This window comes from Clostridium sp. FP2 (assembly GCF_011065955.2).
GTDB lineage: Bacteria > Bacillota > Clostridia > Clostridiales > Clostridiaceae > Clostridium_AD > Clostridium_AD tagluense.
Genome location: NZ_JAAMNI020000002.1, coordinates 1 through 57,671, shown reverse-complemented (window position 1 = coordinate 57,671; position 57,671 = coordinate 1). Strand labels below are relative to the sequence as shown.

62 protein-coding genes and 1 pseudogene (1 of these 63 running past the window's edge) are annotated in these 57,671 nt (G+C 30.3%); 26 read left to right on the top strand and 37 right to left on the bottom strand.

Going from position 1 to position 57,671, the window contains the following annotated elements; all coding sequences use genetic code 11:
* A protein-coding gene (locus tag G9F71_RS24960) for an Lsa family ABC-F type ribosomal protection protein (protein ID WP_164952036.1) crosses the window boundary here: on the top strand, positions 1–1,295 show its 3' portion. 184 nt of this gene lie to the left of the window's left edge; the window shows 1,295 of its 1,479 coding nt (coding positions 185–1,479); its start codon lies off the left edge, out of view; it ends in the stop codon at positions 1,293–1,295.
* A gap of 536 nt (positions 1,296–1,831) precedes the next feature.
* Here the strand turns inward: G9F71_RS24960 and G9F71_RS24955 are convergent.
* The 3 genes from G9F71_RS24955 to G9F71_RS27810 form a co-directional block, all read right to left on the bottom strand.
* Entirely contained in the window at positions 1,832–2,455 is a 624-nt protein-coding gene (locus G9F71_RS24955; RefSeq protein ID WP_164952035.1) for a hypothetical protein, read from the bottom strand.
* A 183-nt stretch (positions 2,456–2,638) separates the two neighbouring features.
* Positions 2,639–2,821 (bottom strand): hypothetical protein, encoded by a 183-nt coding sequence (locus tag G9F71_RS24950; protein ID WP_220322722.1) that lies wholly within the window; start codon positions 2,819–2,821, stop codon positions 2,639–2,641.
* Positions 2,787–2,921, bottom strand: a complete 135-nt coding sequence (locus G9F71_RS27810; protein WP_164952033.1) for an amidase domain-containing protein — start codon at positions 2,919–2,921, stop codon at positions 2,787–2,789. Before G9F71_RS27810 ends, G9F71_RS24950 begins: the two co-directional genes overlap by 35 nt.
* 136 nt (positions 2,922–3,057) lie before the next feature.
* Here G9F71_RS27810 and G9F71_RS24940 point away from each other — a divergent pair, with 136 nt between their 5' ends.
* Positions 3,058–3,618: a VanZ family protein gene (locus tag G9F71_RS24940; protein ID WP_224626866.1), complete on the top strand. Its 561-nt coding sequence runs from the start codon at positions 3,058–3,060 to the stop codon at positions 3,616–3,618.
* Positions 3,619–3,747: 129 nt separating this feature from the next.
* Here G9F71_RS24940 and G9F71_RS24935 read toward each other — a convergent pair whose 3' ends face one another.
* A complete protein-coding gene (locus tag G9F71_RS24935) occupies positions 3,748–5,256 on the bottom strand; it encodes a YfcC family protein (RefSeq protein WP_164952032.1) in 1,509 nt (502 codons plus the stop codon).
* Positions 5,257–5,399: 143 nt separating this feature from the next.
* On the opposite strand from G9F71_RS24935, the gene G9F71_RS24930 reads away from it, so the two are divergent.
* Entirely contained in the window at positions 5,400–5,579 is a 180-nt protein-coding gene (locus G9F71_RS24930; RefSeq protein WP_187353508.1) for a hypothetical protein, read from the top strand.
* A 43-nt stretch (positions 5,580–5,622) separates the two neighbouring features.
* Here the strand turns inward: G9F71_RS24930 and G9F71_RS24925 are convergent, their stop codons facing one another.
* Together G9F71_RS24925 and G9F71_RS24920 are read right to left on the bottom strand one after the other, a co-directional pair.
* Positions 5,623–6,645: a hypothetical protein gene (locus G9F71_RS24925; protein WP_164952031.1), complete on the bottom strand. Its 1,023-nt coding sequence runs from the start codon at positions 6,643–6,645 to the stop codon at positions 5,623–5,625.
* Positions 6,646–6,695: 50 nt separating this feature from the next.
* Entirely contained in the window at positions 6,696–7,700 is a 1,005-nt protein-coding gene (locus G9F71_RS24920; protein WP_164952030.1) for a phosphodiester glycosidase family protein, read from the bottom strand.
* 204 nt (positions 7,701–7,904) lie between these two features.
* On the opposite strand from G9F71_RS24920, the gene G9F71_RS24915 reads away from it, so the two are divergent.
* From G9F71_RS24915 to G9F71_RS24895, 5 genes are all read left to right on the top strand, one after another.
* On the top strand, positions 7,905–8,660 hold the full coding sequence (locus G9F71_RS24915) for an ATP-binding cassette domain-containing protein (protein ID WP_164952123.1): 756 nt from the start codon (positions 7,905–7,907) through the stop codon (positions 8,658–8,660).
* A complete protein-coding gene (locus G9F71_RS24910; protein ID WP_164952029.1) occupies positions 8,653–9,942 on the top strand; it encodes an ABC transporter permease in 1,290 nt (429 codons plus the stop codon). The genes G9F71_RS24915 and G9F71_RS24910 overlap by 8 nt, the downstream gene beginning before the upstream one ends.
* A gap of 70 nt (positions 9,943–10,012) precedes the next feature.
* The gene (locus tag G9F71_RS24905; protein ID WP_224626864.1) at positions 10,013–10,510 is read left to right on the top strand and encodes an ABC transporter permease; all 498 of its coding nucleotides are present in this window, start codon (positions 10,013–10,015) and stop codon (positions 10,508–10,510) included.
* Positions 10,511–10,585: 75 nt separating this feature from the next.
* Complete coding sequence (locus G9F71_RS24900) at positions 10,586–11,074, top strand: DUF4829 domain-containing protein (protein WP_164952027.1); 489 nt, start codon at positions 10,586–10,588, stop codon at positions 11,072–11,074.
* A 60-nt stretch (positions 11,075–11,134) separates the two neighbouring features.
* Complete coding sequence (locus G9F71_RS24895) at positions 11,135–11,734, top strand: DJ-1/PfpI family protein (protein WP_164952026.1); 600 nt, start codon at positions 11,135–11,137, stop codon at positions 11,732–11,734.
* 234 nt (positions 11,735–11,968) lie between these two features.
* Here G9F71_RS24895 and G9F71_RS24890 read toward each other — a convergent pair whose 3' ends face one another.
* The 15 genes and pseudogenes from G9F71_RS24890 to G9F71_RS24815 form a co-directional block, all read right to left on the bottom strand.
* On the bottom strand, positions 11,969–12,145 hold the full coding sequence (locus G9F71_RS24890) for a hypothetical protein (RefSeq protein ID WP_164952025.1): 177 nt from the start codon (positions 12,143–12,145) through the stop codon (positions 11,969–11,971).
* 346 nt (positions 12,146–12,491) lie between these two features.
* On the bottom strand, positions 12,492–14,591 hold the full coding sequence (locus G9F71_RS24885; protein WP_164952024.1) for a peptidase domain-containing ABC transporter: 2,100 nt from the start codon (positions 14,589–14,591) through the stop codon (positions 12,492–12,494).
* A gap of 10 nt (positions 14,592–14,601) precedes the next feature.
* Positions 14,602–17,640 carry a type 2 lanthipeptide synthetase LanM family protein gene (locus G9F71_RS24880; RefSeq protein WP_164952023.1) on the bottom strand — a complete coding sequence of 1,013 codons (3,039 nt, stop codon included), beginning with the start codon at positions 17,638–17,640 and terminating at the stop codon, positions 14,602–14,604.
* Between the two features lie 429 nt (positions 17,641–18,069).
* On the bottom strand, positions 18,070–18,303 hold the full coding sequence (locus G9F71_RS24875) for a plantaricin C family lantibiotic (protein ID WP_164952022.1): 234 nt from the start codon (positions 18,301–18,303) through the stop codon (positions 18,070–18,072).
* Positions 18,304–18,483: 180 nt separating this feature from the next.
* Positions 18,484–18,720, bottom strand: coding sequence for a plantaricin C family lantibiotic (locus tag G9F71_RS24870; RefSeq protein ID WP_224626861.1), 237 nt, complete (start codon positions 18,718–18,720; stop codon positions 18,484–18,486).
* A 177-nt stretch (positions 18,721–18,897) separates the two neighbouring features.
* Positions 18,898–19,134 carry a plantaricin C family lantibiotic gene (locus G9F71_RS24865; protein ID WP_164952171.1) on the bottom strand — a complete coding sequence of 79 codons (237 nt, stop codon included), beginning with the start codon at positions 19,132–19,134 and terminating at the stop codon, positions 18,898–18,900.
* A gap of 177 nt (positions 19,135–19,311) precedes the next feature.
* The gene (locus G9F71_RS24860) at positions 19,312–19,548 is read right to left on the bottom strand and encodes a plantaricin C family lantibiotic (protein WP_164952171.1); all 237 of its coding nucleotides are present in this window, start codon (positions 19,546–19,548) and stop codon (positions 19,312–19,314) included.
* A 177-nt stretch (positions 19,549–19,725) separates the two neighbouring features.
* Positions 19,726–19,962 carry a plantaricin C family lantibiotic gene (locus G9F71_RS24855; protein ID WP_164952171.1) on the bottom strand — a complete coding sequence of 79 codons (237 nt, stop codon included), beginning with the start codon at positions 19,960–19,962 and terminating at the stop codon, positions 19,726–19,728.
* A 554-nt stretch (positions 19,963–20,516) separates the two neighbouring features.
* A pseudogene (locus G9F71_RS27805) lies at positions 20,517–21,184 on the bottom strand (transposase); the annotation flags it as partial.
* 106 nt (positions 21,185–21,290) lie between these two features.
* The gene (locus G9F71_RS24840) at positions 21,291–22,280 is read right to left on the bottom strand and encodes an ABC transporter permease (RefSeq protein ID WP_164952173.1); all 990 of its coding nucleotides are present in this window, start codon (positions 22,278–22,280) and stop codon (positions 21,291–21,293) included.
* A gap of 1 nt (position 22,281) precedes the next feature.
* Positions 22,282–23,205 (bottom strand): ABC transporter ATP-binding protein, encoded by a 924-nt coding sequence (locus G9F71_RS24835; protein ID WP_164952174.1) that lies wholly within the window; start codon positions 23,203–23,205, stop codon positions 22,282–22,284.
* A gap of 42 nt (positions 23,206–23,247) precedes the next feature.
* On the bottom strand, positions 23,248–23,991 hold the full coding sequence (locus G9F71_RS24830) for a hypothetical protein (RefSeq protein ID WP_164952175.1): 744 nt from the start codon (positions 23,989–23,991) through the stop codon (positions 23,248–23,250).
* Positions 23,982–24,683, bottom strand: coding sequence for an ATP-binding cassette domain-containing protein (locus tag G9F71_RS24825; RefSeq protein WP_164952176.1), 702 nt, complete (start codon positions 24,681–24,683; stop codon positions 23,982–23,984). The genes G9F71_RS24830 and G9F71_RS24825 overlap by 10 nt, the downstream gene beginning before the upstream one ends.
* Positions 24,676–25,050, bottom strand: coding sequence for a GntR family transcriptional regulator (locus tag G9F71_RS24820; RefSeq protein ID WP_164952177.1), 375 nt, complete (start codon positions 25,048–25,050; stop codon positions 24,676–24,678). Before G9F71_RS24820 ends, G9F71_RS24825 begins: the two co-directional genes overlap by 8 nt.
* A 20-nt stretch (positions 25,051–25,070) precedes the next feature.
* A complete protein-coding gene (locus tag G9F71_RS24815) occupies positions 25,071–25,637 on the bottom strand; it encodes a transposase (RefSeq protein WP_164952178.1) in 567 nt (188 codons plus the stop codon).
* Positions 25,638–26,044: 407 nt separating this feature from the next.
* On the opposite strand from G9F71_RS24815, the gene G9F71_RS24810 reads away from it, so the two are divergent.
* On the top strand, positions 26,045–26,785 hold the full coding sequence (locus tag G9F71_RS24810; RefSeq protein WP_164952179.1) for a LytR/AlgR family response regulator transcription factor: 741 nt from the start codon (positions 26,045–26,047) through the stop codon (positions 26,783–26,785).
* On the top strand, positions 26,773–28,119 hold the full coding sequence (locus G9F71_RS24805) for a GHKL domain-containing protein (protein WP_224626858.1): 1,347 nt from the start codon (positions 26,773–26,775) through the stop codon (positions 28,117–28,119). The genes G9F71_RS24810 and G9F71_RS24805 overlap by 13 nt, the downstream gene beginning before the upstream one ends.
* Here G9F71_RS24805 and G9F71_RS24800 read toward each other — a convergent pair.
* Positions 28,116–28,262: a cyclic lactone autoinducer peptide gene (locus G9F71_RS24800; RefSeq protein WP_164952170.1), complete on the bottom strand. Its 147-nt coding sequence runs from the start codon at positions 28,260–28,262 to the stop codon at positions 28,116–28,118. The genes G9F71_RS24805 and G9F71_RS24800 overlap by 4 nt on opposite strands.
* A gap of 172 nt (positions 28,263–28,434) precedes the next feature.
* Here G9F71_RS24800 and G9F71_RS24795 point away from each other — a divergent pair, with 172 nt between their 5' ends.
* Positions 28,435–29,037 carry an accessory gene regulator B family protein gene (locus G9F71_RS24795; RefSeq protein ID WP_164952181.1) on the top strand — a complete coding sequence of 201 codons (603 nt, stop codon included), beginning with the start codon at positions 28,435–28,437 and terminating at the stop codon, positions 29,035–29,037.
* 15 nt (positions 29,038–29,052) lie between these two features.
* Here G9F71_RS24795 and G9F71_RS24790 read toward each other — a convergent pair whose 3' ends face one another.
* The 3 genes from G9F71_RS24790 to G9F71_RS24780 form a co-directional block, all read right to left on the bottom strand.
* Positions 29,053–29,463, bottom strand: a complete 411-nt coding sequence (locus G9F71_RS24790; protein ID WP_224626855.1) for a CPBP family intramembrane glutamic endopeptidase — start codon at positions 29,461–29,463, stop codon at positions 29,053–29,055.
* A gap of 559 nt (positions 29,464–30,022) precedes the next feature.
* The gene (locus G9F71_RS24785) at positions 30,023–30,274 is read right to left on the bottom strand and encodes an Abi family protein (RefSeq protein ID WP_164952182.1); all 252 of its coding nucleotides are present in this window, start codon (positions 30,272–30,274) and stop codon (positions 30,023–30,025) included.
* 273 nt (positions 30,275–30,547) lie between these two features.
* Entirely contained in the window at positions 30,548–30,991 is a 444-nt protein-coding gene (locus G9F71_RS24780) for a hypothetical protein (RefSeq protein ID WP_164952183.1), read from the bottom strand.
* Between the two features lie 704 nt (positions 30,992–31,695).
* Here G9F71_RS24780 and G9F71_RS24775 point away from each other — a divergent pair.
* Positions 31,696–31,932, top strand: coding sequence for a helix-turn-helix transcriptional regulator (locus tag G9F71_RS24775; RefSeq protein ID WP_164947493.1), 237 nt, complete (start codon positions 31,696–31,698; stop codon positions 31,930–31,932).
* Positions 31,933–32,382, top strand: coding sequence for a peptide deformylase (gene def, locus G9F71_RS24770; protein WP_164952184.1), 450 nt, complete (start codon positions 31,933–31,935; stop codon positions 32,380–32,382).
* A gap of 24 nt (positions 32,383–32,406) precedes the next feature.
* Here the strand turns inward: def and G9F71_RS27800 are convergent, their stop codons facing one another.
* The gene (locus tag G9F71_RS27800) at positions 32,407–32,496 is read right to left on the bottom strand and encodes a hypothetical protein (protein ID WP_202882662.1); all 90 of its coding nucleotides are present in this window, start codon (positions 32,494–32,496) and stop codon (positions 32,407–32,409) included.
* Positions 32,497–32,518: 22 nt separating this feature from the next.
* Positions 32,519–32,653 carry a recombinase family protein gene (locus G9F71_RS27670; protein WP_224626906.1) on the bottom strand — a complete coding sequence of 45 codons (135 nt, stop codon included), beginning with the start codon at positions 32,651–32,653 and terminating at the stop codon, positions 32,519–32,521.
* Between the two features lie 46 nt (positions 32,654–32,699).
* Between G9F71_RS27670 and G9F71_RS24760 the strand changes: the two genes are divergently transcribed.
* The 4 genes from G9F71_RS24760 to G9F71_RS24745 all read left to right on the top strand — a co-directional run bounded on the left by G9F71_RS24760 (position 32,700) and on the right by G9F71_RS24745 (position 36,022).
* Positions 32,700–33,263: a flavin reductase family protein gene (locus G9F71_RS24760; RefSeq protein ID WP_164952204.1), complete on the top strand. Its 564-nt coding sequence runs from the start codon at positions 32,700–32,702 to the stop codon at positions 33,261–33,263.
* Positions 33,264–33,601: 338 nt separating this feature from the next.
* Positions 33,602–34,111, top strand: a complete 510-nt coding sequence (locus G9F71_RS24755; RefSeq protein WP_164952185.1) for a hypothetical protein — start codon at positions 33,602–33,604, stop codon at positions 34,109–34,111.
* Positions 34,112–34,601: 490 nt separating this feature from the next.
* A complete protein-coding gene (locus G9F71_RS24750; protein WP_164952186.1) occupies positions 34,602–35,444 on the top strand; it encodes a GNAT family N-acetyltransferase in 843 nt (280 codons plus the stop codon).
* A gap of 179 nt (positions 35,445–35,623) precedes the next feature.
* Positions 35,624–36,022: a DUF1878 family protein gene (locus G9F71_RS24745; RefSeq protein ID WP_164952187.1), complete on the top strand. Its 399-nt coding sequence runs from the start codon at positions 35,624–35,626 to the stop codon at positions 36,020–36,022.
* 118 nt (positions 36,023–36,140) lie between these two features.
* On the opposite strand, the gene G9F71_RS24740 is transcribed toward G9F71_RS24745, so the two are convergent.
* The 3 genes from G9F71_RS24740 to G9F71_RS24730 all read right to left on the bottom strand — a co-directional run bounded on the left by G9F71_RS24740 (position 36,141) and on the right by G9F71_RS24730 (position 37,835).
* Positions 36,141–36,299, bottom strand: coding sequence for a hypothetical protein (locus tag G9F71_RS24740; protein WP_164952188.1), 159 nt, complete (start codon positions 36,297–36,299; stop codon positions 36,141–36,143).
* 56 nt (positions 36,300–36,355) lie between these two features.
* A complete protein-coding gene (locus G9F71_RS24735; RefSeq protein ID WP_207712089.1) occupies positions 36,356–36,514 on the bottom strand; it encodes a hypothetical protein in 159 nt (52 codons plus the stop codon).
* A gap of 517 nt (positions 36,515–37,031) precedes the next feature.
* Positions 37,032–37,835, bottom strand: coding sequence for an N-acyl homoserine lactonase family protein (locus G9F71_RS24730; protein WP_164952189.1), 804 nt, complete (start codon positions 37,833–37,835; stop codon positions 37,032–37,034).
* Between the two features lie 668 nt (positions 37,836–38,503).
* Here G9F71_RS24730 and nifJ point away from each other — a divergent pair.
* From nifJ to G9F71_RS24715, 3 genes are all read left to right on the top strand, one after another.
* Positions 38,504–42,034 carry a pyruvate:ferredoxin (flavodoxin) oxidoreductase gene (nifJ, locus tag G9F71_RS24725; RefSeq protein ID WP_164952190.1) on the top strand — a complete coding sequence of 1,177 codons (3,531 nt, stop codon included), beginning with the start codon at positions 38,504–38,506 and terminating at the stop codon, positions 42,032–42,034.
* Positions 42,035–42,044: 10 nt separating this feature from the next.
* On the top strand, positions 42,045–43,361 hold the full coding sequence (locus tag G9F71_RS24720; RefSeq protein ID WP_164952191.1) for an acetyl-CoA hydrolase/transferase family protein: 1,317 nt from the start codon (positions 42,045–42,047) through the stop codon (positions 43,359–43,361).
* 90 nt (positions 43,362–43,451) lie between these two features.
* A complete protein-coding gene (locus G9F71_RS24715; RefSeq protein WP_164952192.1) occupies positions 43,452–44,555 on the top strand; it encodes a pyridoxal phosphate-dependent aminotransferase in 1,104 nt (367 codons plus the stop codon).
* Positions 44,556–44,991: 436 nt separating this feature from the next.
* On the opposite strand, the gene G9F71_RS24710 is transcribed toward G9F71_RS24715, so the two are convergent.
* A complete protein-coding gene (locus tag G9F71_RS24710) occupies positions 44,992–46,410 on the bottom strand; it encodes a PLP-dependent aminotransferase family protein (RefSeq protein ID WP_164952193.1) in 1,419 nt (472 codons plus the stop codon).
* Positions 46,411–46,797: 387 nt separating this feature from the next.
* On the opposite strand from G9F71_RS24710, the gene G9F71_RS24705 reads away from it, so the two are divergent.
* Positions 46,798–47,139 (top strand): hypothetical protein, encoded by a 342-nt coding sequence (locus G9F71_RS24705; protein ID WP_164952194.1) that lies wholly within the window; start codon positions 46,798–46,800, stop codon positions 47,137–47,139.
* A 198-nt stretch (positions 47,140–47,337) separates the two neighbouring features.
* The gene (locus G9F71_RS24700; protein ID WP_224626852.1) at positions 47,338–47,970 is read left to right on the top strand and encodes a VanZ family protein; all 633 of its coding nucleotides are present in this window, start codon (positions 47,338–47,340) and stop codon (positions 47,968–47,970) included.
* A gap of 160 nt (positions 47,971–48,130) precedes the next feature.
* Here the strand turns inward: G9F71_RS24700 and G9F71_RS24695 are convergent, their stop codons facing one another.
* Positions 48,131–48,667 carry a GNAT family protein gene (locus tag G9F71_RS24695; RefSeq protein WP_318011115.1) on the bottom strand — a complete coding sequence of 179 codons (537 nt, stop codon included), beginning with the start codon at positions 48,665–48,667 and terminating at the stop codon, positions 48,131–48,133.
* A gap of 369 nt (positions 48,668–49,036) precedes the next feature.
* Positions 49,037–49,948, bottom strand: coding sequence for a hypothetical protein (locus tag G9F71_RS24690; RefSeq protein WP_164952195.1), 912 nt, complete (start codon positions 49,946–49,948; stop codon positions 49,037–49,039).
* A 123-nt stretch (positions 49,949–50,071) separates the two neighbouring features.
* Here G9F71_RS24690 and G9F71_RS24685 point away from each other — a divergent pair, with 123 nt between their 5' ends.
* On the top strand, positions 50,072–50,320 hold the full coding sequence (locus G9F71_RS24685) for a hypothetical protein (RefSeq protein ID WP_164952196.1): 249 nt from the start codon (positions 50,072–50,074) through the stop codon (positions 50,318–50,320).
* A gap of 279 nt (positions 50,321–50,599) precedes the next feature.
* Positions 50,600–51,058: an NUDIX hydrolase gene (locus tag G9F71_RS24680; protein ID WP_164952197.1), complete on the top strand. Its 459-nt coding sequence runs from the start codon at positions 50,600–50,602 to the stop codon at positions 51,056–51,058.
* Between the two features lie 384 nt (positions 51,059–51,442).
* Here G9F71_RS24680 and G9F71_RS24675 read toward each other — a convergent pair whose 3' ends face one another.
* The 4 genes from G9F71_RS24675 to G9F71_RS24660 form a co-directional block, all read right to left on the bottom strand.
* Complete coding sequence (locus G9F71_RS24675; protein WP_224626849.1) at positions 51,443–52,498, bottom strand: IS4 family transposase; 1,056 nt, start codon at positions 52,496–52,498, stop codon at positions 51,443–51,445.
* Positions 52,417–52,776 carry a hypothetical protein gene (locus tag G9F71_RS24670; protein WP_224626846.1) on the bottom strand — a complete coding sequence of 120 codons (360 nt, stop codon included), beginning with the start codon at positions 52,774–52,776 and terminating at the stop codon, positions 52,417–52,419. Before G9F71_RS24670 ends, G9F71_RS24675 begins: the two co-directional genes overlap by 82 nt.
* Positions 52,777–53,067: 291 nt before the next feature.
* Complete coding sequence (locus G9F71_RS24665; protein WP_164952198.1) at positions 53,068–53,679, bottom strand: type 1 glutamine amidotransferase family protein; 612 nt, start codon at positions 53,677–53,679, stop codon at positions 53,068–53,070.
* Between the two features lie 302 nt (positions 53,680–53,981).
* The gene (locus G9F71_RS24660) at positions 53,982–54,590 is read right to left on the bottom strand and encodes a tyrosine-type recombinase/integrase (RefSeq protein WP_164952199.1); all 609 of its coding nucleotides are present in this window, start codon (positions 54,588–54,590) and stop codon (positions 53,982–53,984) included.
* A gap of 892 nt (positions 54,591–55,482) precedes the next feature.
* On the opposite strand from G9F71_RS24660, the gene G9F71_RS24655 reads away from it, so the two are divergent.
* A complete protein-coding gene (locus G9F71_RS24655) occupies positions 55,483–55,992 on the top strand; it encodes a hypothetical protein (RefSeq protein ID WP_164952200.1) in 510 nt (169 codons plus the stop codon).
* A gap of 431 nt (positions 55,993–56,423) precedes the next feature.
* On the top strand, positions 56,424–57,017 hold the full coding sequence (locus tag G9F71_RS24650; protein WP_164952201.1) for a GNAT family N-acetyltransferase: 594 nt from the start codon (positions 56,424–56,426) through the stop codon (positions 57,015–57,017).
* Positions 57,018–57,671 lie beyond the last annotated feature (654 nt).

Genomic DNA, 57,671 nt, shown 5'->3' with positions numbered 1-57,671 from the left:
CTGCAAATGTTAACTTTGAATATTTTCCTTTTAATGTAGTAAACAAGGAAAATAATACCCTTGATGTAATCAATGGCATTTTTCCAGAATATCTCCACTGGAAATTGATGCGTGAACTTTCATTTCTAGAAGTTTCTGAGGATGTTTTATATCGTCCATTTGATTCATTATCAAATGGAGAGCAAACTAAAGTGTTGCTTGCTACTTTGTTTCTTAAGGAAAATAGTTTTCTATTGATTGATGAACCAACCAATCACCTTGATATGAATGCAAGAAAACTTGTCAGTGAATATCTTAATACCAAAAGTGGGTTTATTTTGGTATCTCACGACAGATCATTTCTTGATAACTGTGTTGACCATATTCTTTCAATCAATAAGACCAATGTAGAAATTCAAAAGGGGAATTTTTCCTGTTGGTGGGAAAATAAAAAAAGGCAGGATAACTTTGAACTTGCAGAAAACGAAAAGCTTAAAAAAGACATTAATCGCTTATCGGAATCTGCCAAACAATCCAGCAGTTGGTCACACAAAGTGGAAAAAACAAAGAATGGAACAACAAACTCAGGTTCCAAGCTAGATAAAGGTCATGTTGGACATATGGCCGCCAAAATGATGAAACGTTCTAAAGTAATCGAAAACAGACAGTATGCTGCTATTGATGAAAAGTCTAAACTACTCAAAAATATTGAAAACTCCGACAATCTGAAGATTTCTCAACTAGCTTATCATAAAAGTCGACTTGTAGAACTTGAAAATATATCAATTTTTTACGGTGACAAGATGGTTTGCAAAGATGTCGGCTTTACTATTGAGCAAGGTGATCGAATTGCGCTTATAGGTAAAAATGGCTCCGGGAAATCAAGTATTATCAAACTTATTTGTGGTGAGAATATAAACTATACTGGCACTTTCAGGAAAGAAAGTCAGCTTAAGATATCCTATGTTTCACAGGACACATCGCATCTTAAAGGAAATTTAACCGACTACGCTAGAAATAACGAGATTGATGAAAGCCTTTTTAAATCTATTTTAAGAAAGCTTGATTTTTCAAGAGTTCAATTTGAAAAGGATATGTCAACTTTTAGTGGTGGTCAAAAGAAAAAAGTGTTGATTGCAAAAAGCCTTTGCCAGAAAGCGCACTTGCATATCTGGGATGAACCACTTAATTTTATAGATGTTATCTCTCGTATGCAAATAGAAGAATTGCTGATTGAATATTCACCAACTATTCTATTTGTAGAACATGATAATAAATTTTCCGAAAATATTGCAACAAAGATTTGTGAATTATAACTTTAGAGCAATATATATCTAATTCTAAAATAGTATGGGGATTACTCTCATACTATTTTTTATTTTCAGGGTAATATTAATACCTTGTATAATGACTACCTTGATCTGAATGAATAAAAGCATCTTTTGTTAATGTTACACGTATAGTCTTAACTAGCTTCTTTATTTCGGCGAGCTACTTGTGCTATGCTTACAAGTTTTGTTCTCACTGCTATTCCAGTTCTAAGTCCGGGCAGTCTTTCTCTTTTAAGCAGTTCCATATGTTATTCTCATTCCTTCCTCCAGAATTACCCGCTATAATTAAAAAAGTTCATTAAAATGAACTCCTTTCATAAATATTAGAAACTACAGTATCATAAAATCCTGTTGTTTTGTATAAATTAGCTGCATTATTATTGATACCTGTATTTTAATATATACAGGTTACCTTGTTATCAATTGAATTATTAATAACATGATTTATCATAAGAAAAATGAGCCGCATAATGGAATTATTGCCCATCATGTGGCTCGTTTTCACCCGTATTAAATTTCTTTCACCTTAATTCTTCAAAAATATAATAATATGTATCTTTATTATTTTTTTTATCATGTAGTAATACTTGCAAATTTTTAAGTTCTGAGTTTTTCATATATAAATATACATCTATATTATTGTAAATAGTACCATAACAACCACTATATAACCCTATCCTCAATATCTTTTCTGATTTTAAATTTGGAATGTAACGATCTTTGTCATTTATTTTTTTATATTTTATCTTTCTTAATAGATTCATTTTGATGTTGTATTCATAGATAAAATTATCCAAGCTTTCGCCTATATTGTCAATATAAACTTTATTACCATCCTTTGAAACTAAAACTTGAGTGTAGGTCGATCCATTCATATAATTACTATTAATATGAGCTAAATCAATGGTTTTATCAATTTTCTTATTTTTTAGATCATAAACAAACAACCCATCAATACAATGAAATATTATTCTATCTTCTGATACATAATCTAGTTCTGGTTCTATAGCAATTACTTCGTCTTTTAATCCTGAAATAATAACAGCCTTAGCATAATTATATTTAATATTATAAAAAATTAAACAGCTGGCGATAATTAAAATAAGTAATATCAATATTAATATTATTTTCTTAGTTCTATACATATTCATCATTCCTTACTTATATATTTTATTATAAAAACACTTCTCTCATACGTAAAAATATGTATAAGAGAAGATTTTTGTTACTACTCCGCCATTAGATGTTGTTTTTTTAAGTCATTATATACAACATATCGTAATTTCATAATAAAATCAATATATTTCCAAGTATTAACAGATTTTTTATTAATTACATTTTATGGAACTAAATTTTTTATCATATACAATCAGTGTATGATATGCTGCTCCATTAGAATTTAACAAACTTACAGCATCACCTATATTTGCATAAGTTGCAAAGCCTGATGCAGTTATAAATTTTTTATATGATACCTTAGTTGTCCAAACATTGTGATACAAAATTAGCACAATCACCGCCAGAGCTTGTCCAATTTGGATATGATGAATTAAATGTGTTATAGTTCGTATCTATATAATTTTTTACTGCATTTTCATTTATTGAATACATTGATATTCTTAGCTTTTCAACTTTTTGAACTGTATCTTATATAAATCTAAAACTATAAGGAACTTATCGGTAGTGGTATAATATTCATTGATATTAAGACGCATCTGTAGAAAAATGCGGAGTAAAGATTATTTATATGTGCGACAAGAAGGGAGAACTAGAAGTGTTAATAGATTATTTGCGAGAAGGAATAGGAACGTTGATTTATTTAATACCTATAGCATTTATTATTTTTAGTATATTCACTGGTGGAAAGTTTTTAACTAAAAGAACAATAGAATTTAAACCATTGAGTATGTTATGCGAATTCGTATGGATTCTTGTTGTTATAACAATTTTAAAAATAACAGGAATCATTGGTGGAGACTTCAGCACAACTTCAATAATTAATGACCGTGTGAATTATAGCTTTGCTTTATTTGGAGAAGGGTTATCCATGGCAACACTGTTGAATATTGCTCTTTTTACTCCTTTTGGTTTCTTTTCCTCAATTGTTTTTAAGAAACTCAAAAAAAAATGGATTTATGGGATTTTAATTGGTTTAGTCTTTTCGGGAACAATTGAATTTCTTCAGATTTTTATTGGAAGATTTGTGCAATTAAATGATATATTAATGAATACATTAGGAACATTTCTTGGATATGAAATATGGATTATGTTGTTAAAACTAAATCTAAAATCAAAACAAAAGGGTTAAATAATTTTTGTTGTGTAAATTATAATATGAAGTTGGCCGTACCCCAGAGGCACTTGATGGGAAATATAAAAGTACCAATGAATTGTTAAATAACCAATTCATTGGTACTTTTATATTACTTTTTATTATTTAGAATACTGTTTGAATTAACAACATAACAACTGCAAGTGCTCCAATATAACCCATTAATGGCATTATAAATTTTAACCATTTATCATAAGTTACATCTACCATTGCTAAAGTAGCTAAAATAAGTCCCGTTGGAGTTATAAATGATATTAGCCCTTGTCCATATTGATATGCACTTACTATTATATCTCTTGGCAATCCTACAGTGTCCGCAAGTGGTGCTATAATTGGTATTGACAATACTGCGAGCCCTGAAGATGAAGGGATAAAAAACCCAAGGAGTATAAATAATAAAAGAATTACAATTATAAATATTTTTGAATTCATTCCTTGAACTGTACCTGATGCCATATTAAGAATTGAATCAGAAATTACTCCATTTTCCATAATCAAATTAATTGCTCTTGCAACTCCAATAACTAATGCAACACCGACTAAATCAGCGGCCCCCATAATAAATTTGTTAACAAATTCTTTTTCTCCAAGTCCTGAAATTACACCAAGTCCTATGCCTACAACTAAAAATAATGCAGTCATTTCAGTGAACCACCATCCTTGACTGGAAACTCCCCAAATCATTACAGCAAAAGTTAATGCAAATATAATTAACATTAATTTACGTCTAAATGTAAATTTTGGTACTTCTTTTTCGCTATAACCCTTTAAAAATCTTTCTTCAATTTCTTTTTTTTGACTGTATATTAAAGATTTTGTTGGATCATTTTTTATTTTTTTACCATACTTCATAATATAAATAATAGTTATTGTTGTTGCAATTAATAACCCTGCACCCCTCATTCCTAACCCTTGTGTAAAGGTTATTCCTGCTGCATTTGACCCAATAACTGATGAAAATGGATTTACAGTGGAAAACATGGTACCAATGGATGAGCCCATATAAAGCGCAGCAATACATACTATTGCATCATAGCCTGCTGCCATAAATACTGGAACAAGTATTGGATATAGGGCAATGGTTTCTTCTGCTAATCCAAAAGTGGTTCCTCCTATAGAAATCAATATTGTAACTACAATAATTAAAATAAATTCTTTTCCTTTGGTAATACGTGAAAGACTTGCAATACCTGCATCAAAAGCTCCACTGCTATTTAATACACCAATACATCCACCAATTATAAATACAAACATAATAATATCAATGGTGTCATATACTCCTTTTATCGGAGCTTGAATTATATTAGATAAACCTTGAGGGTTTTGCTTTACCTTCTCATAAGTGTCTGGAATTGCCACAGGTTTGCTAATACTTCCATCCTTAAATTTTTCTATGTCTATCTTGATTTTTAGTTTATTTAGTGTATCTTGTGTTCCAGGTAATTCCTTTACAGAGGCATCTGGGTTTGTTACAGTGAAAACGATTTTTTCATTATCATACTTTAATTTTGCATATGAACCTGCTGGTACCACATAGGTAAGTACAGCTGCAAAAATTAGAACTATAAATAGCACAGTAAATGCCGTAGGAAAGCTTTTTTTCTTTTTACTCATTTTATTTCCCCCTAAATTAATTTTAATTTTATCATTACAATTATATTATACAAGTTTTACGACATTTTTCAATAAAATTTTACAAAATTACTAAATATTCAGCTTTATGTATATTTATTTATAATATTAAGGACTTGTAGATCATGAAGTTAGTTCAACCAATTAGGGATAGAGAAAAACTTGAAGAAATGAAAATGGAATTATTGAAGACAGGATATAAAAACTACTTAATATTTGTTGTGGGTATTAATACGGGCCTTCGGATTAGCGACATATTAGCTAATTTAGATGATAAATTTCAGGGTCTGTGTTCCGGTTTTTAGTTCCGTTACTACACAGACCCCTGGCATAGTTTGGATTCATTGATTACTTAAAAGGAACAAAAGATATTTTGTTATTTACAAGAGATGCTACTCCCTTATTATATAATTGGATAAATTTACCTTTATAGCTAGTTTGAGTTCCAGAATTTATATCTTTAATAGCACCTTTTAGTGCATCATTTTGATATATTTTACCATTAGTTGATATAAATAAATTTTCTTTAGCGCAAGGTGTTTGTAATTCAATGGCTTTCCATGTGCTAGTCTTTTGTGACGTTTTACCATAATAAATTTTACTTATTAAATTATCTTTCATTTCTGAAAGGTATATAGTATCATCATTATCAATGCCAACCAATGTAAGCTTATCAACACCACTAACACTTAAAGCATCACTTTGACCAGTAACATATATTTTATTATACACTGAGCCTTCATAGACTAATTTATCTTCATGGCGAATCAATGCTATATTGCCCACGAGTTTAGGTATTGTATCGATTTTTGACATATCTGGATTTCTATCGATTCTATAAATACTGCTTTTATTAGCATTGTTTGATACCTTCACGTAAGTAAGTCCTGTTAATGGCGCTGTTTGGATATCTTCTACTTTAGGGTTAGTAGCACCCCACTCTAATTTTATCGTTTCTACTTTTTCACCTTTTACTACATCATAAGAATATAATATTAAGTTACTAGATTCATCATCACTTTCTTTTTCTACGAAAACCATTCTATTTCTACCGGGAACCCATGAAGCAAAAGAAATGTTACATCCATCTTCCGATTTTATGTTTTTAGTTTTCCCAGTCGAACAATTAGCAATTACCAATTTATCATCATCATAATAAGATAAATATTTAGCATCATAGGATACTAATATATTTTCTGCATTTGTTGGTATAGTAATATCAATATCTTTGGTACTTACCTCTTTGACAACTTTTTTTGAAACTGCCTTTGAATCGGTAGCTAAAAAATAATGATCAATGTAAAAGAGCCCTAAACATTGCAAAGATAAAGATACTACTATCCATATGCTTATTCTTTTCAGCCGACTCATATTTCTTTCTCCTTTAACTTTAAAGTATCCTATTCTTAGATTTTAGCTTATTACCTACTCTTTATATACATAATTGAAGGTACTGTCCTTTCTCCAAAACTATCTGATGGACTATTTATAACTTCATCATCATAAAATAATGTAGAAGAAGAACCACCATCTAAGTTAGAAGCGTTAACGGCTCCATAATCATATAATACATCTTGCGCTTCTTTTAAAGAAGCCCCTAAACTTTTTGTCTGTCTACCGTCAATTACTAAAAATATTATTGCTCCATCTTTTCTTTGCGCTACACATGTTCTAGGTGCAATACCCCAACCACCATTACCTTTAGTAATAGTTTTTTGTCCACTAACTATAAGTGCTGGTCCAAAAGATACTGCATCGGTAACTCCAGCTGTTTTCATCTCTGAAAGGCTATGAGGACCAACTAATAATTTTCCTGAACTAGTCATTGCTACAACTTCTGTTTTTTTATTTACATCAGTTATATCATTAAAAGCAGTTTTCCCATTGGCCATTATAATTCCAATTGGATTTGCTCCTGTTCCTGTCCATTTCGTTCCATTATCTACATCTTTAAATCCACCAGCATTGATTGCCGCAATTGCATTGTTATCCTTTGCGATATCACTAGTTAGTTGCCCTTCCTTATGAATCAAACTAGTGTAACCTACTTTTAGCCTAGTTGGGTCATTAATTATTAATATGTAACCTTTAAAATTATTTCCTTTTACATCATATCTTTCTATACTATCATCATCTTTATTTTCTACTTTTACACTATCTAAGTTATTTTGGACTAATGCATCCACTATTTGCGTGCTCATGATTTTTTCTATTGCCTCTTTTGATAAAAATGTTGTTGCAAGCCATTGTAATGAATAAGTAGTCATTGCCGCACCTACCACTGTAGTCTTCACATTTTTAAATGGACCATAATAAAGCATAAATGGACCAGTAATTATTGTGAACGTCAATTCAAATATCACAAATAATAAAACAAGTGTACTTGTACGCTTTTTGGTTTTTCTACGTTTTTTTATTTTTCTCATACCTCCCATATTTTTCTTTATTATGTACTATCATATTATACAGTATAATTATGTAATTTAATACAATGTTTTATTTTTTGTGACATCACAAAAGTAATTATTGTAATGTTATAAAGAATTTAAGACAAAAACAACCATAAAAATTTTTTATTTTTTGTATTTTTATATAGCATATGAAACTGAGGCCAATTTGAAAGAGCCCTCATAAGTGAAAGGACAAAAGAAGGTTTAGCATCTGCAAGAACAAGGGGAAAAGTAGGTGGAAGGAAACCAAAGCTAGATATTTTAAAAACTAAAGAATTAAGAAAACTTATTGGATATCTTCCTCAGGACTTCTCAGTTTATCCAAATCTATCCGTTTATGAAGCTATGGATTATTTAGGAGTTTTATCAGAGGTTCCCTCAAGTGAGAGGAAAAAAGTAATTCCAGAACTTTTAGAAAAAGTTAACTTGTTAGATTGTAAAAAAGTAAAGGTTAAGGCTCTATCTGGCGGAATGAAAAGAAGACTTGGAATAGATAAAGCAATTTTACATAATCCAAAAGTTTTAATAGTTGATGAGCCAACAGCAGGGTTAGATCCAAAGGAGAGAATTCGATTTAGAAACCTTCTTTGTGAACTAGCAAAGGATAAAATAGTTATTCTTTCAACACATATAATCGGAGATATTGAGGCCACCTGCAAAAACATTGGGATATTAGACAATGGGAGCCTTATATTTAAAGGAACTGTTCAGGAATTAAAAAGCAAAGCAGAAGGAAAAGTTTTTTCTATGAACGTTAACACCGATGAATTAGAAAGAATAAAACAAGAATATATTATAACAGGTATGATTATGATAGGGGACAGTATCTCCATTAGGGTTATCTCAGATGTTCCTCCAAGCGATAATGCCCAAATTTGCGAACCCAATATTGAAGATTCGTACATGCTTATGATTGGAGGGATAGATAATGTTTAACCTATTTCTAAAGGAATGCACGCAATTAGGTAAGAGCTTGATTTATATAGTTTTTATTTGTATAACCATAGCATTTTATACCACCCAATACTTTTCAGATATAAAAGGAAATGATCCACAGTATCTAGGAAGTGCTTTGATAAAGCCTTCTTATGTTCAAGGCGTTGAAAAGTACAATAAAGAGAATGATAGGTATCCTTATGGAACTACGAACGAAGAGATACCAGAACAAGTTATCTCTAAATCAACATTAATGATGTATGAAGAGCATATGAAAGGAACATACTCGGCTTATCCACATGGCTTGTTTAAAAATGTTAAATTAGATAAGGAAGACACGAAAAAGATAGAAGAAATTATAAGTCAAACAACAGGAAGATCTCTAAGCGAGTTAGATGCATTGCATAAAACTGAAAAATGGAGTGAAATACATTTTAGCAGCAGCTCAAAAGACTATGCTAGCTTTAAAGTATTAATGGAGGAAGCGAGTAATATAATAGGAGAGCAATCTAATTATTCAAAAGAAAATTTAAAGCGTTTTGGCGTTAGGCCAATAACCTATGAGGAAGCAATGAAAACTTATAAAGATTTAATAGAGAAGGATAAGATTACAAATGGTTTTGCAAGGCTGTTTTGCGATTATATGGGAATCGTAATGGGTTTATTTCCAGTGTTTGTTGTAGTATCTTTTATTAGGAAAGATAGAAAAAGCAATATGAAAGAGCTCATTTATAGTAGAAGAGTAAGTTCTGCTAAGTTAATCCTGTCGAGATATAGTGCCTTAGTTATAATGATGATGATTCCAATTTTATTACTTGCAGGTGTCTCAACGTTTCAGGCCGTCAGTTTTAGCGAAAAACTTAATTTAACGGTAGATTATTTTGCGGTTTTTAAGTATTCAATAGGGTGGCTTATGCCAACACTTATGGCAGTAACTGCTGTAGGGATGTTTTTAACTCTTCTTACAGAGACAGCAATAGCTATTCCAGTTCAGATGATTTGGTGGTACTCCTCTATATCTAAAGGCGTATTAACTGGAAGTTATGATTTAAGTCAATTAATGATAAGATTTAATACAATAGAGGATAGAGATGTATTTGTTTCTATTATACCTAATATATTTTTAAATAGGATATTCTTTATTTCGGTATCGGTAATTTTCGTGATTGCATCTATTTATATATTAAAGCTAAAGCGAACAGGAAGGATTGATTTTTATGATAGGTATTCGAAATGTTTTACAAATTTCAAAGGTAAATTTAAGAATAGCTTTTCGAAATAATATATTGTTATCACTTATGTTATTAATTTCAACTCCCATAATCTTTAGCATTACCAACTTGGATTTTCCAATGGCTGCAAGAATATGTGAGCAATTTATTGTAATAATTGGAGTAGTGATTCTAGTGCCAATATTTACACCAGAAGAAGATGAAAATATAAAAGAGACAATAAACGCAAAGGCTATTTCTCCTATATTGGTTTATATAATAAGAATACTTATATCAGTAATTTTACTAATATCACTAATAGCATTATTTGTTAATATATTAATTTATCTTGGTGGAACATTTACTTCTGGAAGGTTAATAATGGGAACCTTTATATCTACACTATTTCTAGGCGGATTAGGATTATTTGTTGCTTCTCTTACTGAAAATGTAAGCATAGGGTATATGATACCAATAGTTTATTTTGTCTTTGATATTATGACAAAGGGTAAATACACAAAGAATTTGTTTCTATTTTCTTTGATGAATAATAGCTTTAAAGAAAAGTATTATTTGCTTGTGGCATCAGTAGTGCTAATAATTTTATCGTTACTAGTATATAGGGTTAAGAATAAGTAACTATACTACAGCTAGAAGATACATTATATTAACTAATGGGGTACGTAATACTCCATTGTAAAAGGAGATTTTGAGATGAAATTAATATATAAAATAGTTATAGGTGGAGTTATTCTACTGTCATTAATTTTATGTTTTGTATTTTTTTCATATGAAAATATGAGTATAAAAAAAAGTATAAAACAATACTATAAAGTTGCAGACATTGAGAGAGATGTCGATAAGCATAATTCATTGGTTATAAAGGCTGATCAATTAAAGAGTTTTGATTCTATTCCTAATATAATCAAAAGTAGAGATTTTTTAGAACTAAAAGAGATTAATCCACAGAAATATCCGCTACTTAAATATAAATTAGAGTCAACTTATTTAGGAAAAGAAAAAAATGTTAAATTTTACATGATAAAATATGATATTAAATTCAAGGAGAATTCCGTATCACCTGTAGATTCTGGAGTTTATTATTCAATAGTTACATTGGAAAAACATCAAGGCACGTGGCTATTAATTACCGATACACATTCAGCTTCATTTAAAAATGGTGTATTATCTGTAGATAGTTAGGTAAAACGACTTAATTATTATTTGTTATAACTAATAAAATTTTAGAAAAGAGGTTATGTAATGAAAAAAACTGTATTATTTGTTATTTTGGATAAGTATGCTGATTGGGAAGCTGCTTATGTATCTTCGTTAATTCTTGCATTGGGTCAAGAGGTATATTCTATAAAAACTGTTTCCTTGACGAAAGATAGTATTAAATCACTAGGTGGATTTACTGTTATTCCAGATTATGATATTAAATCTGCTCCAACTGATTTTGAAGGCTTAGTTCTAATTGGTGGAATGTCATGGAGAACTGAGAAGGCTCAGCAGGTTAAGCCTTTAGTAGAAAACGCTCTGAACAACAAAAAAGTTTTAGGTGGTATTTGTGATGCCTCGGTTTTTCTAGGTAAAATGGGTATTTTAAACAATGTCAAACATACTAGTAATGATTTAAATGATTTGAAGAAGTGGGCTGGAGATGCTTATATGGGAGAAGAAAAGTATATGATGCAACCGGCAGTGAGAGATAATAATATTATTACATCAAATGGCACAGCGCCTTTGGAATTCGCTAAAGAAGTAATGATTGCGTTAGAAGTTGCACCCGAAAAAAGTATTCTTGAATGGTACAATTTTTATAAATACGGTTGCTATGAAGCACCTATGCCACATATGTAGATTTGATGTAACGCAATTTTATATTAAGTTCTGTCGTATCTTTTATGAATTACGTCGTAACCAAATGTACGATTTTACATAAAATCGTACATTCAATTAGACATAATTTATGAAGAATTTGTGAAAATATCTTGATATGTAATTTTTCGCGATAACTAATTAAAATCATTCTATTAAATAGTATAACTGGGTATTTTCCCAGTTATACTATGCTCAACCCAATATGAAAGATTATTAGGTTATTTTAAATGATAGGAGCGTTTTTTGTTTTGTGGGCATACCGAGATTAAAATCATCTTTATCAACATATCTTTTAACTGTAGAAAAATCATGCCCAGTAATTTCTGCAATTTTTCTTAAACTTTTTCCTTCAAATTTCCTTAAATGTCTGATAAGATATATGTGTTCCATTGTTAGCATCTCCTTATTATCCTTTTCAGTTTCGTCACTAAAAAGGATAGTATATTTTGAGGGTGCTGGCAATGGATTTTTTCCATTTTATGCTTGGTTTTTTAAAGGCCGGTCCGCATTGATTTCAGTATACTAGAAACAATCATCCTTTATAACCAGTGAATTATGCTTATCGACATCTCTAAAAAAGATTAAAAAAAAATCCAGTAGAAAAGCACTTGCTGCTTACTACTGGATTTTGTTTATCAAAGTAGTTCCTAAAAATAAATACGGAGAATTTTTGACGCTTACATTGCTTCTGGTTACAAATATACTCTTCATACCCCAATGAATGGTTCTATTATACTCAAGAATTTTGATACAGCTCTTTATAATATCCTTTTTGGGACAAAAGTTCAGTGTGAGTACCATATTCAACTATTCGTCCTTCTTTCATTACATAGATACAGTCAGCATCTTCAACTGTAGATAAACGATGTGCAATTACAATTCGTGTACACTTTTCTTGCTTAAAATGATTTGTAATTAAACGTTCATTGATAGTATCTAAAGAACTAGTTGCTTCATCTAAGACAATAATTGATGGACGATTAATAAGTGCTCTTGCTAAAGCTATACGCTGTCGTTGCCCACCGGATAAATTGTTACCTAAATTTGAAATAATTGTATCGAAACCTAAAGGCATTCGACAAATATCATCATATATTTGAGCGATTTTACACGAATTAATAAGATTTTCTTCAGTTACATTTGTTTTACCCAATGTTATATTATTATACAAAGTTGTATTTTGTAGAGTAACATCTTGCGGAACCACACCTATTTGTTGACGTAGATTTTTTTTATTAATTTCAGTGATGGACACTCCATCATAAAGAATATCCCCATGTTGACAATCGTATAATCCTAAAATTAATTTACCTAAGGTTGATTTACCAGATCCTGATTCCCCAACTAAAGCAATCTTTTGCCCAGGCTTAATATTTATTGAAACATTTTGTAATACTGGCTTAGAATCAGCCGTATAAGAAAACACTACATTTTCAACATTAATATTACCATGAAATTGAGTATCCATATGGGTTTTTACAACTTCTTCTTTTGGATATTCAATAATATCTTTCAAGCGTTCTAAATTATTATTTACAAATACTATATCATTAATTACTTGAAAAAGTGATGTTGAAACTGAAAAAAAATAAACTGTAATAGAATAGAATGCTATTACTTCACCAATAGTAAATGTCTTTAATTGAAATGCAAATAACAGAACAAGAATAGGAGCTGTCAATTGTATAGTTTGATTTAATACTGTATATATAGTTAAAAAATAATCTTTTTTTAATGCCTTAGTTATTGAACGTTCCATCTGATGCACCCATTTATTTTCAATACATTCTTCTAAAGCATTTACTTTAATCATAAATATAGTGGAAATACTATCCATTTGAATACGTTGTATTTTACTACGCTCATATAGGTCATAAAGACTCAATTCTTTCATTTTTCCCTTCATCAATAGTGTAATTATTAAAAATACACAAAGAATACCTATTACTATTAAACTTAACAGTGGTGATTTAAAAATCATATAACTTAAAATAACTATTAAGGAGATACCATCCAAGAATATGTTGATTGACTTATTAGATAGTAAGCTTTTGATAACTTCAACACTACTTAATCTATATAAAATATCACTTGCTGCTCTTAATTCAAAATATTTATATGGAACATTTAGCAAGTGTTTAAATACTTTGTATGCCATTGACCTGTTTAACAATGCATTTAATTTTGCCGATACCATCCCCCTACAAAGTGAAATTAAAGTTAAACTACAAACCATAATTATTATGATGAATATAAAACTATTAGGTATTGCCTTTTTAAATATAGCATCAATTAAAAATTGTATGCCTATTGGAATAATTAACGTTACTAGTGAATTTATTAAAGAAAATATAAATGTATATATAAAAAGTTTTTTGTTTTGTATCATTTCATTATAAAACATTTTATAATTGGAACTTTTCTTTTTCATTGGTTGAAAATCACTTGTTGGTTTCATTGTTAATACAACATTTGAATAATGTTTCATAAATTCTTCGGCAGATATAACTCTTCTTGCAAAAGCAGGATCAATTATTGTGATTTTTTCACTTATATTTTCTAAAACAACGAAATGATTATTGTCCCACAATATAATACAAGGAAATGTTAATTGTTTTAATCCACCTAGGTTTGTTTTATAAGCTTTTGTTTTAAAATTAAATTTTTGTAATAAGGAACTCATTTGAAATAAATTTGAACCATCACGTCCTATTTCCATGACTTTTCTTAAGTCCGATACTGAATAGCAACTTTTATAATAATCCAAAACCATTGCAATGCAACATAACCCACATTCAGTTTGATGTACTTGTTCAACAAAATGTATTTTTGCCATAATTAACCACCTATTCTAAGAAAAGTATGTTGCCTATATCATCTTGAAGTAATTTTAATAAAAAATATCCCTCTCCACTTTTACCAATCATTAACCCATAAAAATCTATGGTTTTGTATAACGTCTTATCTATATTTTCTTTTAAATAATGAACTATTTTATGACATACAATATTCAATTTTTCTTTTACGTCTTCATTTTTTATTATTTTAATATATTCCATTAGAACAATAGCATTACCCGTGTCCCCATGGCACAGTGTTATATTATTGCCAAATCCCTTATTTAACACCGATTGTACTGCGATGTCTATTTCATTATCAATTAAATCATCACTATAGTTGTATTTTTTCAATAGTACGCGACTCAACAATATCCCAGTAGCTCCATTACACCATCCAACCGCTTTACTAGTACCATCTTCTTTTGTATACCAATTTTGTTCTTGTTTATCAAATAAGCTACGCTCATGATCTAATAGTTGTTTAATGGAAATAATACGTTTATCATCTGGAAAGTGAGAATTAATCCTAATTAGTGTAGCAATTGCACCACTTGTACCATGTGCAAACCCAGTATATCCTTCTCCATCTATTTTACTAATATCATGTAATGATACTTCTAAATCCAAAATAATTTTTTCCAATTTCTCTTTAATGATCGCATCAGTTTCGTGTTCATAAATTGACAATAGCATCATTACATATCCACTTATACCACCAATAATATCTTTATTCATTTTACTATCAATAATATGTGCTTTATATATCAGCATAACTTTGTCAATAACGATTTTATGATAATGAACATCATTAATATTTAAAGAAATATGGTATAATGCATAAAGAACACTCCCCACACCTGTAAACCCACCAATATCAAATCCTTGATTATCAATTTTTTTCAAATTTTTAAAATCTTTTATTGTTAATGGTTCAATAGTGTGAACTAGTTGATGACATACTGCTCTTGTGTATAATTCATATTCATTTAATTGAGTGATTTTGTATAAACAACTAAAAAACAATGCAATTCCAGCTAATCCCTTATATAAATCGGGTGAGAGAGTACTAACACAAGTCATTTCCTCAGATAATTTATCTAGTTCTATTCCAACCCAGGTACAGTCGTTATTAAGTAATATGCTATTATCTGCAATGACTTTACCGGTTTTTTGCGCCAGTTGTAAGATTTCATCTCTGTCATAACAAATTGCATCAGCTAATTCATAGTTTGTGGTGATATGGTTTAGTGGCAATGAATGTATAAAACTCAAATCAATTAACTTGATTTGTAGTTGTTTATCTTTTTCGCACATAGCATTAAGTCTTTTTTTAAAGTTTTGAGCTGGTGTACTAATTAATTTAACTCCTTTTATTTTATCTTGTTTTGAGTTGTATATATCAGTTTTATTAAAGATAGTATAAAAATAAGGAACATCTCCATTCATTAAATCCTGATGTTCATGGAAACTTAATAATCTTGATTTTTTTGTTATATTACTTAAAGCTATTCTGCATAAAAATACTTCTTTATTTATTGGATTAACGTGCAAATCAGGATGTGTTCCCAATCTTAATAATGTAGCATATATATTTGTAGATTTTAAAATTAATCGACAATGACTTTCATTAAATGAATCCATAATGATACTATTAGTTTCTTGTTTATGTAACATTATCCAATCATACAGTGACGAAAAGCCTGATACAATCTGATCAACATATTGAGGCTGAATTTTTGAAAGCTCTTGTCCCTCAATTTTAGGAATGTTTTTCTCCGGAGTTATAATTGGGTTTGTATAAATAATTTTCATATCTGAACGAAGTTGATTTATAATTGTAGGGACTAATAATGGACATTCTTGTTCAGTGAACCCACTAACTCCACTAATATCTACTACTTTATTACGGTCCTTAGTTAGTTGAATACGTCTTGGCAATAGCATTGTTTCTAGAACTGAATTTTCCATTAGCTGAGTTGATAAATCGTTTTTAGAGTCTACTACGGTTCCATGAAATAATGTTTCTAAGTCAATCAAAATGGGTATCTCCCCATGAGCAATTAGATTTTCATGATGAAAATCCTTAGCATCAAATAAATATAATAATGCTAACAAATGTCCGATACGGTGATAATAATTGAGCATCTGTTGCTCATCCTCACAAGATTTATAACTCACATATGATGTCCAACCATACTCCTTAGTTGTAAAAACAATAGGGGTTTGTAATTGTAGGTACCCATTAATTTTTTGTTCGTTAAGCCATTTACAAAACGTTTGAAACCCGGTATCTATCTTTAAATGATGTGGTTTATAGACAACGTGATATTTGTAGTTAAATTGAATTATCCCAACACTTTTGCCTTGTTGATGAGAATCTCCCGCTCCAAAATCTATCTGGGTTATTATGAAGTTGTTATCATTTCCATCTAAAAACAAATCAATTAAATCCTTTTTATCTGAATCTATATGGTTAATGATTTGTATTATAAAATCACTCAAATAAGTAGCTCTAGTCATCAATTCTGACCATAAATTAGGATACTCATTATAAAAATAAAGCAAATAGTTTTTGTTACTTAATAAGTTTAATGTATAATAATTGAATTCTTCTTCCTTTGATTCACCATTTAATTTGCCATTTATTTTTGCTATGTTTAGCTCTTGTATACATATGCGGAATGCTTTTTTATAGACTTCTGAATATAGGCAGTAAACAAATTCACTTATCATCTTATCCTTATTCTGAAAAAATGAATATTTTTTTAAATCCTTTACAATTATGTTATATTTAATATTTATAATTGGCATGAATATTTCAACAAATGGCATATCGTGAGTTTTCTTCAAACGCTCTATAATATTTAAAAATTCCTGACTATATGTTGTTTCAATTAATGTTAGCAATTTACAAGGTATCAAAATATCTTCATTCATATTTTTCAATGTACAATCATTATATATTGACATTAGTTTCTGGTTTTCATTTTTTATTTCTGGAAACAGAGTTATCCAATATTTAATATGATCATTTAATTTTTCCATAGTTGACTCCTTCTAGTATGTATTTTATACTAATAATATTTTTACTGCATCATTAAGTTGTTTTTTGGAATTCTATAATGTCTACTAGATTATTTCCATGTCGATTAACTATTTGTCTATGTTTAAAATGTTTATTATAGGCAAATCTCTAAGAACCAGTACAAATTATTTGCTAAAGGTTACTTTGGCAAGATTCACACTTGCTACATATAAACCATGTTGTAATGCACCACGAAGCATTGTCATATACTTACTTTGGTTAAATAAACTAAAAGTAAGATTGCTGAAAAAAAATTCAACAATCTTGCCTAATTTAAGTTTACTTAATACTTAGTTAATATATTAAGTATTAAGTAAACATTAGATTGTCCAACAAATGTTTACTACTACTCTTTGAGTAATTCATAATAACCAAAATAATATTAATTATTATTTTGTATCACCACAAAGAAAACCTTCACACTCTGCTGATACTGAACAAATTCTACCATAATTATTACCTAATCCTGCCATATTTGCTGCTTTTTTTGAAAGCCAGTCATTAGTACCACCACTAATTGTTTCTAACTGATTGTCCGTAATTTCTTTCAATAAATTACCTGATGCTAAATCCTCATTATAATTTTTGGCATTTCTTAAAAGTGGATTTTTAATTATTGACATGTATACCCATCTCCCTTTTTTTATTAGTCTTTCGACTAGATCCTATACCAAATACAGTTGTATTAATGCTTTACCCTAGGTATGCTTACTTAGTGTATTAAGCATGTATTGGATTGTCCAACAAATGTTTACTACTACTCTTTGAGTAATTCATAATAACCGAAATAATAATATTAATTATTATTTTGTATCGCCACAAAGATTAGTGAAATCACACTCTGCTGAGACTGTACAAACTCTACCATAATTATTACCTAATCCTGCCATATTTGCTGCTTTTTTTGAAAGCCAGTCATTAGTACCACCACTAATTGTTTCTAACTGATTGTCCGTAATTTCTTTCAATAAATTACCTGATGCTAAATCCTCATTATAATTTTTGGCATTTCTTAAAAGTGGATTTTTAATTATTGACATGTATACCCATCTCCCTTTTTTTATTAGTCTTTCGACTAGATCCTATACCAAATACAGTTGTATTAATGCTTTACCCTAGGTATGCTTACTTAGTCTATTAAGCACGTATTGGATTGTCCAACAAATGTTTACTACTACTCTTTAAGCAATTCATAATAACCAAAATAATATTAATTATTATTTTGTACCAGCACAAAGATTAGTGAAATCACACTCTGCTGAGACTGTACAAACTCTACCATAATTAGTACCTAACCCTGCAATATTTGCTGCTTGTTTTGAAACCCAGTCATTAGTACCACCACTAATTGTTTCTAACTGATTGTCCGTAATTTCTTTCAATAAATTACCTGATGCTAAATCCTCATTATAATTTTTGGCATTTCTTAAAAGTGGATTTTTAATTATTGACATGTATACCCATCTCCCTTTTTTTATTAGTCTTTCGACTAGATCCTATACCAAATACAGTTGTATTAATGCTTTACCCTAGGTATGCTTACTTAGTCTATTAAGCACGTATTGGATTGTCCAACAAATGTTTACTACTACTCTTTAAGCAATTCATAATAACCAAAATAATATTAATTATTATTTTGTACCAGCACAAAGATTAGTGAAATCACACTCTGCTGAGACTGTACAAACTCTACCATAATTAGTACCTAACCCTGCAATATTTGCTGCTTGTTTTGAAACCCAGTCATTAGTACCACCACTAATTGTTTCTAACTGATTGTCCGTAATTTCTTTCAATAAATTACCGGATGCTAAATCCTCATTATAATTTTTGGCATTTCTTAAAAGTGGATTTTTAATTATTGACATGTATACCCATCTCCCTTTTTTTATTAGTCTTTCGACTAGATCCTATACCAAATACAGTTGTATTAATGCTTTACCCTAGGTATGCTTACTTAGTCTATTAAGCACGTATTGGATTGTCCAACAAATGTTTACTACTACTCTTTAAGCAATTCATAATAACCAAAATAATATTAATTATTATTTTGTACCAGCACAAAGATTAGTGAAATCACACTCTGCTGAGACTGTACAAACTCTACCATAATTAGTACCTAACCCTGCAATATTTGCTGCTTGTTTTGAAACCCAGTCATTAGTACCACCACTAATTGTTTCTAACTGATTGTCCGTAATTTCTTTCAATAAATTACCGGATGCTAAATCCTCATTATAATTTTTGGCATTTCTTAAAAGTGGATTTTTAATTATTGACATATATACCCATCTCCCTTTTTTTATTAGTCTTTCAACTAAATCCTATACCAACATAGCTGTCATCAAATGCAAAGTAGAATAATAAATATAATTGTAATAATCCTTTAACGTAGATATGTATTTTTACTAAGTTTTAATCTTTAGTAAAAATCACTCTTTAAAAATGATTATGTTATTAATTTCTTAATATTGCTTTGCACTTTGCAATAAACTAGCTAGTATCGGATATAATTGATGTAACCTTAAAATTGTTCACAATTCTCACTCCTTTGCTTAAACGAACTTCTTTATTTATATTTATATTTTTTTTATTCTTACTTAAAAATGAAGCTGCTTGTCTAATTTCAGTATCCTTTTTCCAATGGTTTTAACCATGTCATATGCAAATATATATTTTATTATTATGGTATTTATTACTTTTAAACCATTATTTGATTGAATTGTATCCCATAAAAATACATGATTCAACACTAAAGTCATCAAACGTCATTATTTAACCATAAGAGAAGGTCAGCCATAAAATGGCTGACCTTCTCAGGTTTTTTTACCTTCAATCATGCGATAGCATTCTGAGTTATGGAAAAATTAGAAATAACCCCTAAATTCTTAGTTAGAAAATTAAAAAACATGGAAAATAGCAGTCTAGCTATCTTCTTTATGTTTTGCACTGCTGCTGTAAGCAGGCACTGCTCTTGCACATTTCCTAGTCCACGCATATGGCAATAGCGAAGCCCATGCAGTTGTTTTGAATCTGCAAAGCTTCGCTCTATAGTCTCTTTTCGTCTTCTATATATATTTCTACCTTTATCAGTTTTGGTAAACTTTACAACATCTTCTTTGTACGTTTCCCAAATATGTCTTCTAATAGTTTTAAACTTACTATTTCAGAAAAACATTGAGCTTTATTTGGGCATTTCTCGCAATCTTTTGCATTACCAACATATTCTTTATATCCATCTCCTGTTGTCGTTTTATAATGCAAAGCCCTTAAGTCAGGGCATACGTATATGTCCTGTTCTTTAACATATTGAAATATATTTTTTGTGTACATTCCTTTTGTATGTGGAGACCTACGTTATCCCATTACGGATTTTAGCTCTCTTTCAAACAATTCTTTACATATAAGATTTGTAGCATAACCAGCATCGGCACCAACATATTTTGTACTAAAATCGATTTTTTTTATTTACACATCTAATCTATCGATATAAGGATCAACATCCCAATTAAAAATTGGGATGTTTTACATGTTATGTTTGTCAACAGTCTGAGAAGGTCAGCCATAAAATGGCTGACCTTCTCTTTCCTAATCACTAAAATACTTATGTTTAAATATCGCGTTTTTCAAAAACTAAATAACCTGCAAAACAGAATATCACAGAATATATAGCCGATATACTAATAGCAAAAGCAAGTGTTGTACCCTCAACGCATAATCCTGTATTAACAACACTAGTGAAATCAGACAATCCAAATGGAAGATATTTACCCCAACTGATAAGAATAGCAAATGTTTGAATAAGCTGCCTAACAACTAAAAGTAAGAATAAAGAAAAGCCGGTTGCAATTGAACGAGAACGAGATATTGCTGAAATTGTAAAAGCCATTATTACATATACAATTACCTGAAGAAAATCAAGACCGAAAAAAATAATTGTTTTTAATATAGTTGGAATATATATTATTCTGCTACCTGTCCACATCATTTCCTTAGCGCCTATGCCATCAAAGCCACAAAGTATACCCAGTATTATAAAGTTTAACAAAAATGTTGTTACAAGAAGTAGAAGACCATAAAGCATTATGACTATTAGTTTTGCAGTAAGAATCTCAAATCGTTTATAAGGACGTGATATCATCATTTTCATTGTACCCTCTGAAAACTCACCCGCAACTAAAGCTGAACATGCTATTATTAACAAAAGCGCAATAATTAAATTATAAGAAGCATTTTGATTCACTTCTATGACTCTTGTCCAAATATTTCCTTTTAATTCTGGTTTGATATTGTTATTAATTCTGTATTCCCCTTCAGCTATACTCTTTTTAAATGATCCTATAAGTGCTTTTGACATTTTATCTGTTCCATTCTCAATTTGTTTTATCTTAGCTTTTTTTAAAATAATATCTTTCTGAAAGAGTTGTTTCCAATTTTCAGAAATATTAGTAGTGTTTGACTCCTTTTGAGATTCGGTATATTTAAAAATACCCGTTGCTAATATTATAATTGCAATCATTATGATTAACATTACTTTTGTAGAAAGTCTTTTCCATAACTTTGTATTTTCTATTGAAACAAGTGTAAAAAAACTACCCATATTATTTCCCCTCCCCTGTAAGCTTCATAAATACATCTTCAAGTGATTGAGTTTCTTGTTTATCCATACCGAAAATAGCTATACCAGCATAAGTTAATGTTGTAACTACTTCTGGAATACGATCCTTGGTTGTTTCAATATGTACTCCGCATTCCAAGATGCTATTATTTATATTAAGGCTTGTTAGAAGCGAAGCTGCCTTCTCATTATTATTAGATTCTAATACCAAAACAGTAGTATTATCCTTCTGTGACATGTTAAGAAGTTCTTCAACGGATTTTACCGTTATAATTTTGCCTTTATTAATTATACCAACACGGTCGCACATCTGCTGCATTTCACCTAATATATGACTAGATACAAGCACCGTAAGAGCAGTTTCTGATGAAAGATTTCGAAGTAGCTCACGCAGATCTTTAATTCCAGCTGGGTCAAGACCATTTGTAGGCTCATCAAGTATAAGAAGTTTTGGACTATGTAGTAGTGCCTGGGCAATACCTAAACGTTGTTTCATACCTAGGGAATAAGTTTTTACCTTATCATTTATTGCCTTCTCAAGATCCACAATTTTCACTACTTCGTTGATTCGCATCTCATTTACACCTTTATATATTTTAGCAAATATTTTAAGATTATCGAGTCCAGACATATAATTATACATATCCGGATTTTCAACTATGCACCCAATGTTACGCATTGCTCCTTTAAAATCCTTTTTCACTGAGCATCCTCCCACATATATATTCCCCTCAGTAATTTTGGATAGTCCCACAATCATCTTAATAGTAGTGGATTTACCCGCTCCATTAGGCCCTAGAAACCCGAATATTTCGCCTTTTTTTAGTTCAATGGAAATATCTGAAACTATTGTACGTTTACCAATTACTTTTTTTAGTTTTTCGATTTTTAATACCTCATTAAGCATAATATAACCCCCTAAAATTAGTGTTTTAGTTATATAAAAAAATCATTTTAGACTTGTCCTATTATCAAGCAAGTATGCGGTTGCAAAGAATAACACAACTAGTATAAATAATTCAAAAAGACATTGAACCAATAACTTATTTATCAAAACTTGTTCAATTAAATTATTAATGACTGTTATTGTATTTGTGTGGTGGGCTACCTTCCTAAAGAGAAATGAAGAAAGTAAATTCAAAATTCCTAGCACAAAAGATATTACTAATCCAGCCATTAAGCTAAACCTTCGCCAAATTGGCAACTTTGAAACGGATATAGAAAAATATATTACTAATACAAATTGAATTATGTTTACCAAGTAATTAATTCCAAGGATTATTGCATATGTCTTATTTATTTCAATAAACTTATAAGTATCGTTAATATAACCTGATTCACCATAATAAAATACAAGTATTGTAATCCAAAAAACTATAATTAATACTAATGCTAAAATCCAAATAAATGCAGAAATAAGCTTTGAAGCTAAAAGCATTCTACCATCTACGGGAATCGTGAACATAAAATATCCCTCATTATGATAAAAATTTTCATTATATCGTTGGAATATTATTAGAAATGTTATTACACATAAGGCTATAATTCCAAAAGTTAACACAACTGTATTAACTTTTTCGTGATTTCTGAAAAATATCATCAATGCAGATGCAATTGCAATATAAGCTAAAAATGACATAACAATCTTAAGATAACTTGACTTAATGTCATACTTTAAAAGCTTCAGCAACATTTAAAAGCCTCCCTACAAATATTATCTATGGATTTCCCAAATTTAGCTCGAACATTATCTACTTCATCATTAACTAAAATCTTACTATCCTTAATAATAATAACGTCATCAAAAGAGCTTTCAATATCTTGGATAAGCTGAGTAGATATAATAACTGAACTTTTTTCATTATAATTAGTAAGTATGGTATCAATTATTGTGTCACGACTAGCCGAATCCACACCATCCAAAGGTTCATCGAGCACATAAAGTTTTGCACGCCGTGACATTACAAGGATGAGCTGAACCTTTTCATAGGTGCCCTTTGAGAGCTTTGTAACATTTTGATCAATATCTATGTTAAGTAATTTTAATAGCTCCAAAGCTTTATTTTTATCAAAATCCATATAAAAATCTGTAAGTAAACTCACTGTATCCTTAACCTTCATCCATGAACTTAAATAAGTCTTGTCTGGCAAATATGACACAATTGATCTTGTATATATCCCAGGTCTATGGTTGTCAATTAGAACTTTCCCAGAATAATTCTTAATAGCACCTGTTATAATTTTTATTATTGTAGTTTTGCCAGTTCCATTTGCTCCAAGGAGACCCACTATTCTACCTTCTGGAATTATGAGTGAAATATTATCCAATATTATTTTCCCTTCATATTTTTTTGTTAAATTAATTATTTCAACTAAATTACTCATAGTTACTTTCCTCCATAAACTCTTCAATTAGTCTTAATATATCAGACTTGTGAAAACCAGATTTTTTCATAAGCTCAACAAACTCTGAAATTTTCTTTTGGATTAATTCATCTTTGATTTTTTTGATTAATTCACTATCAATGGTTATAAATCTACCTGAGGTTCTTTCAGTATAACTAAGCTTCTCACTTTCAAGCGATGCAAATGCTCTTTGCATTGTATTTGGGTTGACTCCCATGGTCTGAGCTAAATCTCTTACACTTTCTATCTTACTCCCTGGTTTCCTCTCTCCAAAAATAATTTGTCTTTTTATTTCTTCAATGATCTGAAGATAAATTGGTATATTAGGATTAAATTCAAATTTCAAACGCATCCCCCTGTTCTTGTTTAGCAATATTGTAACAAGTGCTTAATACAATAATACAAAACTAGAACAAGAATGTCAAGCAGATTTCCAGATTTCAATTCATATTCTAGTTGTATTTTTACACCTGAAGCTTGAGAACAGCCGTAAGATCCAGGGTAAATATCTTTATGGCTTTCTGGTACTTGAAAAGCAGTAGAATCAAGTATTCTTATTCGTTTGAAATGTTCATGCCATACACTTGGTATACAAGTATTATTTGATATTGTTTGGCGCAACAGATTCTCAAAAATTTTCTTTAAAAATTCCACGCATTTTCCATTTAAACGGTGATCTAATGCTTGATTAGAAATAACTATTCCTATTTCGGCATTAAGTTTTGTACATAGGGTAACAAGTGTATTATTCGCAACCTCTGCATCTATAAAGCAGTATAAGCAACCGAATTCCCATGCGCGAATTTTACCTTTTCTTTTCACAAAACCTGTTTCTCTTGCTATTGCTTCAAGCTCCACTTTTGAAAAACAACTTTTAAGTTCAGCTGCAAAAAGTTTTATATCTTTATCCAATTTTAAGTTTTCTTCTATCATTTGTAAATTACCCCCGTTGATGTGTTTTTATTATCTTTCAAATAATAACATTTTTACAAATGGGGGTCTTTATTTTTATAGAATTTTCTTAGCTTGATGGCTATGTGGCGAGACCCCATATATTTCACAAAGTATATTTTATGAAAGAACATTAAATAGCCATTTTTTTGTTTCGAAACTATAAGAAAGAAGTTTTGAAATATTTCTAATTGAACATATAGTATTTGAAATAGCTTTAATAATGGTTTAATTTTAATGGTTAACGTGATTATGTAAATTACCCCATGATGTGGCTGGTTTTTACGTGTATGTCGTATGTACCCGAATTAATCAACAAAAATGCATAATTCGCAAAATTATGTTATAATATGTAATACTTGTATTAATGTGAATTTAGGGGGTGCACAATGCTTGGTATTATACTTTGTGAAGATAATGAACATCAAAGAAAACAAATTGAAAGCATTATAAAGGACGAATTAATTAATTTGGAAATTGATTTAGAAATAGAATTATCAACAAAAAAATATGACGAAGTTATTGCTTATGTAAAAAGCAATAAAGAGAGAAGTTTTATTTATTTTCTAGATGTAGATTTAAAAGATCAGATATCAGGAATAGAACTTGCAAAGATTATAAGAAGGTATGATTCAAATGGATATATTGTTTTTGTTACATCCCATTCTGAGCTTTCTCTTTTAACTTTTAAATATAAAGTACAAGCTTTAGATTATATTTTAAAAAGTGATTTTAAAAATATTAAGAATAAAATTAATGAATGTTTACTAGAAGCTTGTAAGGATTACGACAAAAATAATATTGAAAAAGAAGATACTATAACGATAAATTTAGGAAATAGAATAAATAAGTTCTTTTTATGTGATATCTTATTTTTTGAAACAACAAATATAGCTCATAAATTGAGGCTTCATACACTTAATGGAGAATTTGAGTTTTATGGAAAATTGAGAGATCTAGAGATTAATTTAAATTCATATTTTTATAAGTCTCATAAATCTTATTTGGTAAACATAGCTAATATAAGTTCAATTGATAAACGTAATCATATTCTACATTTTGTAAATGATGAAACTTGTTTTGTTTCTATAATGTATATAAAGGGACTGATTAAAAAATGCCTAGATTAATTTTAAATATAACGTATATGCTCATTTTAACAGTAAATATAAGTATCATAATGACTACTATTAGTATTATTAAAATATCTATTAAAAATATTCTGATATTTAATACTATTATTTTTATAATTAGTTTTTTATTGTATGTAAATAAACAAAATTATTTATTAAGCCCTAGTATTACTATCGTAATACTAATATATTTATATATAATCTCGAAAAAATTATATTACACTATAATTTTTTCTGCTTTTACGCAATTAATTTTTGTTTTAAGTGATGCTATAACAGGGTTCTTTTTAGTTTTTGTCATAAAATTAAATTATTCTGAAATTTTAAACAATCCTAAAGCTAAGGTAATAACCTCTTTAAGTATTTTATTAATATCTTATGTTATAAGCAAAGTTGTAGAAATATCTTTTAAAAAAAAATATTTTAGTAATTTCATTCAAATTAAGTCGAAAAATATTTTGATTTTTGCCGGTTGCTTATTAATAGCTTTAATTTCTATATACTTATATTCAAATTTTTTAAAAGATTCATTTAAGTCTTTTGGGAAAATTAATGTTGCGCTAAATCTATTTTTTATATTATTTTTTTCAGCTATAATAATCATACTTACAAAATTAAACAATGAAAATACAAACGCAAGTTTGGAAGTAAAATTTAGAGATGAGGAATTGTCTAAACTTAAGGAATACACAAGTATGTTAGAATATGTTTCTAATGACTTACGAAATTTTAAACATGACTATATTAACATACTTCAAATTATGGATGAATACATTAAATCAGATAATATTGAGGGTTTAAAAATTTTTTATGAAAATAATTTAGTACCAGAAAGTAAAAAAATTTTAGAAAAAGACATATGTTTCATGTTGCTTCAGCACATAAAAATTGATCCATTAAAGGCAATCATCTCTTCTAAAATTATTAATGCTCAATCAAAAAATATTAAAGTAAAGATTGAAATTATTGATGATATAAATGAACTATCAATAAATTTAATTGATATATGTAGAATTGTAGGAATATTGCTTGACAATGCAATTGAAGCAACCGAATTATGTGATAATAAATTTATTAACTTCTTAATATTTAAAGATGAAAAGAGTACTTCACTTATTATAAATAATTCTTGTAATGAGAGTACTCCATCTATTCACAAAATATATGAAAAGAATTTTTCAACTAAAGGTTTCAATAGAGGAATAGGTTTAAAATTTGTTAAAACTATTATTAAGGAAAAATATACTAATGTACTGTTAAATACCAAAATTCAGAATTTAACATTTTGTCAAGAATTTATAATTATTAATAATAGTAACAAGTATAATTAGTCAATCTTGTATAGTGACTTAGGCATTTTACATTCATTGAACATCCAAAACGGACACAGTGAAGTCGAAACTGCAGCTACTGACATAGTGATTGTACAAAATAGTAGTGCTAAAAATTTTTTAATTCCACATTTTTTTCTCATTATATACTCCTTTGTAAAAATTATTTAAATTTTCATATATTTAATATACCACAGTAAAATAGTTTATTTATATGAAATTTCATAAAACATGTAAATTTAGTCGTAAAGCATATAATTTTAGTCTTAGAATACTTTTATATTGATTCGAAATACAAAACAAGGAGATTAACGAATGAATATTACTGAAAAGATAACTAAAACATTTATTAAATTTATAACAAACAATACAGAAAAATCAGAAGAGGAGATTGAAAAAATCCAATATGGATTTCAAGTTATAATAATGAATCTTTTTAAAATTATTATTTTATTTTTCACTGCATATTTTCTCGAAATATTTATATATACCTTAGTTGCTTTTATAGTTTTTGGTATATTTAGATCTTTTGCTTGTGGGGTGCATGCAAACACTAGCTTAAATTGTATTATAATAAATTATGTTGTATTTTTAGGAAATGTTTTTATAAGTATAAATTTCTCATTAAATAAAATCATTATAGTAACAATGTATATAATAAGTCTTATTTTAGTTATCTTGTATGCTCCAGCAGATACAGAAGAACGCCCCCTTATAAGTGAAAACTATAGAAAAAAATTAAAAACCAGAGCTATTAGTGTAGTTTTAGTTTTTGCTTTGATAAGTTTATTAATAGGAAATTCTATATATATAAATTTAATTACTACTTCTATAATAGAAGAGTCCATTCTGCTTACTCCATTAGCATATATTATTTTCAAAAAACCTTATAGGAATTATGCAAATGTTAAGTTTTAAATTTTTATTATTTAATTATGTTAGTCCTATCCAAATGCATATATTAAAAACGGAATGACATATGATTGGAACCCACAAAGACGTGTATTCATGAAATAAATAACCCAAGATAAGACTAACGATAAAAACACTTTTAATAGAGCTTACAATGTTTACATCACTTAATATCCAAATTGGTATATGTATTAATACAAATAATACGGTTGTTAATAAATTAGCTAATATAAAATTCATATGATTTAAAAGTTTTTGAAACACAAAACCTCTAAATGGTATTTCTTCAAATATTCCAACCAACGAACCACTTATCCATAATATTCCTATATTTAGATTAATAAGTCCTCCTCCGAATATAATTCTTTTTATTATTAGAACAATTACAAATAAGATGCTAATGAAAATTCCCTCTTTAATACTATTGTTCAATTTTAAAAATTCTATCGGGTTTACGTTATCTTTTAACTTGAGATATAGTATAACAGGTGTTATAAAGAATAGCATATATATCATCAAAATAATAATAAAGACTTTCAATTTTAAATCGCCCCTCTGTAAAATATCATTCAAAAGACTAAATATTTCGTTGGATTTGAGCCATCAATCCGCTCTATGTTGAGCCATATGTATCCTCAAAAATGAGCCACCATGTTGCGTTGTTAACCATAGAAAAAATCAGTTGTTAAACTTACTCTTTTTCATTAATTACAGTAGGAATTGATATATTAAACTACCACAGGGTGGCTTCAGGCTTTAATTAGCACTCAGTAGCATTTCCGATAGGCACTAGCGCCTAAACTCAAACGTATATTAACATATCTAACGTTATAATGAATTTATCAGTACTATACTGAATTTTCATTGGAGGTTGGTTATTATGAAAACCCAAGAATTTATTGATAATGCATGCTGTTGTTCAATAAAATTCGCTATGCTCATGACCTTTTACAACTCCCTATAGGGAGTCTTTTTTTAGTAAGATCCATATTTATGTGCTATATGATATGCAATAAGTATCGTAGATGTCTTCTAGTGTAGTATCATAAAAAAACATACCATCTGACTTAAATATTAACATATAAGCACTTAACCTATAATAATTAACTCTGCTTAGTATATCAATTGCTCTATTTTCATCATCAATAATAAGATTTCTTTTTCTCAACATCTTTAACTGTTCTTCAAAAGTTGTAGGAGTTTTGTTACAAATTATATTATCACTTTCCATTATATCATCCACAAATAAAATGTCCCACCTGGTGCGCATTGTAAAGAGGCGTGGTGGGTTCTATTAATATTAGTATACGCAAAAAGTAAATAAATTACACCTTTATTTTTGCTTATATCCATTCATATCTGTTCATATAGGTAACTTAACATCTATATTCTATTATTATCGTGCTTTTTCACTTATATTCTTCTAAACTATTAGAAAAAGCACCTCTATATTATTTTCTAAAATTACTCAACTCCATAACTGCGCATTCAAAGCGTTTCTCTTGCTCCATATTATTTAATCTTTCCACCAAATCACCAAATCCCCAATTATTAAAACCATCTCATGCTTACTATAAGCTTTATCATCAAAGCCCTTTGCTTCGCCATAAACCTTTTTATAAAGCTTCCTCGCATACTTCATCTGTTTATCCGTAACTGGTTCCACCTTCTGCTTTTTAACCCTCTCCGCTGCATTACCCTTTAACTTATCTATTTTTTTAAGGTACCTCTCTTTAAACACCTTTTTAATATCCTCTAAGAGATCCTCATCTACATCAAATCTTTCATCAGTAATTCTCTTAACAAACTGCAGCTTTCCTTCTGCCTTTTGAAATTTATTCCTATACCAGGAGTCAAAAACAGAATCAAAATCCTCATCCTCGGAGATTCCTTTTAGCGTAGTAGTCATACTACCACTAATACTAAGCTTCCATCGTTGTTCTAAATCTTTATATAACATAATAATACCTCCTCTAGATAACCTAGGTTACACCCATAATCTTATCGGAATGTTTCATGATACCAAACTATTTTGAAAATCTTCCTTTATTGGTACTATAGCTAATTTTCTTATAAAATCACTTAAGTCATCAATGTGTCTTTTTTCTGCCAGCATAAAAAAAGCCCTCCAATTTTTTTGTAACCCAAATAAGGAGTGCTGCATTATATCTATTAATCATCACCTTAGGTGATTACCCTCTATTGGTAAATAATTGTAATTTTAATTTGTTTATTGTAATTTTATCTGTTTTAATTTTAATATGTATTACCTATAACTTCAAGTTTTTATAATATGTAGTCATATTTGTTATCTCTCATAAAATCATCTTCTATATACATTTTGTAACCTCTAGTAACTACCATTCTACCTAATTTTTGATTATTTATCTATAGTTTTTTGACATAAAATAATTCCAACACAAAACCCCTATTATGGTATTCATTGTAGCTTTTTTACTATTATCATTGCGTTAGAATAATGATGAGTATGCAAAACCTATTTAAGACACACTCTTCATAAGTTACGGTGAAACTGTAAAATACGAGGATTATTAATTTAGATTGAAATTTTATTTATTCTATATTATGTAAGGTTAACTTGACACAAAAATAAAGTAATGCTATATTTACAATGTAAGGTTAACCTTACCGAGGTGGTAATTAATGAAAAATAGAATAAAACAATTTCGTGAATCTTTTGGATTAACTCAAGAACAATTAGGAGAACTTGTAGGGGTATCAAGACAAGCAATTAACTCCATTGAAACTGAAAAATTTGAGCCGTCTATATGGTTAGCTTATGATATTTGTAAAACATTCCACAGCTCCATAGAGGAAATTTTTCTTTTTGAAGAAAGTGAAAGAAAATCGAGAGCACAACAAAGTAGGGGGGTAGTTTAAATGGCATTAAGACAAATTAGACTTTTTGATGATGAAATATTAAGAAAAAAGAGCAGAGTAGTTGAAGTAGTAGACGATAAAATAAGGCGAATTCTAACTGATATGGCGGATACTATGTATCATTCAAAAGGTGGAGGGTTAGCGTCTCCGCAAGTAGGCATACTAAAGAGGTTAGTTGTAATAGATATGGGGCAAGGACTTATAAAATTAGTTAATCCAAGGATAATTAAGCAGGAAGGTATTCAGGAAGTTGTGGAGGGCTGTTTAAGTATTCCAAATACATTGGGAAAGTTAAAAAGACCTGCAAATGTAACGGTACAAGCATTGAATGAAAATGGTGAGGATATTATAGTGAGTGGTACAGGAGATTTAGCAAAATGTTTTTGCCATGAAATAGACCATTTAGAAGGTATTCTTTTTACTGATTTAGTTACTGAATATATAAAGTAAGGTTATTATTGTAGTTTTAGATTTTCATATATATCTACATAATGTTGCCTGGCTTATTCTAGACATTGCTACAATTTCACTTATGCTGTATTCTTTTGAATTATATAGATTCAATGCATTTTCAATATTTTTATCTTTAACTTTTGGCCGACCACATTTTCGTCCTCTGAACTATGAGTTCTCTCTCAAATTGGCTGAATGCTTGAAAAACTTTAATCAGAAGATTCCCTTGTGGTGCATTTAGTCTATACTTTTTTTGATTTTTCTGTATAATTATTATTGTTGCAACAAATACATAATTGAATTGGAGAAAGAATATGATAAAGAAAAAAATAGCAAATATCCCTTTTGGACCATTTATTACAGTTTTAGCAGGAGCGATGGTTAATGGAAAGCCAAACTATGCCACACTTGGTGCATACGGTGTTGTAAGTGAGAAGCCTGTATTGTATATTTCATTGAAAAATTCCCACTATACAACTTCAGGTGTAGTGGAAAGTGGATTCTTTAGTGTAAACATACCATCCTCTGAATCTATTGATAATACTGATTTTTGTGGATGCGTCTCTGGTAATAAAGAAGATAAATCAAATGTTTTTGATTCGTTTTATGATGAAGCAGGAAATGCACCAATGATAAAAGAATGTCCTGTAAATTATCTTTGTAAGGTAATACAAACCATTCCTATATTTGATTTTACGATGTTTATTGGAGAGATTGTTGCCGTATATGCGAATGAAGACTGCCTGGAAAACGGAAAACCAAATGCTCTAAAAGTTAAACCAACAATAATGATGGGTTCAGGATACTTTGATCTAAAGGATAGAGTTGGTTCACTATTTAAAACATATAGTACTATAGGTACCGTTGATCCTAAATAATAAGTAATGAAAGGCTAGTATTTGTAACTATAATTGTATTGTAAATCTTAGGTTGTCTATTACAGTTTTTTACACGAATCGTTTCCATATCCCAAGTTTACTGACTGCTACTAAGACTATATAAAAGATGTTTGTTACTGCACCTTAATAAAATATTTTAATTTAGAGCAGGGAGTAAGTTTGTCCAGCTAATAACTGAATTTCATCCTTATTCAATAACGGTGTAAATCCCACAGAATATCCATCCCAACTATTTACATAATAAATATATTGTGTGGGAAATTTATTAATGCATTTTCTAAAAAAATAATGTAATATAGAAAAAAGGCGGTTTAACTATGAAACCTAGATATATTATAATATTTATAGCAGTAGTTATTGCATCTTGTGTATCTGTACATATTATTGACTTAAATAACCTTAAAACATCAGATCAGACTATAGTGAATACCAAAAAGCAAATCATATATAATATTAATGGAAAGAATGAAAATTGGGAAATAGTAGACGGGATTTATCTGAAAGATATAAACAGCGAATCTTTTGAATTAGGGGAAGTTAAATATCTTAAAGATATGAAAAATATCAAAGAAGTTAAAATAGAATTTGTCCTAATAAACGGTACTAAGGAAAAAAAATATTTATTAAATAGCAAAACGGAATACATACAACCTAGTAATAATAATGTACTCATTTATGGTAATTCATCTTCTTATTCACCTCATATGAGTAATGTATTACCTGATTTTAATTATTCTTTTGAATGTACAATAAAATACACAACCAGAGAGAACAAATCTTTTGAAGAAAAAATTCCTATAATTGGAACATATAAGCAACTTAATTAGCATCAGTTTCGAGTTCTGTGTAAACTCAAAACTGATGCTAATTTCCATTAAGCTTTAAAGACAATATTTTTGTTGAATTTATGATAATTTAGTAATATAATGTATTTTGTAAAGATATTAACAATTGATAAAAACTTAATATGAAAGGAGAATTCTATAAGATGAAAACAATTATTTGCTATTAATTTTCATTAAGAAAATTAACCTTTAAGGAGTTTAATCAGCCTGATTTATTAGGTTTATTTTGTGTACCTCTTTTTAGCATTGGCAAATATAAGTAAACCACTTATAGAGTAGAAATTTCATCCTTTAGTTTATAACTGTAATAGAATTAAAAAGGAAGATTTTTAGCTGTAGGGGAGTTGCACTTTCTTGCGGCTTTTACTTTGCGCAAAATAAATACTCAAATCAGGATTAATGGTGGAATTATACTATAAAGGTCTGAAATAGTGAAGATTTTTACAGTAATAAAAAATAAAGGGGAATTAATATGATTAGAGATTATAAACAAGCTGATATTGATGAAATTGTTAGGATATATACACTAGAATACAAGGCAATGCCAGAAGAAATTGAAAATTTAAAGACGGCATCTAAAATTTTGGTATATGATGATAAAGGCATTCAAGGATTTATTCATTTAATGATAAGTGGTGGCTATTGTTGTGTTGAAATGGGAGCTGTAACTAATGAACTAATAAAAACTATTGGTTTAAAGCTCTGGGAAGAGGCTAAAAAAATTTTTAAAGAAAAGTCTATAAATACCATTGAAACTTTTTATGTGAAAGATAATTTAAATTGGAAACAGTTATTTGATGAAATTGGATTTGAATATCGAAGTTCTGTGTATCGTTTTACGTATAAGGGACCTAAATTGAGCGAACCTAATCTTTCTGTAGTAAAGTATGAAGATAAATATTACGATGATAAAATGGGACTTGAAAGTGAGGCATTTTCAGTATTAAGAAAAGAAAATAACATTAAACCATATAACTGGTATTTAAGTGCAAGCAAAGAGGCACTTCAAAATAATAGAAAATATACGCTTGAAGAAAAAGAATACATTTATCTATTTTTTGAGAACAATGAGATGGTTGGGGGCTCAATGGTTAAAAACGCTGAGATAGATTTATTATTTGTTAATATAAAACACCAGGGAAAAGGTTACGGTAAAAAAATAATTGAATTTACAGTGAACAGAGGTTTAGAACAAAATGCAGGAGGCGTTAATTTAAATGCATTAGCAAGTAATGAAAAAGCACTAAAGCTATATAAAAATACAGGATTTAAAGTTGTACAAGCACAAGATTGTAGAATGCTAATTATAAAGTAATAGGGGTATAGGTAGTAATGGAACAGTAATCGGCTATAGCAAGAACTATTGGCAATGTATTTACTTTTTTAGCATTTTAAAGAATATACTTTTTTTTAGTGAAAATAATAAAAGGAGTTTACACTTCTTTATAGAATTATCTTTAATATCAAAAACGTATTGAAGGTAGGTGTAGTAGTATGCATGAAAATAATTTATTTAAAGAAAGTCCAGAAGAAAAAGTTGAACGAATAGAATACTACATAAATCTTATGAGGGATTATGTGTTAGATACTGAAAAATTTCAATTTTGGGATTGGGCTATGTCTAAGCGATTAAATGAATTTGAAGTTCGTAAAATAATAGATATAACCAAGATTTATAATAATAAATTATATGAAGAAAAAACACCTGATTTTGAGGAATATTGTAGTAAAATAAAAAATATTCTAAATTGGGCAAACAGACCAGATTACAAGGAACCAGTAAATGAATCATTTATAATTAGTATGTTAGGGTGTTTAAAAAAATTAATGTTTAGAAATTTAATTGATTTTTTTCTAACAGAACCAGTAAATGCAAACAGTGAAACACTTTAATAAAGGATGTATTTTGTATCTAATTATGGTATAAAATACATTAAATAATTCATGGAAATTATAGCATTAGAAAAAAAGACCAGTAAATTTATATTTACTGGTCTTTTTTAACCTTTATTTAGAGTTTACTGTTTATGATTTTAAAAACGTCAGCTTCGGTAATTATTCCTTTAAGATAATCTTCTAAAAGTCTCGTTTCTGCTTCGGTAACAATCAAACCTTCAATTGCCAATGAAGGTTTTGCATTATCTAGTGATAATTGGTCTTCTTTAGACAAGTTATTATTTTCATATTAAAATAATCAAACTCCTTCTGAAGATATTTTTTTGCTTTTTACCGCTGTGCTTCTTTCTTAGCTCTTGGAGTTGTTTTTTTCTTCTCCAGTTCTTCTAATAGCAATTTATATTTGTTTTGATATTCTTGTATATCTGTATTATGTTTCAATTGGTCTTGGCTTAATTGCTCCTGTTGAGCTTTTTGTAGTTCTAACAAGGGGTATAGGTAGTAATGGAACAGTAATCGGCTATAAGCGTGTAAATATATGGTTATGATTAAGCCTAACGTGTGTACAGCAAGCGTTTGAAAGTACCAATAATTTAATTTGAATGTTCAAAAACACAAAAAATAAATATATTGAACTCTCTATATACTGTTTAAAAAAGTATACTTTAATGAACAGCATTAAAAAAATATCTGGTAATGGCTCATTAATTATTTATAAGCCATTACCAGATATTTTTTATCAGTGGTGAAATAGGTATTTAAATTTAAAATCCATTTTTTTACACGCTTATAGCCGTTTTTGGTTCCGTTACTACCTGTACCCCTAGTTGTAGTTTTATATACAGCAATTTCGATGTTAAGATCAGCTTTAAAACCAGTTGTTCAAGAAGATTAAAAAATGGCTGTTGCAAAATTTTGCAACAGCCTTAGATTTACTCGCAGCGATGCCTTTTGGAGCTTTTAAATACCACTTACCAAATCTTTAGATTATATAATATTTATTATTTTATTCATAATACTCAGGAGCGTGCTTTAGTGTTTTGAAGAATTCCATATCATGAGCATACATAACTTTAGCGTTATATTTCTTTTGAAGTTTTCTAACTTTCTCAATTGAATTGAAGAACGCGATGCTATCAAATACTATACCAGAGGCTTTAGCTGGAGGACCATAATTTTCACTTGTATAAATGCAATCTTGTGGAAAAATGATTGTTCCTTCTCTCTCCAAATGAACAACTATTCCAAGAACTCCTGGAGCATGCCCAGGCAGCGAAATTATTTCAATACCATCTGCGATATAAAAATCTTCCTCAACCAAATGGAACTGCTTAACAGGAACTTCTAAATCTTCTTTTATATAAACGCCATGCTTTGCGGAATCAGGACATAAATGGACGAGAGTTAGTGCATGTTCATAATCTGCTTTAGGAACATATACATCTGCATGTTTAAACAGATCTAAATATCCTGCATGATCTACATGCATATGAGAAAGAATAACTGTCTTAATATCTTCTGGTTTAGTATCACATAATGCCAATTGTTTTTGTAAGTCTTGTTCATCAGTTTTGTAAAATGGAAATGCTTCTCTTAACCATTCCGGCCAATAGCCTTCCATTGCTTTTGGGTTACAGCCTACATCATATAGAATTTTCCCATCTGGATGATCTATAAGTATCGCCATTACAGGAATTTTTATCCACTCACATTTTGGACTTTTATTGCTTTTCGTTGCGGTAACTGACATAGCAACCATACTATTTTTATCACACTCTAACCAACCTATGTCTAAAACATATACTTTCATAATTTTACCTCCATAAATTTAATAATTTAGATTAATGTCTCTTTTATTAATAAGTTTTCTATAAGATTTTTTTCTTTAATAGCCTTTCATGATTTTTTCAATAACATAGTGTCATTTTCAGGTAATATAGAATTTGTACATATTTTATCATTAGCATTATATGAAATCAATGTTAAAATTGTATGTAATATAATTTTATGAGTTCTATATGGTTAGTAAATTTTTTAATAATTATCTAATAACTTAAGATTTAAAAAGAACCAGTTTACAACGCATCATTATCTTTTCATCAAAATTGTATGTGCAACTAAATTGAATAGCATAAAAGTCATATATTTTGAGCTTTGCAGCGTTTATAAGGAAAAAAAGTGCGTTAGAAAAATTATCTAATAGCAGAATATAAATAGTAACATTGTAGTACATACAATATTACTATTTAAAACACACAATATTGCTGATAAACTTTATATGAAGTGCACATTGTACGTAATTGTACAATAAAGTAGGGTTTGCTGAAATATATGATTTCAGAGAATCAAAAGTGGTTTGCAAACTGCAGAAAAGATGAAAATAACGGGGGTGAGTCCTATTAAGATGCCAGAGTTTGATAGCGTATTTAAAGAACGAATAGTTGTAGTTAGTCGAATTCAATTTAGGAGGTAAGAATTATGAATAGTAATAATAAAGTAATGAAAACTATGGATGGTAATGAAGCTTGCGCTACAGTAGCCTACCAGTTTACTGAAGTTGCAGGTATCTACCCAATAACACCATCATCGCCAATGGCGGAAAAGACAGATGAATGGGCATCTGAAGGTAGAAAAAATATGTTTGGACAGCCTGTTACATTAGTAGAAATGCAATCAGAAGCTGGAGCTTGTGGTGCGGTTCATGGAGCGTTAGAGGCGGGGGCTCTTGCGACTACCTTTACATCATCACAGGGCTTAATGTTAATGATACCTTGTCTTCACATTATCGCTGGACATAGACATCCAGGAGTTCTTCATGTTGCAGCAAGATCTGTAGGTACACATGCTAATTCAATTTTTGGTGACCATCAGGATGTAATGGACTGTAGAGCAACCGGTTTTGCAATGCTTGCATCAGGAAGTGTTCAGGCAGTTATGGACCTTGCAGGTGTAGCACACTTATCGGCAATTAAGGCACGAATACCTTTTATTCATTTCTTTGACGGATTTAGAACTTCTCATGAAGTACAAAAAATTGAGATGATTGATTTGGATAAGGTTACAAAGCTTGTTGACATTGATGCTCTTGAAGCTTGGCGTGCAGTAGCTATGAATCCAGAGCACCCATCGATTAGAACTACTGTACAGGGTCCTGATGTATACTTCCAGAATCAAGAGGCTAACAATCCACATTATGATGGGCTTCCTGAAGTAGTTGAAGCATACTTGGAAGAAATAAATAAGATTACAGGAAGAGACTATCATCTGTTTAATTACTACGGTGCAAAAGATGCAGACAGACTAATCGTTGCTATGGGCTCCGTTTGTGAAACTGCACGTGAAACAGTTGAATATTTAAATAACAAGGGCGAAAAGGTTGGTCTTCTTGAGGTTCACCTATACAGACCTTTTAGTGTTGAATATTTTCTAAAGGCTATCCCAAACACAGTAAAGAAGATTGCCGTTCTTGACCGTTCAAAGGAGCCAGGAAGTATAGGTGAAGCTTTATATGTTGATGTCTGCGCAACTTATACAAATAATGAAAATGCACCAAAAATTTATGGCGGTCGTTATGGTCTTTCATCAAAAGATACAAATCCTGCACAGATCAAAGCTGTATTTGATAACCTAAAAAATGATGAGCCAAAGAATAACTTTACTATAGGTATTGTTGACGATGTTACATTCTTGTCACTTGACTCAAGCACACCGATAGTTACTGAGTCTAGAGACACAGTGTCTTGCAAGTTCTGGGGTCTTGGTTCTGACGGAACTATCGGTGCCAATAAGAATTCAGCAAAGATTATCGGTGATCATACTGATATGTATACTCAGGCATATTTTGAATATGATACAAAGAAATCATATGGTATTACTAAGTCTCACTTAAGATTTAGCAAGAACCCTATTCGTTCAACTTATCTTGTTAAAGCAGCAGACCTCCTTGCTTGTCACAACGAAACATACCTTGATAAGTATGACATGATTCACGAAATAAAGGACGGCGGAACATTCCTGCTTAACTGCTCATGGAAGGAAGAAGAATTAACAGACAGACTTCCTTTAAACGTAAAGAAGTATATCGCAGACCACAATATTAACTTCTATATAGTAGATGCAAATAAGATATCTAATGAGTTAGGTCTTGGCAATAGAGCTAATATGATTCTTCAGGCTGCATTCTTTGCATTGACAAAAGTCATTCCTATTGAGGACGCAGTTAAGTACATGAAGGAAGCAGTAAAAAGGACCTATGCAAAGAAGGGCGAAAAGGTTGTAAATATGAACTTAAATGCTGTTGATAGTGGCATTACTAGTCCTATCAAGGTAAATGTTCCAGAAAGTTGGAGCAGTGCAAAGGTTGAAAATACAATGGATGAAGATCTTCCAGATATGATTAAGAATATCGTAATCCCTGTAAATAGACAGAGGGGAGATGATCTTCCTGTAAGTACATTTATAGGCCATGAAGATGGAACTTTCAAAATGGGAACAACAGCATTTGAAAAGAGAGGAATTGCAACAGAAATTCCTGTTTGGGATGCGTCCAAGTGCCTTCAATGCAACCAGTGTTCCTACGTATGTCCACACGCTGCTATTAGACCTTACCTGCTGGATGCTGAGGAAGTAAATAACGCGCCGGAAAACTTTTCATTAATTGATGCAAATGGAGCAGCAGCAAATGGAATGAATTATACTCTTCAAGTAAGCACCCTTAACTGTACAGGTTGTGGCAGCTGTGCAGCATCTTGCCCTGCAAAGGAAAAGGCACTTAAAATGGTGGTTGCAGGAGATTGGATTAAAGATACAACAAACTGGGATTATGCTTTAAATATAAGTGATAAGGGAGATTTATTTGACGTTAAGACAGTAAAGGGAAGCCAGTTTCGTCAGCCGCTTCTTGAATTTAGCGGTGCATGTGCAGGATGTGGAGAAACACCATACGCTAAATTAATCACTCAGCTTTATGGAGATAAGGCTTACTGGGTAAATGCAATCGGTTGTTCAATGGCTTGGGCGGCTGCAATGCCATCTTTCCCATATACAACAAATAAAAAGGGTCATGGACCAAGTTATGTATGTTCACTGTTTGAAAATCAGGCAGAAGCAGGTCTTGGAATGTTCCTAGGAGTAAAGCAAAGAAGAAACGGTGTTAAAATGCAGGCTTTGAATTTGCTTACTATGGTAAAGGAAACAAAACTTGAAAAGGCTATAAATGAATGGCTAGAAACATTTGACAGCCTAAGATGCTCAGACCCAACAAGTGAAGCTATGTCCAAAGCATTAAAGGATGCCAAGCTAGATGGCGAAGCAAAGACTATTGCAGAAAATATGCTTCTTCACAGAGACCAATTTACAAAAAAGAGCATTTGGTTGTTTGGCGGAGACGGATGGGCATATGACATCGGATTTGGAGGGCTTGACCATGTTATTGCATCAGGAGAAGATATAAACATATTTGTAGTTGATACAGAGCTATATTCAAATACAGGTGGACAGGCTTCAAAGGCTACACCAATAGGAGCAAATGCTAAATTCGCGGATTCTGGTAAGAAGACACAAAAGAAAGATCTCGGAAGACAGATGATGACTTACGGAAACACATATGTTGCTCAGGTTGCAATGGGTGCAGATCGTAATCAACTAATTAAGGCTTTAACAGAGGCAGAAGAGCATAAAGGTCCATCATTGATAATTGCGTATGCACCTTGTATTTCACATGGTATTAAAGCTGGAATGAGTAATGTACAGAATGAAATGAAGAAAGCAGTTGACGCTGGATTATGGACGCTGTATAGGTTTAATCCGGATAAAAGGGAAAAGCCATTCACATTAGACTCAAAAGCACCTACAAAACATGTAAAGGAATTCTTTGATGGAGAAACTCGCTACGCATCACTTAAAATGAAATACCCAGAGTTGGCAGAAAAATTGTTTGCTGAAGCACAAAAGGCAGCAGATGAACATTACAAAAGCTATGTAAGACTTGAAAAAAGCTATAATGAATAGGAGGTATTTTATGGTGGTCAAGGAGATATACAGAGAAAAACTAACCACGGCAGAGGAAGCGGTTAAGTTGATAAAATCCGGAAATACTGTGATACTTGGTCACGCAGCAGCAGAACCACCGGTTCTTGTTGCGGCCATGGTGGCAAACAAGGAAAGCTACAAGAATGTAACCATATCTCATATGGTTTCCATGGGGAAGGGCGAGTATGCCCTCCCTGAAAACAAGGAACACTTTAATGTTAGGTGCTGGTTTGCAGGAGCAGGAACAAGAAGAGCCATTAATGAAGGAGATGCAGATTTTGTCCCTGTGTTTCTTCATCAGGTACCTTTTAACCTACGAAAAGGCATAATTAATATAGACGTGCTTATGGTTATGGTATCGCCGCCTGATGAAAACGGATATTGTAGTGCAGGGGTTTCAAGCGACTATACAATGGAAGCTGCGAAGCAGGCCAAAATAGTTCTCGCAGAGGTTAATGACCAGATGCCATACGTATATGGGGATACCCTTATTCATGTAAGTGAAATAGATAAGCTTATTGAGACTTCTCATCCACTTGCAGAGATAAAGGCTCCTGTAATTGATGAGGTTGAAGCAACTATCGGTAAGTACTGTGCATCTCTTGTTGAAGACGGTTCAACACTCCAGCTTGGAATAGGTGCTATTCCTGATGCAGTACTTGCACAACTTAAAGATAAAAAACATCTTGGTATCCATTCCGAAATGATATCAAGCGGCATAGTAGATCTATATAAGGCAGGAGCCATTGATGGTTCGGAAAAGGGAATAGATAAAGGTAAATTAGTAGGCACATTTATTATGGGAGATAAAAGTCTATATGATTTTGTAAACCATAATCCTGTTGTTTTACTGAAACCAGCAGATTATGTAAATCATCCTATGATTATAGCTCAAAATACAAAAATGATATCCATAAATGCTTGCATGCAGGTGGACTTTTTGGGACAAGTGGTATCAGACACCATTGGAACTAAGCAATTTTCGGGTGTGGGCGGACAGGTTGATTTCGTCAGAGGTGCAGCCATGTCTCTTGATGGTTTAGGAAAAGCAATAATCGCTATGCCGTCAACTGCAACTCTTAAGGATGGAAGCATAATATCAAAGATTGTGCCATATATTGACCACGGTGCAGCGGTCACTACTTCAAGACACGACGTGGATTATATAGTAACGGAATACGGTATAGCGGAATTGAAGGGGAAATCACTAAAGGAAAGAGCAAGCACATTAATTAATATTGCACATCCAAATTTCCGTAATGAATTAGCAACACAATATAAAAAACGCTTTAACGTAAAGTTCTAGAAATACACAAATAATAAATAGAAGGGAGACAAAAACATGTTAGGTATTTCAAAGAGAAGCAATGACATTCCACAATCATTAATATGAAAAATGGCAAATATGGCGGATGGACTAGAGGATGTTATTTCATTTGCTATAGGTGAACCTGATTTTATCACTCCGGAGAACATTATTGAAGCTGGTGTTACTGCATTGAGAAACGGTGCAACCCACTATACTCCTAACGTTGGATATACACCACTTCGTGAGGCTATAAGGGATGATTATAACAGAAGAGGCTTTGATTACAAGCTGGAAAACATAATGGTCACTGTAGGTGCCATGGAATCTTTATATTTATCAATGCTTGCAATTTTAGATTTGAGGGATGAAATAATAATAAGCGATCCACACTTTACAAATTATTATGGGATGGCTGTTCAGTGTGGTGCAGTTCCTGTACTGGTAACAGTGCTCGAAGAAAATGGATTTATGTACGATATAGATAAATTAAGAAAGGCTGTTACTAATAAGACAAAGGTGATTATTGTAAATTCACCTTCAAACCCAACAGGCGGAGTTGCAAGTGCAGAAAATCTAAAAGCTATAGCAGAGCTTGCTATAGAAAAGGATTTGTACGTAATATCCGATGAAATGTACAAGTACCTAAATTATACCGGTGAAGAATATGTAAGTATAGCATCATTTCCTGGGATGATAGAAAGAACTATAGTTATAGATGGATTATCAAAGTCACATGCTATGACTGGCTGGAGAGTTGGATATACTGCAGGCCCGGAGAATGTTGTTGCAGCAATGACAAAGATGCAGGAAAACGTGGTGTCATCCGTAACCACAGTTTCACAGTTTGCAGCTGTCGAAGCCATAACAGGGAGTCAAGAAGTCAGAGACAGTATGATAAAAGAATACAAGAAAAGAAGAGATCTTGTAGTCAGACTTATAAATGGCATTGATAATATTTCTTGTGAAGAGCCAAAGGGAGCTTTCTATGCATTTATAAATATTAAGAAAACGGGACTTTCTTCAGAAGAGTTTGCAGTTAAGCTATTGAAAGAGCAGCATGTTATAGTTGTTCCAGGAAATGGATTTGGACCTGGCGGTGAAGGGTTCGTAAGATTATCTTATGCAACATCGAAGGAAAATATTATAAAAGGGCTTTCAAAAATGGGTAAGTTTGTAGCAGGTCTTTCTTAGTAAAGTTAGAAAAAAAGAAAGGGAAAGTTAAAGAATACGTTTCAAATTCCATGTAAACTCTAAAAACTGGCAAAGTTTAGATTAATATTTTAAGGGATTGGTGGCTGGAAAATGTCCATTTATCCCTTAAATCATTACACACCTAATTAAAGGAAAGTCAATAAAAAACAGTGAGAATCCTATGGTTAGGCGTGTAGATATTTTGTGGAATCGGACATATCAAGCCCGCAAATATCTTTGATAAGTTTATTGATATCGGTGAGCCTTTTATTGGATATTCATATAAGAAGTTTACCAATGAGAGCTCCCACCTTCTATTTTTTTCTAGACTCTCGTTTTTTCTTCCCAAAAATAAAACCTTCAAACTGATTTTATTCTACATCAGCTTAAAGGTTTACATAATTTATGAAAAGATTTTGGAACTTTTCTTGCAGGTTCATATTATTAGTGAATTATTATTTGTTTTATCAGTTAATTCAGCTAAATAAATTTTTAATATTTCTAATCCTTTTTTTAATTCACTGGAATCAGCGGGGGATGAAATGGAAACACGCAAAAATTGTTCTGTTTTATAATTCCCAACTAAGAAGCGATTTGAATGATATATTGAGATTCCCTTTGCTAAAGCATCCTTTTCAAATTGATTTGCATTATATTTTTTCTGCAAAGGAAGCCACCTAAATAAACTGATAGGATTTTCATTTGAATTTTCTATCTTAAAATATTTTTTATAAATATCATTTCGTTCCTTTAAAATTGACTTTTTTTCCTCAACTATTATATCTGCCATTCCAGTACTAATTAGTTCAGTAATAATTTCAGCATTTAATGCTGATGTTTTGATATTTATGTTATAAATTCCACGAGCTATTCTTGAAGCGTATTTTTCAGGGTAGACCATAAAGGCTACTCGCATACCTGAAGACAAAGATTTTGAGACGCTGCATATGTAAATGGATTGTTCAGGTATAAAACAAGTAATGGGGTGAAAATTTTGTGGTGCAAGAAATGAATAAATGTCATTTTCGATCAAGATAAGATTATGCTTTTTTATAATTTTTGAAAGGTCTTTTCTACGCTCCATATTCATCAGAACTGCTGTAGGATTATTACATGAAGGTATCAAATATATGCCTTGTATGCTACTTGACTTACAATGAATATCTAATTCCTCCGGGTTCATTCCTAGAGGATCTCCTTCTATTGGAACCAATTGGATATTAAGGGTGTACGCTAATTCAATAAAATTAGCATAGGTATATCTATCAACTGCAATTTTATCTCCAGGATTAAAAAGAGAAATCAAAGAAATTGCACAGGAATTTTGAGCACCTGATGTGATCACAATGTTTTCAATTTTCGTATCAATATTATATCTTTGCAACCACCTTCGGGCATACATTTTGTGAGATGGAGTACCTAACTGGAGGGAATAATTAAGCAACTTATCAATATATCCCTTTGATAAAATATTTTTAGCTGCCTCTGCTACAATGGAGTTGGTTTCATCAAGTGGTCGTATATTTCCCATATTTATGCAATTGCTATCAACTACACCATCTGTTAACGAGATAGAGGCACCTGCATTTGGTGAAACAAAAGTTCCTTTACCAGTAGTGGCATAAATTAATCCTTTTAATTCACATATTTTAAATGCCCTTGTTATTGTACTGAGATTTATATCAAGATAATCTGCCAACTCTCGTTGAGGGGGTAATTGTATGGTTGGAGCAAGGTAGCCATTTATAATATCGTATTCCAACAAATTTGCAATGGATAGGTATAATGGTGAACCAAGCTTGGATTTATCAGGTTTCCAAGTCATTGGATAATCTTCAAAAGAATTTACTGGCATATAAAACCTCCTAAATGCTGTATTGCATACAATATTATCATACAAATGATACAATTTCAATTATAATATTTGTAAAAATGCACATTGTATGTAAAAATGGAGTGCTTTGAATATTGACTACTATGGGAATATTAAATTCATAGAGAACTGATATAAATGGAAAATAACGACTAAAAGTAATCTTAAGAATACTATAATCCATTTTTGCAAAAAGGTTCAAATTCTCTAGTCTAAACGCCCCCCCTCCCCCCTTGCTATTTAAGGGCCAGATTGTCCGAAAAACATATAATGGCAATGACGTAAAAATGTCTATCAACCCCTGAAAATAAAGATATAGTAAAGTCTAAATTTTTTGCTGGTAAGAAAACTATTACTATAGAAAAACCTGTGACTACGACTTCAACAAAGAAGAAATCAAGTAAGAATAAAACCATTTGCTTTTCTACAAGAAAAGTAAGTTGTATGTTAAAGTCAGCAATAGATGCTACTGCCAATAAGAGAAATTCAGTTAATATCGTTGAAAACTATGAGTCGATTATTCAAGTGGTTCAACACAATGATACTATGAAAAAACATTGGCAAGTATATCAAAAGGATTTTAGTTATGCTAAGGATATTAGTTTTAAAGATACTTGCGATGCAGTAAAAGATATTATGGGGTACGGCAACCATTCATGTAAAAATGGGCCACTTCCCATATTATGTAATGCTTTAAGCTTTTTTTATTAACTTAAAGCTGCCACTTCTTATAAAAACCACTTTAATAGATTATTAAAAAAATTTACTCTAAGTAATAGTGACATATGATACATACTGTTATACTTTACTTGTAAGTTAATTCACAATCGTATTTTATTTTGAAGTGTTTTATATTTTACAATCGTTATATATATATAACAATTAAACCAGGGTGGGGGAAAGATTTTCATGGTAAAAAGTTTTATAATATCAATGATAATATCAATTTTTCTAATAACTATTTTAAATATATTTTTAAACAAAAATAGTAAAAGTCTTAAAAAGAAAATAGAATGGCAACATTACTTTTTTGGATATCTTTTTATATTATATCTTATGATTTCGTTAACAGAAGTAGTAGGATTTCCTTATTTGAGCGACTGGCAAAGACTTTCAAGATTAAACAGTCCAATATTTAATCCCATTATAAATTTAGTACCTTTTAACGATGGATTTGAAATTTCTTCTATACTTAATATAATATTTTTTATGCCTTTTGGATTTTTATTGCCAACATTATGGAAAAAGTATAGAAAATTATTACCGACATTATGTAATGGAATATTATTTTCAATTATTATTGAAATTGGTCAATTGTTTGTTCCACATCGTGCATCAGATATTAATGATTTAATAATGAATACCATAGGAACTATTTGTGGTTGGATTATTTTCAATATTATAAGCAAAATTTTTCATAAACTTGCTAATAAAACAGTAATTGAAATTTCTTCTAATGATAGTATGGCTATTAAATTAGAACCTTATCTATACATTGCGATTCCAATTATAAGTACATTTTTAGGTTTAAAAAATGAATAAAAGATTAACAAGGGTAGAAATGCTCTTGCTTTATTTTTTTTTGCTAGAGTACCATAAACGACCGTTTGTGGTACTCTTGCAAAAAAAGTAAAAAGAGCATTTCTGCTCTTGATGTTTTACAATAAAAGAAGAAAGCGAATTAAGTAACTTAAATTTATATTCATACACTGTATGATAATTTTGCTATAGCCATATCATAGCATCCCCACATTTTATCTTTATATGGAAATCCATTTTTCAAATACTTTTCATCAACAAAGCCCACATTTTGATAACACCTATGAGCACTTGGATTATTATCAAAAACTTTTAAAGTTACCCTCGACATATTTAATATTTCAAAGGCATATCTTATTGCTTGATTTACCATTTGCTTTCCAAATCCATTATTTCTTTTTGATGAATCAGTAATAACAAAGCCAACATGTATACTCTCATTTTCATAATTGGCATTCATCATTGCTATGAACCCAACAGGATCTCCCTCTTCATCCAACGCAGTAAATAGCCATCCTTTTTCATAATTTTCAAAACTTTCTTTTGTTTCTTTCATTGATTCTTCTGTCAAAGGATATGTTATTTTATTTGCACACCATTTCACAAAATCTTCTTCGCTGTCTATCCATTTCACAATATATTTAGCATCGCATGATTTATATGGTCTTAATCTTAGCATTCTATTTATACTCTGATTCATGTGTCAACCATCCTCCATTTACTTAATTGTTAGCGTTTAAATGCTTATTAATTTAATTATAAATGATTACGTTGCGTAAGGTGCAAGTGAAATTTATATAAATTCATAGCTTGATGGGGTCTCGCCAACATTTATCTGAATCACACCAACAGGAATTAAAAAATAGCATAAATCTAACTAATATAAATATTTAAAAAGAAGAAAAAGGAGTATCACCTTGTTAGTGCGCCTTTTAAGAATAAGTACAGTAAAATAACCTAAGATATTAAATCCTAGGTTATTTTAGTTAAGTATTATTTTGAAATCTGATTTTCATATCTTCTATATGCTCATTTCCAAATCCGAAACCTTCAGCTATTATATAATGGCTTATGGTTGACCGGTTGGAGGCATTGGAGTACTTGCAGTGGTTGAGTGTGAACTATTTGTTGCTGAGTAATATTGATTTACTTTAGATGTTGATACATAATTTTCGCCGTATAGCCATTTATAAATATGTGTCCAATTACCAGTAGTTAGATCATAGAAATAGTGATCTTGGTATCCCTTATATAAATCTTTGTTCCAGTTAATATATGGTCTAGTTGCCCATACTGTCCATGCGGGTATGGAAACACCCTGGGTATATGAAGCTGTTTGTGTTGTAGTAGTTGTGGAACTAAATCCTAACGCAACTTTTATATCTGCTTCACCGGTAAACCCTACTGACTGTTGAACGCTTATTGATTGCGTGTAACTAACACCTATTGGAACTGATGAACGATAATTATCTTCCACTACCCAAGCTGTCGAGTATGTAACCATAGGAGTGCTAGAGTATCTATAAGGTGAAGTCGACCATGAATAAGTATCACCTAAGAGTGGTTGAACTGTAGTTTCGCCTGATTTAATTTTTGCAGCCTCTTTAGCTGCATCATTAACTATCATATCTATATTATCAATATTTGATTTATTGGTAACAGAATCTTTACTCCATCTATCTAACAATGCTTTTTTTAATTTTGACTTATCTATGTTTGCTAGTTTACCGTCTTTGTCATACATCCCATCATATAAGACATCCTTTGTACGTACTACTTTTTCTGTATCGTCATGTTTGTCTGGGTATACTACAGTTTGACCTACTGACTCTGAGATTGCAGTTTTGGCATTAACTGGGCTATAGATATAGCCATTGAGAGAACTTGAAGTAACGTCTTTTGCGAATACAGTGAATGAACTAGTTGATATACATAATGCCATTACGATAGCAAGAGAAATAATTTTTTTACCTTTTTTCATTTATCAACACTCCTTTACATATTTTAATAATAATACCATATATTATATAATAAGAAAAACCTTCTTATTTATCAATTAATTATATTTTGATGAATATTGAAAGTGTGAGGGGAGAAAATAAAAATGAGAAAAATAATTTTTAGTGGTATTAGTATGTTTATAAGTTCTATAGGTATTATAACTATAATTTTTGTATGTTTGTATTGTAACAAAATATATGGCGTTATAAATGGCTCTACAAAATTGTTAATTTATATAGACTGGTTTGGCTTGACTCCAATTTTTGCTGTATTTTGTTTGATTGGTATATTAGGTTTTTGTATAGGATTATGGGGCGTTTTTAGCAAAGATAAAGATAATTTTAAAAAATAAATACACAATATTCTTTCATGGATGCGGTATTACGAACATCTCCATAAGGGTAAATATACTTTACGTAGATGTTCGTAATTGTTTTGTTATACTTTACAACCACAATTTTTGGGATTTTGACTCTACGTAATGGTATACCTTTACGTAGGGTAGTTTGTTTTAGCATCAAACTATAGTTTGTAAAAATGGTGTTTAATGGTATAATTTTTCTAGTGATTAAGTCGTAGCAGTAAATTATGATGAAATATTCAGTATAAAATTTTGGAGGAGTGATAGGGGATGGATAGGCATTTTACGGTTTCCATATTTATAATATATAAGGATAAAGTATTATTACATTTACATAAAAAGGCTAAAAAAATACTTCCTTTAGGTGGACATATCGAATTGAATGAATTGCCAGAAGAGGCATGTATTCGTGAAGCACAAGAAGAATCAGGTTTAAAAATAAATCTATACAATCCAATAAATAACCAACTTAAGAATTCATGCGAATTGGTAGGAGAAAAATTGTTAATAAATCCCATGTACACAATTTTCGGTGAAATAAATCCAGAACATTATCATATAGACTTTGTTTATTATGCAACTGCAAAATCTTTTGATACAATACCAGGAGATGGTGAATCTAATTTACTTAAATGGTATAATAAAGAAGATTTGAAAAATGCATATGACGTTCAGCATAATATTTTGACGATGGCTAATGAAGCGTTAGAATTGTTATCGGAAAGATAGATTTGTTCGTAAATTATTACGTAATTTTCGTATATTGTATACCAACCCAAAAGGCAGCAATGCCTTTTTTCTTTTTCTTAGATTGATGCTAAACTCATTTTCAGTAGATATATTGGATTAGTGTATGTATTGATATTAGTTAGCTTTAGACATTTTTAATTTCTGTTGGTGTGATTCAGAGAAATGTTGGCGAGACCCCATAGCCATCAAGCTAAGCCATATTAAACAATATTGGATTGTTATCCTCTACATTTTTTTACTATTAATTTTCCTTTTATGAATTTGAATGATATATTGTAAGTGTATATTGTTATTTGAACAATTTTATGGCGCACCAAAAAAACCACGTATACAGTAGGAATTTTATGATCTTATTAATTTGATTTATGCTGCAAATTTAACATTTGCTGACATCTGTTTATAACATACTCCGAGAATATCAAAAACAGTTTTTTTGTCCTTTTTATGAGATTTTAGGCCATTTTTAACTACATTTTCAAATACTGACTTTACGTTATTGAAAGTTTTACTAGGAAACTTTATAAGATCCCCGTATAGTCTATCAATATATTCATGAACTATCTCAGAAACCTTCATTTCACTGGCTTCAAGTTCTTTATTTTTTATTGCCAAAGTTCTCATTTTAAACATTACAGCAGAGCTTAAAAGTAGCAAAATAAGTTTCCCGTAAAGCTGACACTTACACCGCTCTATCTTAACTTGCTTTACAGCATGTATATGAAATATGGATTTCCACGTTTTAAAAATTGTTTCTATTTGTAAGCGTAACGCATAGAGCTCATAGACTTGCTTCGCACTTAAAACTTCTTGCTCAATATTTGTTATATACATAGATATTCCTAATAATCCAATCGTATTATCGCTTTTTTCTATACCTTTCTTTTTAGCATTCTTTTTACTTTTTTCTGACCTCTTTTTCAATTGCTCATTTGTTAGTTTATATAAAATAAGCCTGGTTTTTAGCTTTTTACCTTGACCTATATAGACATCTTTAAGTTCATAATGTTCTCCATCACTCATTTGTTTCATTATGTCAGAAATATAGATTCTTTTAAAAAGGCTTGATTTTTTTGGAGTACCATTCTTGTAATACTCTATATCATTACTTTCTATATACACTGCTATATTAGGTTTGAGTCTTGATATATAAAAGCCTTTTCTTTTTTCTATGTCCAAAAAATCTTCAAAGTTGAAATATCCAAGGTCTCTTAAAATAAGATCTCCGGCTTTGATAGTTTCTCTTATTTTGCTTCCAAAAGTATTGTCACTTCCAGAGCCAGCTCCTACTTGTATATTAAGAAGATTTCCAGATTTTAATTCATATTCTAGTTGTATTTTTACACCTGAAGCTTGAGAACATCCACCAGATCCAGGATAAATATCTTTATAACTTTCTGGTTCTTCAAAAACTTTACACATCTTTCATTTAAACGTTGGTCTAATTCCTGACTGGAAACAAGTATGCCTGTTTTTTCACTAAGTTTTGTGCATAAGGTAACAAGTGTATTATTCGCAACTTCTACATCCATAAAGCAGCATAAGCAAACGAATTCCCATGCTTTAATTTTACTTTTTCTTTTGACAAAACCCGTCTCTCTCGCGACTTGTTCAATCTCCTCTTTTGAAAAACAGAGTTTTAGTTCATCTGAAAAAATCTTTATATCTTCTTCCAATTTTAAATTTTTTCTTTCTGTCATGCATAATCCCCCCCACGTTGTCTTTTTATTGTCTCTTTAATGATAACATTTTTACAAATGGGGGGGGGGATTTTTATAGAGTTTTCTTAGATTGATGGCTATGGGGTACCGCCAACATTATGCGGATTTACAACGTTAAGGAATGTACCGATACAACCGGCATACACGAAAGTGAGCCACATACTGGATTAGATATTAATCCAGTATGTGGCTTTAATTGTTCAATAAGATAGTAATATTGTGCCCTAAGTAATCTATAATAAGCTTGCTTAGGATAATATACATATTCTTCTATAAATCTATAGCATGCATTTTTTTGAACTCAATTTTACCTAGTTTATTAAAATCATACCACCGCTTTATAACTTCCTCAGAATCTAGATGGAGTTTGCTGAAAATGAGTCTGGCAAATTCAAGAGGTGCTGATCCATTAGCAGTTATAATGTTGCCATCCATCACAGCAGGTTCGTTTACATAACCCTGCGCATTGGTATATTCCTTGGTAGCGTATTTTTCTAAGTCCTCTAAATCATTTGAAGTATGCTTAACACCATTAAGAAACCCATGCTTTGCCAGGAAGACAGACCCATCACAAATTCCTGCAATAGGCTTGCCTTTTTGTAATGTTGCTTTTACCAAAGGTACAATTTTATTGGACTCAGATGTCCGCCAGCCTGTACCTCCAATCAGTATTAGCGCTTCATAATCTTCAGGTACTGCCTCCAGAGAATAATCCGGTAATACCTTAATTCCTCCGATTGAGTGCACTGGTTCCTTCGATAAGCTGATGGTTTTAATGCAATAAGGGTTGCTATCATCGTCACAATTCAATTCGGCAGCTACATAACCGGCTTCCCAATCGGCGTAATTGCTTAATAAAAATAGTAATACTGTCTTTTTCATTATCTTTTCATCCTCCTAATATAAATTATCATTATTTCACAGTAAAATAATACTGTTACACAGTTTTAGAAAACCGCGCATTTGATAGGAGGAATAGATGAATAATACATTCTTATCCCTCCACTTTAGTTGAAAAAACACCTCATAATTATATTCATTTAAACACCACTCCTTTTTTAACTTACTAGCTAAACTATTTCTAGTTTATAATATTTTTCACATAGATTCATTACCATTTTGGTAAAATGGCAATATTAAGATTTGGATATAGATATTCCCACATAGCACCAAAAGCCTTTCCACTACCCTAAATTAGATCGTAAATAAACTTCTTTCTTTTGTTCTTCGGTAATTCCAATATATCTTAAAGTCTGTGTCTTTGATGAATGATTAAATATATCCATAAGTAATTCTAATGAGGATCCATTTTGATATGCATGGTAGCCAAAAGTTTTACGAAGGGTGTGAGTTCCTATTTCTCCAGACATAAGAACTCCCTTTTCGCTTTTTTCTACAAGACCTATCATTTCAGCTGCATTATTAAGAATCCTATATGTCTGCTGCCTTGTTATCGGCATATTTTCACCTTTTCTACTTTGAAAAACATAGTTGCTCATTTCCAAGTTAGGTAATTCTTTTATGTAATTTTCAATAACCTTTTTTACTATATCTCCGATATAAAACTTCTTTGTTTTACCTGTTTTCTTTTCTGTAATAATTACATAGTCTTTTACAGTTTTAAAGTTCGTTTTTACTAGATCTTCTATCTTCAATTTCAATATGTCACTAATTCGCAAACCCACATTAATTCCAAATATGAAAAGTAATTCATTTCTTACTGACTGGCTTTTTAAAATTGAACGTATATTTTTTATTGTTTTTATATTTCTAATTGGCTCAACGCTATTCATTAAAATTCCTCCAACTCACTTATTATATAAAGTAACATAATACTAGTGTAATATATATTTATGTAACATTCAATTCAACAATTATATACGAAACCTGCAAACCCTTAGAAAGTAAAGAAAGTGAAAGTTACACAACTCACTTGTGTAACTTTCACTTTCCTTAATTACCAACGATTTTTTGTATTTTGATATAAAATATAAATTTGAATGTTACTTAATACTAATATCCATTAATGGTATAATATTGATAATGATCACTGAGAGTAAATTATTATTAATCTAAATTTAGAAAAGAAGGTGAATTTTTATAAATTACAAAAATCTATTATATTCATTTATTGCTCATTTGTTAGTAATAATGGTTAGTTTTATTATATTTTTCTTTCCCTTTCGAATATTAGTAACCGATTTTGAAAACTCTCTAAGTATAATAACAATTATAAAGATAACATTTTTTATACTTATAATTTTCATGTATCTTTTTATAGGATACAAAATGAATTTAAAACAACAAAAAAAATATGACTTGTTATCTGTATCGCTACCATCAATTATTGGCACTTTAATATGGCTAATAACATTTATTTCATATAGTAAAAGTTTAACCGTAATTCCACAGCATTTATCTGAGTTTTGGATTTATGTTAATGGGTTTAATTCTGCATTTACAATTGTTATGATCAATTTCAATATATCGTTAACATCACCCACTCTAATTTTAGTCTTAATGCAATTGCCGTCACTGTTAATGTGGTGCGGATTTAAAGTGAAAAGATATCCGTCAATATTACTAATGTATTCTAAATTAAAGTAAGAAAAAAAGAGATAGTTCAACAATGACTTAATTTTATTTTATGAAGATAATCGAAATAAACTTTTGAGGAGGATAAATATGAATAAGCGTTTTAGGGTACTCTACTTACTCTTTTCTTTACTGTTATTGTTAACATCTTGTTCTAATAAGAGTGTAGTATTAAATTTAAAAGTAAACAATGGTGATTTTTCAAAATCAAAGTCTGAAATTATAACAAGCGAATATGAACTTAAATCCAATGGTGGTTTTTTTTCAAGAATAGATTTTGATTTAAAGGAAGGGAAAGTTGACTGGCAAATTACAAATTCTAAAGGTGAAATTGTGTTTAAGGGATATGTAATTAATGAAAATGGCACAACTTATAGAGAATTAACTTATCCGGAAAATTTTTTAGAAGGACAGTTAAATAAAAAACAAGAAGTTAAGCCAAATAAAGATAGTGAAAATGGCATTAATAAGAATCCTGATTTTGAATATCTTCCATTTGATGTTGGAAGCCCTTTAGGTATATATACATTGAGTTTAAAACCTACGAACGTAGAAGGTAAATATACTGTTTTATGGAGTGATGGAGTAGTAAAAAAATAGTTTATGTGAACTTTCTTTTTTTACTAATCAAGACTATAGCGGGTACAGCCGACATACGAGTAAAAACCGGCCACATGCTAGAATTAATATCCAACATGTGGCTATATATTGTTTTATAGATGTTGCACCAAGTCTATTTAAATTTGAAACATTTCATATATCCTTTTTATAACCCCAGTGAAACATATTTTGATAGTGTCATTAGGGTATACCTTATTGCGACAGTTTTCATATATAGTCCATATTAGTAGAATCTATAAATTTATAAAAACGTTATATTATGGTATAATATTGCTAAACAGTAAGTTATATTGGTAGTTTCGGGCGAACTTTCCTAATTAAAAAGCAAAACCGAAGTGGTGGAATTAACAGCAGGTAATGTAAATTCATGTAGAGTAATATACATTAAATATTAAAAGGAGTGATACTAAATGATAAATAGTAATGTTACACAGGAAATGAAAATTAACAAATCTTGTTTTGACATATTTCCAGAATTGGAATCTGAAAGAGTGATATATAGGGAAGTAACGCCAGAGGATGTAGACGATATATTTAAAATTTATAGTGATCCTAAAGTTGCTAAATATGATTGGTACAAACCAATGGCTACTAAGGAGGATGCACTTTCTAAAATAAATCAGTACAAAGAGGAATTTCAAAATAAAGAAGAGATTACCTGGGGAATTGCAAGGAAGAATGATGATAAGATCATTGGATATTGCTGCTTATTTGATTTTGATGATAATTCAAGAAGAAGTGAGATTGGGTATGGCTTTAATCGTGATGAATGGAATAAAGGCTATGCAACTGAAGCTATAAAGATTTTAGTGAAATTTGGATTTGAGGTTATGAACCTTAATAGGGTAGAAGCTACTGTAACCCTCGGTAATGATGCTTCTGTAAAAGCTTTAAAAAAGGCTAACTTTCTTCAAGAGGGTATTGTTAGAGAACGAAGCATTATGAAAGGCAAGTTTGAGGATGATGTTATATTAGCTATAATAAAAAAAGATTATAAACTATAAGTGACAATGGTAGAGAAATATTAACAGTATTAAAGTACGTTCTTTTAGGAAAATGTTGGTTATATAGTAAGGATTATTTATATATCATTCAACAACTATAGCCACATGTTGGAATTAATATCCATAATGTGGCCTATTTTTACACATTAACTATATTAGAAAAAACCATAGTATTGATAGTACACATAGAAGCTAAAAATCAAAGTTTTGTACGTTGTTTAATAAAAAACAATACCTTGTGCTTAAAGTACACAAAGTATTTGCATACTTAGCCATTGGACCCTATCACTGCTATTTCTTAATTATAATTTTAGTCAAGTCGGTCTTTCCACGTTCATTTTAACCTTGATTAAAATTATAATTAAGAGCACTATTTTATTGGGTCAAATGGTGGTTACGAAGATTATATGTATACAATGTGCAATAGGTTCAGATTACTCGTTTCTTGTTCTCTTAGTATAGATAACGAGTATATGTCGGCTGTACCCCTTGTAGAGTTGAGGTAACATACTTTCAAGATTCAGTTATGTCGTCTCTTTCATATAGTACGTCATAACAGCCACAAAATAGTAGTTCCATTTTTGATTTACTGTTCATTAAAAATGGAAAATGCTGTCTTGTGGCTGTTTTTTGCATTAATCGTTGCCGTACCCC

Bases quoted from the DNA above. Each gene is read 5' to 3' on its own strand.
- G9F71_RS24955 (WP_164952035.1), bottom strand. From the start codon at position 2,455: ATGTATAGAACTAAGAAAATAATATTAATATTGATATTACTTATTTTA.
- G9F71_RS24780 (WP_164952183.1), bottom strand. From the start codon at position 30,991: ATGTTATATAAAGATTTAGAACAACGATGGAAGCTTAGTATTAGTGGT.
- G9F71_RS24690 (WP_164952195.1), bottom strand. From the start codon at position 49,948: ATGAAAAAAGGTAAAAAAATTATTTCTCTTGCTATCGTAATGGCATTA.
- G9F71_RS24925 (WP_164952031.1), bottom strand. From the start codon at position 6,645: ATGAGTCGGCTGAAAAGAATAAGCATATGGATAGTAGTATCTTTATCT.
- G9F71_RS24810 (WP_164952179.1), top strand. From the start codon at position 26,045: ATGCTTGGTATTATACTTTGTGAAGATAATGAACATCAAAGAAAACAA.
- G9F71_RS24715 (WP_164952192.1), top strand. From the start codon at position 43,452: ATGGCAAATATGGCGGATGGACTAGAGGATGTTATTTCATTTGCTATA.
- G9F71_RS24840 (WP_164952173.1), bottom strand. From the start codon at position 22,280: ATGGGTAGTTTTTTTACACTTGTTTCAATAGAAAATACAAAGTTATGG.
- G9F71_RS24800 (WP_164952170.1), bottom strand. From the start codon at position 28,262: ATGAGAAAAAAATGTGGAATTAAAAAATTTTTAGCACTACTATTTTGT.
- G9F71_RS24895 (WP_164952026.1), top strand. From the start codon at position 11,135: ATGAAAAAAACTGTATTATTTGTTATTTTGGATAAGTATGCTGATTGG.
- G9F71_RS24860 (WP_164952171.1), bottom strand. From the start codon at position 19,548: ATGTCAATAATTAAAAATCCACTTTTAAGAAATGCCAAAAATTATAAT.
- G9F71_RS24940 (WP_224626866.1), top strand. From the start codon at position 3,058: ATGTGCGACAAGAAGGGAGAACTAGAAGTGTTAATAGATTATTTGCGA.
- G9F71_RS24675 (WP_224626849.1), bottom strand. From the start codon at position 52,498: ATGTGTAAAGTTTTTGAAGAACCAGAAAGTTATAAAGATATTTATCCT.
- G9F71_RS24825 (WP_164952176.1), bottom strand. From the start codon at position 24,683: ATGAGTAATTTAGTTGAAATAATTAATTTAACAAAAAAATATGAAGGG.
- G9F71_RS24890 (WP_164952025.1), bottom strand. From the start codon at position 12,145: ATGGAACACATATATCTTATCAGACATTTAAGGAAATTTGAAGGAAAA.
- def (WP_164952184.1), top strand. From the start codon at position 31,933: ATGGCATTAAGACAAATTAGACTTTTTGATGATGAAATATTAAGAAAA.
- G9F71_RS24755 (WP_164952185.1), top strand. From the start codon at position 33,602: ATGAAACCTAGATATATTATAATATTTATAGCAGTAGTTATTGCATCT.
- G9F71_RS24910 (WP_164952029.1), top strand. From the start codon at position 8,653: ATGTTTAACCTATTTCTAAAGGAATGCACGCAATTAGGTAAGAGCTTG.
- G9F71_RS24830 (WP_164952175.1), bottom strand. From the start codon at position 23,991: ATGTTGCTGAAGCTTTTAAAGTATGACATTAAGTCAAGTTATCTTAAG.
- G9F71_RS24775 (WP_164947493.1), top strand. From the start codon at position 31,696: ATGAAAAATAGAATAAAACAATTTCGTGAATCTTTTGGATTAACTCAA.
- G9F71_RS24805 (WP_224626858.1), top strand. From the start codon at position 26,773: ATGCCTAGATTAATTTTAAATATAACGTATATGCTCATTTTAACAGTA.
- G9F71_RS24905 (WP_224626864.1), top strand. From the start codon at position 10,013: ATGGCTGCAAGAATATGTGAGCAATTTATTGTAATAATTGGAGTAGTG.
- G9F71_RS24900 (WP_164952027.1), top strand. From the start codon at position 10,586: ATGAAATTAATATATAAAATAGTTATAGGTGGAGTTATTCTACTGTCA.
- G9F71_RS24855 (WP_164952171.1), bottom strand. From the start codon at position 19,962: ATGTCAATAATTAAAAATCCACTTTTAAGAAATGCCAAAAATTATAAT.
- G9F71_RS24745 (WP_164952187.1), top strand. From the start codon at position 35,624: ATGCATGAAAATAATTTATTTAAAGAAAGTCCAGAAGAAAAAGTTGAA.
- G9F71_RS24935 (WP_164952032.1), bottom strand. From the start codon at position 5,256: ATGAGTAAAAAGAAAAAAAGCTTTCCTACGGCATTTACTGTGCTATTT.
- nifJ (WP_164952190.1), top strand. From the start codon at position 38,504: ATGAATAGTAATAATAAAGTAATGAAAACTATGGATGGTAATGAAGCT.
- G9F71_RS27810 (WP_164952033.1), bottom strand. From the start codon at position 2,921: ATGTATTCAATAAATGAAAATGCAGTAAAAAATTATATAGATACGAAC.
- G9F71_RS24655 (WP_164952200.1), top strand. From the start codon at position 55,483: ATGAATAAGCGTTTTAGGGTACTCTACTTACTCTTTTCTTTACTGTTA.
- G9F71_RS24650 (WP_164952201.1), top strand. From the start codon at position 56,424: ATGATAAATAGTAATGTTACACAGGAAATGAAAATTAACAAATCTTGT.
- G9F71_RS24815 (WP_164952178.1), bottom strand. From the start codon at position 25,637: ATGATAGAAGAAAACTTAAAATTGGATAAAGATATAAAACTTTTTGCA.
- G9F71_RS24930 (WP_187353508.1), top strand. From the start codon at position 5,400: ATGAAGTTAGTTCAACCAATTAGGGATAGAGAAAAACTTGAAGAAATG.
- G9F71_RS24865 (WP_164952171.1), bottom strand. From the start codon at position 19,134: ATGTCAATAATTAAAAATCCACTTTTAAGAAATGCCAAAAATTATAAT.
- G9F71_RS24730 (WP_164952189.1), bottom strand. From the start codon at position 37,835: ATGAAAGTATATGTTTTAGACATAGGTTGGTTAGAGTGTGATAAAAAT.
- G9F71_RS24700 (WP_224626852.1), top strand. From the start codon at position 47,338: ATGGTAAAAAGTTTTATAATATCAATGATAATATCAATTTTTCTAATA.
- G9F71_RS24710 (WP_164952193.1), bottom strand. From the start codon at position 46,410: ATGCCAGTAAATTCTTTTGAAGATTATCCAATGACTTGGAAACCTGAT.
- G9F71_RS24760 (WP_164952204.1), top strand. From the start codon at position 32,700: ATGATAAAGAAAAAAATAGCAAATATCCCTTTTGGACCATTTATTACA.
- G9F71_RS24680 (WP_164952197.1), top strand. From the start codon at position 50,600: ATGGATAGGCATTTTACGGTTTCCATATTTATAATATATAAGGATAAA.
- G9F71_RS24870 (WP_224626861.1), bottom strand. From the start codon at position 18,720: ATGTCAATAATTAAAAATCCACTTTTAAGAAATGCCAAAAATTATAAT.
- G9F71_RS24670 (WP_224626846.1), bottom strand. From the start codon at position 52,776: ATGACAGAAAGAAAAAATTTAAAATTGGAAGAAGATATAAAGATTTTT.
- G9F71_RS24695 (WP_318011115.1), bottom strand. From the start codon at position 48,667: ATGAATCAGAGTATAAATAGAATGCTAAGATTAAGACCATATAAATCA.
- G9F71_RS24720 (WP_164952191.1), top strand. From the start codon at position 42,045: ATGGTGGTCAAGGAGATATACAGAGAAAAACTAACCACGGCAGAGGAA.
- G9F71_RS24885 (WP_164952024.1), bottom strand. From the start codon at position 14,591: ATGGCAAAAATACATTTTGTTGAACAAGTACATCAAACTGAATGTGGG.
- G9F71_RS24685 (WP_164952196.1), top strand. From the start codon at position 50,072: ATGAGAAAAATAATTTTTAGTGGTATTAGTATGTTTATAAGTTCTATA.
- G9F71_RS24660 (WP_164952199.1), bottom strand. From the start codon at position 54,590: ATGAATAGCGTTGAGCCAATTAGAAATATAAAAACAATAAAAAATATA.
- G9F71_RS24920 (WP_164952030.1), bottom strand. From the start codon at position 7,700: ATGAGAAAAATAAAAAAACGTAGAAAAACCAAAAAGCGTACAAGTACA.
- G9F71_RS24750 (WP_164952186.1), top strand. From the start codon at position 34,602: ATGATTAGAGATTATAAACAAGCTGATATTGATGAAATTGTTAGGATA.
- G9F71_RS24835 (WP_164952174.1), bottom strand. From the start codon at position 23,205: ATGCTTAATGAGGTATTAAAAATCGAAAAACTAAAAAAAGTAATTGGT.
- G9F71_RS24880 (WP_164952023.1), bottom strand. From the start codon at position 17,640: ATGGAAAAATTAAATGATCATATTAAATATTGGATAACTCTGTTTCCA.
- G9F71_RS24795 (WP_164952181.1), top strand. From the start codon at position 28,435: ATGAATATTACTGAAAAGATAACTAAAACATTTATTAAATTTATAACA.
- G9F71_RS24665 (WP_164952198.1), bottom strand. From the start codon at position 53,679: ATGAAAAAGACAGTATTACTATTTTTATTAAGCAATTACGCCGATTGG.
- G9F71_RS24875 (WP_164952022.1), bottom strand. From the start codon at position 18,303: ATGTCAATAATTAAAAATCCACTTTTAAGAAATGCCAAAAATTATAAT.